Annotated in this window: 52 protein-coding genes (2 of these 52 only partly in view); 22 read left to right on the forward strand and 30 right to left on the reverse strand. The window is 63.6% G+C overall.

Annotation, left to right across the window (positions count from 1 at the left end; genetic code table 11):
- The 6 genes from JNC62_RS12205 to bcoG form a co-directional block, all read right to left on the reverse strand.
- On the reverse strand, positions 1–113 hold the 5' portion of the coding sequence (locus tag JNC62_RS12205) for an ABC transporter substrate-binding protein (RefSeq protein ID WP_374839096.1). It extends 1,477 nt beyond the left edge of the window; only the first 113 of its 1,590 coding nucleotides appear in the window; its start codon is at positions 111–113; its stop codon lies beyond the left edge, outside the window.
- 267 nt (positions 114–380) lie between these two features.
- Positions 381–1,163 (reverse strand): carnitinyl-CoA dehydratase, encoded by a 783-nt coding sequence (locus JNC62_RS12210; protein ID WP_374839098.1) that lies wholly within the window; start codon positions 1,161–1,163, stop codon positions 381–383.
- A 4-nt stretch (positions 1,164–1,167) separates the two neighbouring features.
- A complete protein-coding gene (locus JNC62_RS12215; RefSeq protein WP_374839100.1) occupies positions 1,168–3,222 on the reverse strand; it encodes an acetate--CoA ligase family protein in 2,055 nt (684 codons plus the stop codon).
- An 8-nt stretch (positions 3,223–3,230) separates the two neighbouring features.
- A complete protein-coding gene (locus JNC62_RS12220) occupies positions 3,231–4,391 on the reverse strand; it encodes an acyl-CoA dehydrogenase family protein (RefSeq protein WP_374839102.1) in 1,161 nt (386 codons plus the stop codon).
- A gap of 207 nt (positions 4,392–4,598) precedes the next feature.
- Positions 4,599–6,089, reverse strand: coding sequence for a carnitine 3-dehydrogenase (locus JNC62_RS12225; RefSeq protein WP_374839104.1), 1,491 nt, complete (start codon positions 6,087–6,089; stop codon positions 4,599–4,601).
- Positions 6,090–6,290: 201 nt separating this feature from the next.
- The gene (gene bcoG, locus JNC62_RS12230) at positions 6,291–7,193 is read right to left on the reverse strand and encodes a 3-dehydrocarnitine:acetyl-CoA trimethylamine transferase BcoG (RefSeq protein WP_374839106.1); all 903 of its coding nucleotides are present in this window, start codon (positions 7,191–7,193) and stop codon (positions 6,291–6,293) included.
- Between the two features lie 111 nt (positions 7,194–7,304).
- Here bcoG and JNC62_RS12235 point away from each other — a divergent pair, with 111 nt between their 5' ends.
- The 5 genes from JNC62_RS12235 (at position 7,305) to JNC62_RS12255 (ending at position 10,964) form a co-directional block, all read left to right on the forward strand.
- Entirely contained in the window at positions 7,305–8,279 is a 975-nt protein-coding gene (locus JNC62_RS12235; protein WP_374839107.1) for a GlxA family transcriptional regulator, read from the forward strand.
- A gap of 166 nt (positions 8,280–8,445) precedes the next feature.
- Positions 8,446–8,967: a DUF4142 domain-containing protein gene (locus JNC62_RS12240; RefSeq protein WP_374839109.1), complete on the forward strand. Its 522-nt coding sequence runs from the start codon at positions 8,446–8,448 to the stop codon at positions 8,965–8,967.
- 9 nt (positions 8,968–8,976) lie between these two features.
- Positions 8,977–9,306, forward strand: a complete 330-nt coding sequence (locus tag JNC62_RS12245; protein WP_374839111.1) for a cupredoxin domain-containing protein — start codon at positions 8,977–8,979, stop codon at positions 9,304–9,306.
- Between the two features lie 37 nt (positions 9,307–9,343).
- On the forward strand, positions 9,344–10,072 hold the full coding sequence (locus tag JNC62_RS12250) for an RNA polymerase sigma factor (protein WP_374839113.1): 729 nt from the start codon (positions 9,344–9,346) through the stop codon (positions 10,070–10,072).
- 178 nt (positions 10,073–10,250) lie between these two features.
- The gene (locus JNC62_RS12255; protein ID WP_374839115.1) at positions 10,251–10,964 is read left to right on the forward strand and encodes an LssY C-terminal domain-containing protein; all 714 of its coding nucleotides are present in this window, start codon (positions 10,251–10,253) and stop codon (positions 10,962–10,964) included.
- Here the strand turns inward: JNC62_RS12255 and JNC62_RS12260 are convergent.
- The 6 genes from JNC62_RS12260 to JNC62_RS12285 form a co-directional block, all read right to left on the reverse strand.
- Positions 10,941–11,738: a DUF1194 domain-containing protein gene (locus JNC62_RS12260; protein ID WP_374839117.1), complete on the reverse strand. Its 798-nt coding sequence runs from the start codon at positions 11,736–11,738 to the stop codon at positions 10,941–10,943. The two genes, JNC62_RS12255 and JNC62_RS12260, sit on opposite strands and share 24 nt — an antisense overlap.
- A gap of 171 nt (positions 11,739–11,909) precedes the next feature.
- On the reverse strand, positions 11,910–12,971 hold the full coding sequence (locus JNC62_RS12265) for an ABC transporter ATP-binding protein (protein ID WP_374839119.1): 1,062 nt from the start codon (positions 12,969–12,971) through the stop codon (positions 11,910–11,912).
- 10 nt (positions 12,972–12,981) lie between these two features.
- Positions 12,982–13,773, reverse strand: coding sequence for an ABC transporter permease (locus JNC62_RS12270; protein ID WP_374839121.1), 792 nt, complete (start codon positions 13,771–13,773; stop codon positions 12,982–12,984).
- Positions 13,770–14,645, reverse strand: a complete 876-nt coding sequence (locus JNC62_RS12275; protein WP_374839122.1) for an ABC transporter permease — start codon at positions 14,643–14,645, stop codon at positions 13,770–13,772. Before JNC62_RS12275 ends, JNC62_RS12270 begins: the two co-directional genes overlap by 4 nt.
- Positions 14,646–14,764: 119 nt before the next feature.
- Entirely contained in the window at positions 14,765–15,871 is a 1,107-nt protein-coding gene (locus JNC62_RS12280) for an ABC transporter substrate-binding protein (protein WP_374839124.1), read from the reverse strand.
- A 130-nt stretch (positions 15,872–16,001) separates the two neighbouring features.
- Positions 16,002–16,880, reverse strand: a complete 879-nt coding sequence (locus tag JNC62_RS12285; protein ID WP_374839126.1) for a MurR/RpiR family transcriptional regulator — start codon at positions 16,878–16,880, stop codon at positions 16,002–16,004.
- A gap of 173 nt (positions 16,881–17,053) precedes the next feature.
- Between JNC62_RS12285 and JNC62_RS12290 the strand changes: the two genes are divergently transcribed.
- The 9 genes from JNC62_RS12290 to JNC62_RS12330 all read left to right on the forward strand — a co-directional run bounded on the left by JNC62_RS12290 (position 17,054) and on the right by JNC62_RS12330 (position 27,894).
- On the forward strand, positions 17,054–17,824 hold the full coding sequence (locus tag JNC62_RS12290) for an N-formylglutamate amidohydrolase (protein ID WP_374839129.1): 771 nt from the start codon (positions 17,054–17,056) through the stop codon (positions 17,822–17,824).
- A 114-nt stretch (positions 17,825–17,938) separates the two neighbouring features.
- Positions 17,939–18,451, forward strand: coding sequence for a TRAP transporter small permease subunit (locus tag JNC62_RS12295; protein ID WP_374839130.1), 513 nt, complete (start codon positions 17,939–17,941; stop codon positions 18,449–18,451).
- On the forward strand, positions 18,448–19,776 hold the full coding sequence (locus tag JNC62_RS12300; protein WP_374839132.1) for a TRAP transporter large permease: 1,329 nt from the start codon (positions 18,448–18,450) through the stop codon (positions 19,774–19,776). The genes JNC62_RS12295 and JNC62_RS12300 overlap by 4 nt, the downstream gene beginning before the upstream one ends.
- Positions 19,777–19,903: 127 nt before the next feature.
- Positions 19,904–20,971 (forward strand): TRAP transporter substrate-binding protein, encoded by a 1,068-nt coding sequence (locus JNC62_RS12305; RefSeq protein WP_374839134.1) that lies wholly within the window; start codon positions 19,904–19,906, stop codon positions 20,969–20,971.
- Between the two features lie 97 nt (positions 20,972–21,068).
- Entirely contained in the window at positions 21,069–22,439 is a 1,371-nt protein-coding gene (locus JNC62_RS12310; RefSeq protein WP_374839136.1) for a glutamine synthetase family protein, read from the forward strand.
- 125 nt (positions 22,440–22,564) lie between these two features.
- Positions 22,565–23,950: an aldehyde dehydrogenase family protein gene (locus JNC62_RS12315; protein WP_374839138.1), complete on the forward strand. Its 1,386-nt coding sequence runs from the start codon at positions 22,565–22,567 to the stop codon at positions 23,948–23,950.
- The gene (locus tag JNC62_RS12320; protein WP_374839140.1) at positions 23,947–25,092 is read left to right on the forward strand and encodes an iron-containing alcohol dehydrogenase; all 1,146 of its coding nucleotides are present in this window, start codon (positions 23,947–23,949) and stop codon (positions 25,090–25,092) included. The genes JNC62_RS12315 and JNC62_RS12320 overlap by 4 nt, the downstream gene beginning before the upstream one ends.
- A 219-nt stretch (positions 25,093–25,311) precedes the next feature.
- Positions 25,312–26,022, forward strand: a complete 711-nt coding sequence (locus tag JNC62_RS12325) for an AAA family ATPase (RefSeq protein WP_374839142.1) — start codon at positions 25,312–25,314, stop codon at positions 26,020–26,022.
- Between the two features lie 348 nt (positions 26,023–26,370).
- The gene (locus JNC62_RS12330; RefSeq protein ID WP_374839144.1) at positions 26,371–27,894 is read left to right on the forward strand and encodes a methyl-accepting chemotaxis protein; all 1,524 of its coding nucleotides are present in this window, start codon (positions 26,371–26,373) and stop codon (positions 27,892–27,894) included.
- Between the two features lie 53 nt (positions 27,895–27,947).
- Here the strand turns inward: JNC62_RS12330 and JNC62_RS12335 are convergent, their stop codons facing one another.
- Complete coding sequence (locus JNC62_RS12335) at positions 27,948–29,345, reverse strand: MFS transporter (RefSeq protein WP_374839146.1); 1,398 nt, start codon at positions 29,343–29,345, stop codon at positions 27,948–27,950.
- Between the two features lie 69 nt (positions 29,346–29,414).
- Between JNC62_RS12335 and JNC62_RS12340 the strand changes: the two genes are divergently transcribed.
- Positions 29,415–29,843: a helix-turn-helix domain-containing protein gene (locus JNC62_RS12340; RefSeq protein WP_374839148.1), complete on the forward strand. Its 429-nt coding sequence runs from the start codon at positions 29,415–29,417 to the stop codon at positions 29,841–29,843.
- 127 nt (positions 29,844–29,970) lie between these two features.
- On the opposite strand, the gene JNC62_RS12345 is transcribed toward JNC62_RS12340, so the two are convergent.
- From JNC62_RS12345 to JNC62_RS12375, 7 genes are all read right to left on the reverse strand, one after another.
- Complete coding sequence (locus tag JNC62_RS12345; protein WP_374839309.1) at positions 29,971–31,332, reverse strand: L,D-transpeptidase family protein; 1,362 nt, start codon at positions 31,330–31,332, stop codon at positions 29,971–29,973.
- A gap of 350 nt (positions 31,333–31,682) precedes the next feature.
- Entirely contained in the window at positions 31,683–32,648 is a 966-nt protein-coding gene (locus tag JNC62_RS12350) for an ATP-binding cassette domain-containing protein (protein ID WP_374839150.1), read from the reverse strand.
- The gene (locus tag JNC62_RS12355) at positions 32,641–33,621 is read right to left on the reverse strand and encodes an ABC transporter ATP-binding protein (protein WP_374839152.1); all 981 of its coding nucleotides are present in this window, start codon (positions 33,619–33,621) and stop codon (positions 32,641–32,643) included. Before JNC62_RS12355 ends, JNC62_RS12350 begins: the two co-directional genes overlap by 8 nt.
- On the reverse strand, positions 33,618–34,439 hold the full coding sequence (locus JNC62_RS12360; RefSeq protein WP_374839154.1) for an ABC transporter permease: 822 nt from the start codon (positions 34,437–34,439) through the stop codon (positions 33,618–33,620). Before JNC62_RS12360 ends, JNC62_RS12355 begins: the two co-directional genes overlap by 4 nt.
- A 4-nt stretch (positions 34,440–34,443) precedes the next feature.
- Positions 34,444–35,379 (reverse strand): ABC transporter permease, encoded by a 936-nt coding sequence (locus JNC62_RS12365; RefSeq protein ID WP_374839156.1) that lies wholly within the window; start codon positions 35,377–35,379, stop codon positions 34,444–34,446.
- 184 nt (positions 35,380–35,563) lie between these two features.
- Entirely contained in the window at positions 35,564–37,159 is a 1,596-nt protein-coding gene (locus JNC62_RS12370; protein WP_374839158.1) for an ABC transporter substrate-binding protein, read from the reverse strand.
- A 64-nt stretch (positions 37,160–37,223) separates the two neighbouring features.
- Positions 37,224–38,849, reverse strand: coding sequence for an amidohydrolase (locus tag JNC62_RS12375; RefSeq protein WP_374839160.1), 1,626 nt, complete (start codon positions 38,847–38,849; stop codon positions 37,224–37,226).
- A 207-nt stretch (positions 38,850–39,056) separates the two neighbouring features.
- On the opposite strand from JNC62_RS12375, the gene JNC62_RS12380 reads away from it, so the two are divergent.
- The gene (locus JNC62_RS12380; protein WP_374839162.1) at positions 39,057–39,911 is read left to right on the forward strand and encodes a DUF4432 family protein; all 855 of its coding nucleotides are present in this window, start codon (positions 39,057–39,059) and stop codon (positions 39,909–39,911) included.
- A gap of 87 nt (positions 39,912–39,998) precedes the next feature.
- Entirely contained in the window at positions 39,999–40,337 is a 339-nt protein-coding gene (locus tag JNC62_RS12385) for a protein tyrosine phosphatase family protein (protein WP_374839164.1), read from the forward strand.
- A gap of 228 nt (positions 40,338–40,565) precedes the next feature.
- Here the strand turns inward: JNC62_RS12385 and JNC62_RS12390 are convergent, their stop codons facing one another.
- The 4 genes from JNC62_RS12390 to JNC62_RS12405 form a co-directional block, all read right to left on the reverse strand.
- Positions 40,566–42,215, reverse strand: coding sequence for a thiamine pyrophosphate-binding protein (locus tag JNC62_RS12390; protein WP_374839311.1), 1,650 nt, complete (start codon positions 42,213–42,215; stop codon positions 40,566–40,568).
- Positions 42,216–42,247: 32 nt separating this feature from the next.
- The gene (caiB, locus tag JNC62_RS12395; protein ID WP_374839313.1) at positions 42,248–43,456 is read right to left on the reverse strand and encodes a succinate--glutarate CoA-transferase; all 1,209 of its coding nucleotides are present in this window, start codon (positions 43,454–43,456) and stop codon (positions 42,248–42,250) included.
- Positions 43,457–43,588: 132 nt separating this feature from the next.
- Positions 43,589–44,542, reverse strand: coding sequence for a DMT family transporter (locus JNC62_RS12400; protein WP_374839167.1), 954 nt, complete (start codon positions 44,540–44,542; stop codon positions 43,589–43,591).
- On the reverse strand, positions 44,539–45,498 hold the full coding sequence (locus JNC62_RS12405; RefSeq protein ID WP_374839169.1) for an alpha/beta fold hydrolase: 960 nt from the start codon (positions 45,496–45,498) through the stop codon (positions 44,539–44,541). The genes JNC62_RS12400 and JNC62_RS12405 overlap by 4 nt, the downstream gene beginning before the upstream one ends.
- A 321-nt stretch (positions 45,499–45,819) precedes the next feature.
- On the opposite strand from JNC62_RS12405, the gene JNC62_RS12410 reads away from it, so the two are divergent.
- The 4 genes from JNC62_RS12410 (at position 45,820) to metF (ending at position 50,655) form a co-directional block, all read left to right on the forward strand.
- Positions 45,820–46,446, forward strand: a complete 627-nt coding sequence (locus JNC62_RS12410; RefSeq protein ID WP_374839171.1) for a ribonuclease T2 family protein — start codon at positions 45,820–45,822, stop codon at positions 46,444–46,446.
- Positions 46,447–46,632: 186 nt separating this feature from the next.
- Positions 46,633–48,282, forward strand: a complete 1,650-nt coding sequence (ettA, locus tag JNC62_RS12415; RefSeq protein ID WP_374839173.1) for an energy-dependent translational throttle protein EttA — start codon at positions 46,633–46,635, stop codon at positions 48,280–48,282.
- A gap of 440 nt (positions 48,283–48,722) precedes the next feature.
- Complete coding sequence (locus JNC62_RS12420; RefSeq protein WP_374839175.1) at positions 48,723–49,736, forward strand: ArsR/SmtB family transcription factor; 1,014 nt, start codon at positions 48,723–48,725, stop codon at positions 49,734–49,736.
- A 1-nt stretch (position 49,737) separates the two neighbouring features.
- A complete protein-coding gene (metF, locus tag JNC62_RS12425; protein ID WP_374839177.1) occupies positions 49,738–50,655 on the forward strand; it encodes a methylenetetrahydrofolate reductase [NAD(P)H] in 918 nt (305 codons plus the stop codon).
- A gap of 476 nt (positions 50,656–51,131) precedes the next feature.
- Here the strand turns inward: metF and JNC62_RS12430 are convergent, their stop codons facing one another.
- The 6 genes from JNC62_RS12430 to JNC62_RS12455 form a co-directional block, all read right to left on the reverse strand.
- A complete protein-coding gene (locus JNC62_RS12430; RefSeq protein ID WP_374839179.1) occupies positions 51,132–52,079 on the reverse strand; it encodes a DMT family transporter in 948 nt (315 codons plus the stop codon).
- A gap of 289 nt (positions 52,080–52,368) precedes the next feature.
- Positions 52,369–53,583, reverse strand: coding sequence for a lytic murein transglycosylase (locus JNC62_RS12435; RefSeq protein WP_374839180.1), 1,215 nt, complete (start codon positions 53,581–53,583; stop codon positions 52,369–52,371).
- Positions 53,584–53,718: 135 nt separating this feature from the next.
- Complete coding sequence (locus tag JNC62_RS12440; RefSeq protein WP_374839182.1) at positions 53,719–54,495, reverse strand: glycoside hydrolase family 25 protein; 777 nt, start codon at positions 54,493–54,495, stop codon at positions 53,719–53,721.
- Between the two features lie 166 nt (positions 54,496–54,661).
- The gene (locus tag JNC62_RS12445; protein ID WP_374839184.1) at positions 54,662–55,318 is read right to left on the reverse strand and encodes an outer membrane protein; all 657 of its coding nucleotides are present in this window, start codon (positions 55,316–55,318) and stop codon (positions 54,662–54,664) included.
- Between the two features lie 142 nt (positions 55,319–55,460).
- Positions 55,461–56,138 (reverse strand): class I SAM-dependent methyltransferase, encoded by a 678-nt coding sequence (locus JNC62_RS12450; RefSeq protein ID WP_374839186.1) that lies wholly within the window; start codon positions 56,136–56,138, stop codon positions 55,461–55,463.
- A complete protein-coding gene (locus tag JNC62_RS12455) occupies positions 56,138–57,385 on the reverse strand; it encodes a BtaA family protein (RefSeq protein ID WP_374839187.1) in 1,248 nt (415 codons plus the stop codon). The genes JNC62_RS12450 and JNC62_RS12455 overlap by 1 nt, the downstream gene beginning before the upstream one ends.
- A gap of 156 nt (positions 57,386–57,541) precedes the next feature.
- On the opposite strand from JNC62_RS12455, the gene JNC62_RS12460 reads away from it, so the two are divergent.
- Positions 57,542–57,671 carry the 5' portion of a serine hydrolase domain-containing protein gene (locus JNC62_RS12460; RefSeq protein WP_374839189.1) on the forward strand. It continues 1,262 nt past the right edge of the window, so only the first 130 of its 1,392 coding nucleotides appear in the window; the start codon lies at positions 57,542–57,544; the stop codon falls past the right edge of the window.

Consider the following 57,671-nt stretch of genomic DNA (forward strand, 5'->3'; position numbering starts at 1 on the left):
GTGCCGGCGGCGGCCAGCGTGATGCCGAACGCGGCGGCGCGGCCCATGAACTCGCGGCGGTTCATTTTGCCGAGCATCACCTGCTGTGTGAGATAATCCTTATAGTCCGTCATTTGCCTGTTCCCTCTGGCTTGGCCGACTTTGCGGCCTTATTGTTTTGTTTGGCAGAAAGTCCGGTGTCGGCGAGCGACATCCGATGGCGGTGGCGCCTTCGGCGCCCGATTGATTTGTTGGTCTCCTCTCATCTCCGGCGCCGCAGTGGACGCCACTCTGGTTAACGCAAGATTAATGCATGTGAACGGAATGTAACGCTCAAAATCGTCTCTTCTGGCCCACAGCCATCCCTGGACCTCGCAGCCGGCCTTGCTCCCCCGGCCGACCTAACGGCCCTTCCACACCGGATCACGCTTTTCTGCGAAGGCACGCGCACCCTCCAACTGGTCTTCGCTCGAATAGAGGATATCCACCGTCTTGAACTGCCGGCGGGTGATCTTGTTCATCGTCGTCTGGAATGTCTCGCCCTCCGCGGCGCGGACCACTTCCTTGATCGCGGCATAGACGAGCGGTGGCCCGCTTTCGAGCAGGCGCGCCAGATCCCAGGCCCGGTCGAGCAACTGACCGGCCGGCAGGATCTCGTTGACGAAGCCCCAGCGGTGTGCCTCTTGAACGTCGAGCCAGCGCCCGGTCAGCAGCATGTCCATGGCGATGTGATAGGGGATGCGCTTGGGCAGCTTGATCGAGGCAGCGTCCGCAACGGTGCCCGATCGGATCTCGGGAAGCGCGAAGGTGGCGTGCTCGGCTGCCAGGATCAAATCTGTCGACAGCGCGATTTCCAGACCGCCGCCGCAGCAGATGCCGTTGACGGCGGCGATGATCGGCTTGTTCAGGTCGCGCAGCTCCTGCATCCCGCCGAAACCGCCGACACCATAATCGCCATCGACCGCGTCACCGGCGGCCGCCGCCTTCAGGTCCCATCCGGGGCAGAAGAATTTTTCGCCCGCACCGGTGACGATCGCCACCCGCAGGCTGTCATCGTCGCGGAAGTCGCGGAAGACTTCGCCCATCAGGCGGCTGGTCGCCAGGTCGATGGCGTTCGCCTTCGGTCGGTCGATGGTGACTTCCAGGATGCCGCCTTCGCGGCGCTTGCGTATCGGTCCGGTCATGGGCTCACTTCCTCAGACGGATCAGGGCATCGGCGGCGACGACGCCGTGGCCGCGCGGAAGCACCATGATAGGATTGATATCGAGTTCATCGACGATTGAAGCGTTTGAAACGACATACGATGCCGCCGATGCGACGGCGGCGACCAGCGCATCGACGTCCCCGGCAGGCGTGCCGCGATAGCCCGACAGCAGTTTTGCGATCTTCAGGCCGGAGATGGCTTGGCGGATCGCGGCCTCGTCGGTCGGCAGCGTCAGGATTGCCGAATCCTCCAGGAGTTCCACCAGGATACCACCGGCACCGATGGTCAGGACGGGGCCGGCGACCGGGTCGCGCATGGCGCCGACGATGAGTTCCGCCACTGGCTTGCCGACCATTTTCTCGACGAGATAGCCGGAGGCGACGCCGGCCATGGCCCTGGCCGCTTCCAGCACGGCTTCGCGAGACTGCAGGTTCAGTTTCACCGCCCCGGCTTCCGTCTTGTGGGCGACGCCGAGCCCCTTCAGGACGACCGGGAAGCCGAGCGCTACGGCAACCTCTGCCGCTTGGTCGGCAGTTTCCACGGCGCGGCCTTCGGGAACAGGGAGGCCGTGGGCGGCCAGCGCCTGCTTCGCCTCGTGCTCGGTGAGCGTGACAGGTTCGCCGTCGGCGGCCGTTACCGTGAGCAGCGAAGCGGGCAGGGGCTTTTCCCAGGTCGCGCCGATGGTCGCCGCGGTTTCCGCGGCGGCCAGCGCCTCCTCGATGCCCATGAACGGCACGATGCCGTTCTCCATCAGCATCAGCGCGGTTTCTTCCGGCATGTTCTCGCCCATGCTGGCGACGATGCCGGCGACGGCCCCCGTCGCCTTCGAGGCGTCGATGACGGCGTGGCAGGTCGTCACCCAGTCGGCGGCATCGCAGCGGTCCTGACGCGGAAAGTCGAGCACGATCAGGTTCAGCGCATAGCCGCCCTGCATCATCGCCGTGAAGGCGGTGGTCTGCTTGTCGCGATTGCCCCAGACGAAGGTGTGGTAATCGAGCGGGTTGGCGATCGTCACCATCTGCCCGAGTGCTTCGCGCAGGGGTTGGCGCTGTTCTTCGCGGAGGTCTCGGTAGACGGTCTTCCGCTTGACGCCGGCATCGGCCATCAGCGAGGCCTCGCCGCCGGAACAACTCATCGAGGAGATGTCGAAGCTCGCGAGCGGACCGTGCAGGTGCAGGAGCTTCAGAGTCTCCAGCAGTTCGGGAAGCGTTTGGACACGGCCGATGCCGAGGCGGGCGAGCAGGGCGGAGGAGACGGCGTCATTGCCGGCCAGCGAGGCTGTGTGCGACACCGTCGCCAGTTGCGCCTGCTCGGATTTTCCGACCTTGAGGGTCACCACCGGCTTCTTCAGTTCGCGGGCGCGGCGGCCAAGCCGCTCGAGCGATTCGATGCTGTCGAAGCCCTCGATGTGCAGGCCGACGGCGGTAACGCGCGGATCCTCGAGCACGGCGCAGGCGAGATCGCAAAGCCCGGTCTGGGCCTGGTTGCCGGCCGTCAGGATATAGGCGAGCGGCAGGCCGCGCATCTGCATGGAGACGTTGCAGGCGATATTGGAAGACTGGGTAAGGACTGCCACGCCCTTTTCGACGCGCACCATACCGTGCTGATCGGGCCAGAGCAGGGCGCCGTCCAGCATGTTGATGAAGCCGTAGCAGTTCGGCCCGAGGATCGGCATGTCGCCGGCCGCGGCGACCAGCGCCTTCTGCAGGTCGTCGCCGTCGGCAAGCTCGGTCACGGCTTCGCGAAACCCCGAGGCATAACAGACCGCGCCGCCGGCACCGCGGGCGGCAAGGTCGCGGATGATCTCGATGGTGAGCTGGCGATTGACGCCGACGAAGGAGGCGTCCGGCGCGCCGGGAAGGTCTGCGACGGAACGATAGCACTTGCGGCCGCGGATTTCGTCCTTGCTCGGGTGCACCGGCCAGATGTCGCCGGTAAAGCCCATCTTGTCGCACTGTTCGACGACGCGGCCCGCCTCCTTGCCGCCGAACACGGCGATGGAGCGGGGGCGGATAAGGCGGTCCAGGGAACGGGTCATGTCAGCACTCACGCTCCCAGCGGCCGCAGCAGTTCGCGGCTGATGATGTGTCGCTGGATTTCCGAGGTGCCGTCCCAGATGCGTTCGACGCGGGCGTCGCGCCAGAAGCGGGCAAGCGGCAGGTCGTCCATCAGCCCCATGCCGCCGTAGATCTGGATTGCCTCGTCGGTGACGCGGGCGAGCATTTCGGTGGCATAGACCTTGGCCGAGGCGATCTCGCGGTTCGCCGGCAGGCCCTGGTCGAGGCGCCAGGCGGCCGACAGCGTCAGAAGGTCCGCGGCGTCGATCTCTGTGATCATGTCGGCGAGCTTGAAGGAGACGCCCTGGTTGGCGCCGATCGGCTTGCCGAACTGCTTTCGCTCGGCCGCATAGGAAAGGGCATAGTCGAAGGCGCGGCGTGCCCGGCCGACGGAGGTGGCGGCGACCGTCAGGCGGGTCGCGTACAGCCAGTCGTTTGCGACGTCGAAGCCGCGGTGGACTTCACCGAGGATCTGCGAGGACGGCAGGCGGCAGTCGTCGAAGGTGAGGATGCAGTTCTTGTAGCCGCGGTGGGAGACAGAGTTGTAGCCGTCGCGGATCTCGAAGCCGGGCGTGCCACGGTCGACGAGGAAGCAGGTGATCTTCTTCTTCGGGCCGCGCGGCGTGTCCTCTTCGCCGGTGGCGATGAAAACGATGACGAAATCGGCGATATTGGCATGAGAGATAAAGTGCTTTGTGCCGTTGACGATCCAGTCGTCGCCGTCCTTTCGGGCAAAGCACTTCATGCCGCGCACGTCGGAGCCGGCGTCCGGTTCGGTCATGGCAAGCGCGTCGAACTTGTCGCCGCGCACGGCCGGCAGCAGGTACTTTTCGCGCTGCTCGGCGTTGCAGCCCATCAGGATGCCGGAGGGGCGGCCGAAGAACACCGTCAGCGCCATCGAACCGCGGCCGAGCTCGCGCTCGACCAGGGTGAAGGAGGTGTGGTCGAGCCCGGCGCCGCCGACCTCTTCGGGGAAGTTACAGCCGAAGAAGCCGATTTCCTTGCACTTGCGGGCGATTTCCTGGCCCAGCTCGGGCGGCACGAAGCCGGTGCGCTCGACCTCGTTCTCATGCGGATAGATCTCGGTTTCGACGAACGTGCGGACCGTGTCGACGATCATCTGCTGTTCGTCTGTGAGTGCGAAATTCATGGTGTTCTCCCTCGTGTTCCTTTGCGCGCCGCTTTCCCGTCACCCCAGCCTTTTCCCCGCAAGCGGGGAGAGAACCGGGTCAGCGCTCGTCTGATTCGTCTTCCTCAAAACGAATTTCTGGCGGTTGCGGCTTGTCGCTTCTCCCCGTCCACGGGGAGAAGGTCGCGGCAGCGGGATGAGGGGCAATCGCCCCCGCCATCCCCGTTCCTATCGCTTCTGACCCACATGACGCCCGGCGCCGTCCGGCACCGGCAGCCCTGCATGCGCCCGGGTCAGCACGGCCAGCTTGTCGAGCACCTTGCCGGGCGCGGGCACGGCCTTGCCGGCCTTGGAGTCGACGTGCAGCATCATCTGCTCGGCGGTGGCGACCGGCTCGTTCGTCTCGGCGTTGTAGATCGTCGAGAAGAACTGCAGGCGCTTGTCGTCGGACGACAGGATCTGGCAGGTCGTGTAGAGCGCGTCGCCGAGCTTGGCCTCGCCGAGGTGGCGGATATGGGTCTCGACGGTGTAGTAGCTGTGGCCGTTGCGGACATAGTCCAGATCGACGCCGATGAGGCGCAAGACGCCGTCGGAGGTGTCGCCGAACACCTGCAGGTAGCGGTGCTCGGTCATGTGGCCGTTGTAGTCGACCCAGGCGGGGTTCACTTTGGTGTCGAGGACATGCAGCGGCTCGACCTTGCCTAGATCGACCTCCGGCTTCTTCGCATTGGCCCAGAGATGGTCCTCGAACTCGGCGAGCAGCTTGCCTGCGCCCCAGCCGCGGCCGTCGTCGCCGGCCTTCAGCGCATGCATGATGCCGACGAGGTTCTGGTCGCGAATGCGCTCCAGCTCGCGGATGCCGCGGGCGCCGGACTGGGCGTCGGACTGGTTGGCGATCTTGTCGACCAGTTCGTCGGTGAGGTCGACGACGTCCGTCAGCTTCGTCCAGGGCCAGGAGAGGCAGGGGCCAAACTGAGCGATGAAGTGGCGCATGCCGGCCTCGCCGCCGGCGATGCGGTAGGTCTCGAACATGCCCATCTGGGCCCAGCGCATGCCGAACGAATAGCGGATCACGTCGTCGAGCGTCTCGGTGTCGCAGATGTCATCCTTGATCAGCCACAGACCCTCGCGCCAGACAGCTTCGAGCAGGCGGTCGCCGACGAAGGCCTCGATCTCCTTGTTGATGATCACACCCTTCATGCCGATTGTGGCGAGCTTCGCCTTGGCGGCCTCGAGCACGGCCCGGTCGGTCTTCTGGCCGCCGACCAGCTCGGCGAGCGGCAGCAGGTAGACGGGGTTGTAGGGGTGAGCGACGAACATCCGCTCGGGATGCTTCATGTCGCGCTGCAGGTCGGTCGGCATCAGGCCCGAGGTCGACGAACCGATCAGCGCCTGGGGGTCGGCGGCCGCGTCGATCTGGGTGATGACGCCGCGCTTCAGCTCCAGCCGCTCCGGCACGCTTTCCTGAATCCAGTCAGCGCCTTGCACGGCTTCCTCGATGCTCTTGCAGAAGGTCAGTTTCCCCTTCGGCGGCAGCGGCGCCATGGTCAGCATGCCATAGGCGCGCTCGGCGTTCGCCATCACCTCGCCGATGATGCGCTCCGCTTCGGGGTGCGGGTCGAAGATGTTGACGTCGATGCCGGCGAGCGCGAACCGCGCCGCCCAGGCGCCGCCGATGACGCCGCCGCCGATGCAGGCTGCCTTGTTGATCTTGGTCATGTGGTCGTTCCCATCGTGTCAGTTGTTCTTATTCGAAAAATTGCCCCTCGCCCTAGCCCTCTCCCCGCGGGCGGGGAGAGGGGACGAATCTGCCGCTGCCGCTCGGTCCCCAATTCTGCGGGAAAGGCGCTGCGGGTCCCTTCCCCCCGCTCACGGGGAGAAGGTACCGGCAGGCGGATGAGGGCACTCCTCAAGCGCTTCTCAGCGCTTCGTCAGCTTCAGCTTCTCGCGCACCTCGGCCGGGCCGATGACGCGGGCGCCCATGTTCTCGATGACGCTCACGGCCTTCTCGACGAGCTGGCCGTTGGTCGCGAACTGGCCCTTGCCGATGTAGAGGTTGTCCTCCAGCCCGACGCGGACATTGCCGCCGGCGAGCACGGCGGCGGCGGGGTAGGCCAGCGCGTTGCGGCCGATCGAGAACGCCGAGAATGTCCAGTTCGACGGCACGTTGTTGACCATCGCCATGTAGGTGTTGAGATCGTCCGGCGCCCCCCAGGGGATGCCCATGCAGAGCTGGATGAGCACCGGGTCCTCGATCAGGCCTTCCTCGACGAGCTGCTTGGCGAACCAGAGATGGCCGGTATCGAAGGCCTCGATTTCGGGGCGCACGCCCAGATCGGTCATCTGCTTGGCCATGGCGCGCAGCATCGACGGCGTGTTGGTCATCACGTAGTCGCCGAGCGAGAAGTTCATCGTGCCGCAGTCGAGCGTGCAGATTTCCGGCAGGCATTCGGCGACGTGGGAGACGCGCTCGGTGGCGCCGACCATGTCGGTGCCCTTTTCCTTCAGCGGCAGCGGGCTTTCGACGTCGCCGAAGATCATGTCGCCACCCATGCCGGCGGTCAGGTTCAGCACGATATCGACTTCTGCCTGGCGGATGCGGTCGGTGACTTCCCTGTAGAGGTCGTTGCGACGGCTCGGTGCGCCGGTTTCCGGGTCGCGGACGTGGCAGTGGACGATGGCCGCGCCGGCCTTGGCGGCTTCGACCGCGGCCTCGGCGATCTGTTTCGGCGTGATCGGCACGTGCTTCGATTTTCCGACCGTGTCGCCCGAGCCGGTGACGGCGCAGGTGATGAAGACGTCGCGATTCATGGCGAGGGGCATTTCATTTCTCCCAAATTTCCTCCCGCCCATTACGGGTCAAGGAGACCGGTCATGCTTTCCAATATCGGTGGCATCCTTTACACATTAGGAGATTTGGGGGAGATTGCACAATTGCTTGATCCATCGCATGAGACGCTCGACCTGGACATTCTGGTGCTGCCGGAAACGAACCTGATCCTCGTCGCCTCGCTGATCGAGCCGCTTCGCGCGGCAAACCGCATCTCGGGTCAGGAACTCTATCGCTGGCGGATCTTCTCCCCGGACGGTGCGGCAATCGAGACACGAAGCCGCATTCCGGTTCCCGTCGATGGCCCGTTTCGGCCGAAGGAGGAGACGGCCCCGCTGTTCATCCTGTCGAGTTACCAGTGGCAGATGAGCGCGACACCCGCGTTGCGCATGCAATTGTCGAGAACCGCCCGTTACCGCACGATGATGGCCGGCATCGAGTCCGGCAGTTGGCTGTTGGCGGAGGCGAGCCTGCTCGATGGATATTCGGTGACCATCCACTGGGAGGACATGGAGGACTTCGCCGCCGCCTATCCGCAAATCGCCGTGCTCAGGCAGCGCTATGTCATCGACGGCAAGCGCATCACCACCGGCGGCTCGCTGCCGACGCTGGACCTGATGCTGGAGATCATCCGCCGAAGGCAGGGCTATTCTCTAGCGCTCGAGGTGTCGCGCCTGTTCATCTATGAGCACGAGCGCACCGGCGGGCTCTTGCAGGTGCCGGCGCTCGGCAACATGCGGGTTGCCGACCAGCGGGTCAGCCAGGCGGTGCGGCTGATGGAGGAGACGGTGGCGACGCCGATGCCGCTGACGCGGCTGGCCCGCCGCATCGGGATCAGCGCGCGCCACCTGCAGGATCTCTTTCATGAGACGATGGCGGTCGCGCCCCACCAGCACTATCTCGCCCTGCGGCTCAATGCGGCGCGACGCAAGGTGATCGAGACCAAGCTCGAATTCGCCGACATCGCCGCTGCGACCGGGTTCAATTCCTCCTCCGCTTTCTCGCGCAGCTACCGCGCCCACTACCACGAAAGCCCGACGGAGACGCGCCGCAGGTTGCGGACGGCGGGGAAGGGGTGAAGTTCATTCGCCCTACCGGCTCGGCGTTGTCCGGCACAAAATCCGCTCTGGTCACGCAGAAAAATCTGTCGGGAACCTTTTGCGCCGATCCGCATCCAATGCGTGCCAGCAGCCCGAACGTGAATGCTGCGGCACGACGCGATCACGGCCTCAAAGGAGAAAGATCATGCTGAAACGACTTCTCGCCGCAACCTTCCTGGCAACGGCCCTTGGCGGCGTTGCGTTTGCGGCCGATGCCAAGCCGAGCGATCCCCAGATCGCCCACATTGCCTATACGGCCGGGAGCATCGATGTCGAGGCCGCCCAGCAGGCGCTGAAAAAGAGCAAGAACGCCGACGTGCTGGAGTTCGCAAAGACGATGGAGCGAGATCACAAGGCCGTCAACGACCAGGCGCTGGCGCTCGTCAAGAAGCTCAATGTCACGCCGGAGGACAACGCCATCAGCAAGTCGCTCGCCACCGGTGCCGAGAAGGAACGCGCGACACTCGCATCGTTGGATGGGGCTGCCTTCGACAAGGCCTATATTGCCAATGAGGTGGCCTACCACAAGGCGGTCAACAGCGCCTTGGCCGACACCTTGATCCCTTCTGCCCAGAACGCAGAACTCAAGGCCTTGCTCGAGACTGGGTTGACGCTCTTCCAGCAGCATCAGGCGCATGCCGAGCATCTCGCCGCGACGATCGACTAAGGTGTACCGATGGATACCACCCTCAATAGGGGAGCTATCGCCGGCGCGCTGATGGCTCTGTTCTTCGTTCCGGTGTCGCCTGCGGCAGCCGCAGAACACCAGATCACGATTGCCGGGATGAAGTTCATCCCGGCGTCGGTGGCGTTGAAAGCGGGTGATGTGGTCGTGTGGAAGAATGATGATATGTTTCGACATACGGCCACCGCACGCGGCGGCAGTTTTGACGTCGATCTGCCGCCGAAAGCGGAAAAGCGCGTGAAGATCACCGCGGCCGGCGCAGTCGATTACTACTGCCGCTTCCATCCCGCAATGAAGGGAAAGCTGGAGGTCGAACCGTGACGGTGGATTTTCGCAACAGACGAGCGGAGAGTCACCCATGACCGGGATGCCCATGGGTATCGAACAGCGGCAGGCGGATATCGCTGGTGCTTCCGATGCCGAGCTTGTCGACCTTGCCAGAGCGGACGAGGAGGCGGCCATCCGCGCCCTCGTCCAGCGTCACAATCGCCGCCTGTTCCGCGTGGCGCGCGCGATCGTCCGCAATGATGCGGAGGCGGAGGATGTCGTCCAGGCGGCCTATGTACAGGCGTTCACCCATCTGGACGCCTTTCGCCGGGAGGCGCAGTTTTCGACGTGGCTGACGCGGATCGCAGTCAACGAAGCGCTCGGTCGCGTCCGTCGCCGCAGAACCACCACGGGGCTTGAGGAACTTGAGATGCAACGCAGCGGTTCGGGTGGCGGTGAGATCTTGCGCTTTCCGACCTCTCCCTGGACAAGCGATCCGGAGACCGAGCTTTCGCGCAGCCAGGCCCGGTTTCTGCTGGAGCGTGCGGTCGACAACCTGCCCTCCGAGTTCCGGGCAGTCTTTATCCTGCGGGATGTCGAGGGGATGAGCACGGACGAGACGGCGTCGCACCTCAATCTCCGCAGCGCAACCGTCAAGACTCGCCTGCATCGGGCGCGCAAGCTGATGCGCACATCCATCGAACGGCAGCTTGCGGGATCGCTTTCCGCCCTGTTTCCCTTCGACGGTGCGCGCTGCGCGTCAATGGCGGACCGGGTGGTGCAGGTGCTGAAGGCGGGGAGGGCGACCGCGGACCATTGAGCCGCGAACGTCTCTCCGCCACTGCCCCGGTTTCCCTTGATCATCCGGTCATCCGGTCGTGGCGGCTCTCGACATCGCGCTCCGCCCAAGGCAAACTCGGCGGTACGGTAAGATGAGCGCGCTGATCGCAGCATCGTGCGCGCATCCGCTACGGTGCCGGGCAGCCGAGGAGTGCCGCATGCGCCACCGCGCGACGATCCGCTTCGCCCTTGCCAGCCTCGCGCTCCTGCTGGCGGCCTATCTGCTCGTCAGCTATTTCCTCTTGCCGGAGATCTGGATTTTTCGTGATTCCGGGCGGATCGGCAGCCTGAGCAGCATGGTCACGACGACCGCCGACGACATTCCCGGCGATCCCATCAATGTCGGCCTCGTCGGCTCCAAGGAGGAGGTGATCCGTGCCTTCGCGGCGACCGGCTGGGACCCGGCCGACAAGATCACTCTGCGTTCCTCGGTCGATATCGGGTTGAGTGTGGTGCTCGATCGCCCCGACCTCGACGCGCCGGTCAGCCCGCTCTTCTTCGAGGGGCGACAGCAGGACCTTGCCTTCGAGAAGTCGGTCGGACGCAGTGCCGACGAACGCAACCATGTCCGCTTCTGGCGGACCGAACGCGCCGGCACCGACGGTCGGCCGCTCTGGCTGGGTTCGGCAAGCTTCGATCGCGGGGTGGGCCTCAGCCGCGATACCGGCCAGATCACCCACCACATCGGACCCGACGTCGACGCGGAGCGTAACCTCGTCATCGACGACCTGCGGAAAGCCGGACAACTATCCTCGACATACGAGATTCCCGGCATCGGTGCGACCAGGAATGGCCGCAACGGTGGAGGCGATCCCTACTTTACGGACGGGAAGGCCCTTGTCGGCGTGCTACTGTCCCCGCCCGGCCAATAATGCGCTTTGCTCCGCTTTTGTCGCGGAACGTGCCGGCGATGGCGAAGCGTTGCGGGCGGAACGCCTTGCCCGTTCCGGGGCCGTGGCCGAACTGACCTCGCTGATCAGTTTTCGCCGGAGGGCGGAAACGTAGTCGTTCGCCGTATCCGGCTCGATGACAAATGCACCCTTGCCGCCGATCACATGGTCTTTGAAATAGCCGACCAGAGGGTAGGGTACGCCATACCGGATTTGCGGAACAACGATTGCGTTGATCGTGTAGCCGCGGGCAAGAGCCCGCGCGCGGCTTGCCCACAGCGGCGCGCCGTCATTGTTCGTTCCATTGGACGAGATATCGATAATCCTTGCCAGGGCGGCGCCGCGATACTGGTCCAGAAGGTCGCTCCCGGCGTCGATGGCATCGGATATGGAAGTCGCGCAGTATCCGGAGCAGTCGTCGCCGTCGCTTGCGAGCCGGTGTATTGCCCCTGCGACTGCAAGTGCGTCCGCCATGCCGCAAACCCGCGTCCACGGCAGGACCGATCTCGTCCGGCCGCGGCTCGCCCACTCGATGTAGGTGACGGCTATGCAGCCGTTCAGGCCTTGCGAAATGGCCGCGATGACGGCCGGCTCGGCAATCGCCTTCGCATGACCATCGCGTTGCAGCTTTGCAGTTGTTCTGTCGACGGAGGCCGAAATATCGACGGCAAACACAATGGCGGCGTCGACGTCGGCGGCATGGGCCGGAACCTCGACGATGACCATGAAAAGGAACCACAGGAACAGCGTGGGCACGGCGTCCCCCATCCGCGTTCGCAAGGTCCCAATATACGCGCCTGCAGGAGGAGGGCCAAGCGTTGACGAGGGGCCTCCAACCTTAGGTCTGGCCGGACGTATCTCTCCCGGCCGCCTCGCAGCAAACCGCGGGGTGGAAAGAAGACCGGGAAGAATTGCTGCCCCTGGCGCTCAGTCGTTGATGACCAACAGATCGGTGGCGGTGAACCGCAGGGTGACGGTTTCGCCGACGGCGGGCGGAACGAGGCCGGGGCTGTTGAACATGTCGAAGGAGATGACGCTTTGGCCGACCCGCATGCGGGTGCGCACGACCGAGCCGAGGAAGTTGCTGCTGACGACCTCTCCGGTCAGGGCCGTGTCGCCCTTGGCGCCCTCCGCGATCGAACCGGCTTCGGGGCGGAGTGCCAGCGAGACCGTGTCGCCGGCCTTCACCGCGCCGAGCGGCTCGCGCAGGGTGACACCCTGGTCGCCGATGGAAACGCGATTGGTCGCCGGATCGATCACCTTTGCCTCGATGAGGTTCAACGTGCCGACGAAAGAGGCGACAAAACGGGTGGACGGGCGGTTGTAGATTTCCGCCGGCGTGCCAATCTGGTCGGCGCTGCCGGCATTCATCACGACGATGCGGTCGGAGATCGACAGCGCCTCTTCCTGGTCGTGGGTGACGAAAACCGTGGTGATGCCGAGCTGCTGCTGGATCATGCGGATTTCCTCGCGCAGCGACACGCGGATCTTGGCATCGAGGGCCGATAGCGGCTCATCGAGCAGCAGCACCTGCGGTTTCGGCGCAAGCGCGCGGGCCAGCGCCACGCGCTGCTGCTGGCCGCCGGAGAGCTGGTAGGGGAATCGGTCGGCGAGGTGCTCGAGCTTGATGAGGCCGAGCATCTCCTTGACGCGCGCGCCGATTTCCTCCTTCGGCCGGCCGGCCACCTTCAGGCCGAAGGCCACGTTGTCGAAGACGTTCATGTTCGGGAAGAGCGCATAGGCCTGGAACACCATGCCGATGTTGCGCTGGTTCGGCTTCAGGTTGCCCTGGTCCTTGTTGTCGATGACGATGCTGCCGCCGGTCGGCACCTCGAAGCCGGCGATCATCCGCAGGATCGTGGTCTTGCCGCAGCCGGACGGGCCGAGAAAGGAGACGAACTCGCCCCTGTCGATGGTCATGTTGAAGTCGTGGACCACCTTCACCGGACCGAAGGATTTCTGAATGTTCGTAAGAGTCAGGAATGCCATTTATACGTCCTCAGGCCGGGCGCCGGGTGGATTTCTGGAAGCGGGAGACAAGCTGGATCAGCGCAAGGCAGCCCCAGGTGATGGCGAACGCAATGACCGACAGGGCAAAGGGTTCGTAGGGCTTGTTGGCGCCGATGCGCTGCAGGTAGGGACCGAATGCGGGTCGGTCGAGCAGGGCCGCCAGCGTGAATTCGCCGATGACGATTGCAAAGGTGAGGAAGGCGCCGGACAGCACCGCCGGGATGACGTTCGGCAGGATGATGCGGCTCAGAATGATCGTCCAGCCGGCGCCGAGGCTCTGCGCGGCTTCGGTGAGCGTCGCGACGTCGATGGTGCGCAGTCCCGTATCGACGGCGCGATACATGTAGGGCAGGGCGAGAATGGTGTAGCCGAAGGCAAGCAGCAGGTTGGTGCCGAAAATCGAGCCGGTCAGCGGCAGCCAGCTCGACGTGTTGTAGAGGCGGATATAGCCGAAGACGATGACGATCGCGGGGATCACCAACGGCAGCAGCGTCAGGAATTCGACATAGGGGCGGGCCCAAGGCATCTTGAGCCGGACCCAGAACGCGGTCGGCACGACGATCAGAATGCCGATTGCGATCGTCACCAGTGCCATGACCACGGAAAAGCTGAACGTCGCCTGGAATTCCGGGTCGGCCAGGACGCGGACATAGGCGTCAAGGCTGTAGACGCCGCGTCGGGCCCGCAGCGAGAATTCGAACAAGCCACCGAGCGGTACGAAGAAGTACAGCAGGCCGACAATCAGAGCCGCCCAGCCGGCGATGCGCGCCCAGATATTCATTTCAGCCACCTTTCGGCACGGACGCGCAGCCAGATGTAAAGGACGTTGGCGACCGCCGTGATGACGATCATGCCGAAGGCCATTGCGTAACCGAGATTCGGGTTGCCGAGCACGTCGCCGCGGATCTGTGCGAAAAGCTGGATCGGCACGATGTTGAGGCTGGAGCCCGTCAGCGCGATCGCGGTGGCGACGGCGCCGAACGCATTGGCAAACAACAGCGCGAAGGTGCCGAGCAGCGAGGGAAACAGGATCGGCAGCGCGACCATGCGCCAGTATTGCAGGACGCTTGCACCGAGAACCTGGGCGGCCTCGCGCCACTCACGGCGAAGCCCCTCCAGCGCCGGCGCGATGATCAGGATCATCAGCGGGATCTGGAAGAAGAGGTAGGTGACCGTCAGCCCCCAGAAACTGAGGATGTTAAAGCCAAGATCACGCTGGAGCACGATGCCGAAATTGTTGCGCAGGAACACGGTGACGAGACCGACGGGGCCGAAAGTGGCGAGAAAGGCGAAGGCGAGCGGCACGCCGGCGAAATTCGACGCCACCCCGGAAAAGGTCATAAGCGGGGACTTGATCCAGCGCGGGACGGCCTCGAAGACCACCGCCGCGGCCATCGCAAAGCCGATCAGGCTGCCAAGCGCGGCCGAGGCAACGGAAATCTTGATGGAAATCCAGTAGCTCGACGGAATCGTGCCGGTGTTCAGGTCGATGATGTTCTGCAGCGTGAAACTGCCGTCACGCGTCTGGAACGCGCCGATGACGATGTGCATCGTCGGCAACACCAGGAACATCACAACGAAGATCACGAAGGGCATCAGGCCCAACCATGTAAGCGGCATCTGCGGCCGTCGCGTCTGTGGAGCTCGGTTCATGGGTCCTGGATCGTTGCGGAGGTGCCGGGTTCGACTTTGGCTAAATTAAGGCATCGACAAGATATGGCAAGCCCCGGCGCCGAGTGCGTCGGGCCGGGGCTTGCCGTCATCCATTCGCCTTACTGCACGTTGGCGCCGACGACGCTGTCCCAGCCGCCGGTGACAGCGGCCTTGTTGGCGTTCTGCTCTTCCACGGTCGGGAAGACGGCCGCTTCATAGCTTGCTGCCGGCGGCAGGGCATCGATCAGCTCCTGCGGGATCTTGCCGGCCTTGGCCATGGCGTTGAAGCGAGCCGGGTGGCAATAGCCCTTCAGCCACAGGTTCTGGCCTTCATCCGAATACAGGTGTTCCATCCACAGCTTGGCAGCGTTCGGATGCGGGGCGTAGGCGGAAATGCCCTGGACGTAGACGCCGGCAAGGACGCCGGTCTTCGGAACGACGACTTCGACCGGCGGGTTGTCCTTCAGTTCGTCGCGCCAGGCCAGCGCGTTGTAGTCCCAGGCGATCGCGATCGGGGTTGCGCCCTGGGCGATGGTGCCAGCCTTGGCGATAACCGGAACGAAATTGCCGGCCTTGTTGAGCTCGGCAAAATATTCAAGACCGGCCTTGCCGGATTCCTCGCCCGGCTTGGCGCCCTTTGACAGGCCGGCGGCGAGCACGCCGAGAATGGCCTGGTTCGAGGCGCGGGGGTCGCCGGCGAGGGCGACCTGGCCCGCATATTCCGGCTTGAGCAGGTCTGCCCAGTCGGTCGGCGTGTTCTGCACGAGGTCCTTGTTCACGATGAACGACAGAACGCCGTAGTAGTCGCCGTACCAGTAGCCCTCGGGATCCTTGATGGCATCCGGAATTTCATCCCAGGTGGAGACCTTGTATGGCTGCAGCAGGCCTTCGGCCTTTGTCTGCGGGCCGAAAGCGAGGCCAACGTCGATGACGTCAGGCGCCTGCGGGCCCTTGTTGTCCTTGTTGGCCTTGATGGCCTCGACCTCGTCGGCCGAACCGGCATCCGGGTTCAGTTCGTTGACCTGGATTTCCGGGTACTTGGCCTTGAAGCTGGCGATGACATCGCCATAACCGCACCAGCTGTGCGGCAGGGCGATCGTGGTCAGCATGCCTTCCTTCTTCGCCGCTTCGATCAGTTCGGCGCTCGGTTCAGCGACGGCAACTGCGGTTGAGGCAACCAAGATTGCCGTGGAAAGCGAAAGCAGTCGGCGGGTATATGACATCACGGGTGTTCTCCTTTTGTGTGTCAGTCAACTTCGGCGAAGCTGATACTGGTGCGGCATGAAGCTTATGTGACAATATTTAAACGGCTTTTTCCGACATTTTCGGACATATTGGCTGACTGAATGACGGTTTTTATCTTGGTTTGCGAAAGAGACGGCTGGCCTCAAACAATTCTTCCAGCGACTTCATTCTCTCGCGCGTTTCTCCCCAGTTTGCGCTCTGCACCGCCTCGATCAGCGCTTCGACGACGAACAGCGTGACGACGGAGGAGTCCCACGCCGACGGTGCCTCGATGTGGATCCGGAAGATTCTTGCGGCCAGCTTGGCGATCGGAGACGCCCACTGGTCGGTGAACAGCACGATTTCGACACCGCGTTCGCGGGCGATCCGGGCGAAGGTCTCCATCTCCTGCTCATAGCGGCGGATGTCGAAGATGACGATGACGTCGCCGGCCTTCATGTTGAGCACGTAGTGCGGCCAGGAACTGGGATTGGAGGCGAGTTGAGTGACGTTCGGCCGAATCACCTGGAGGTGGGTGAAAAGATAGTCGGCCAGCGCCTTGGTGATGCGCCCGCCGACGACGTAGACGTTGCGCTTGCGGTCGGCGATCAGCGTCGCCGCGCCGTCGAAGTCCTCGATCTCGACCTGCGACAGCGTCTGGCGCAGGTTGTTCATGATCGCGTCGGCGAAGCGGTTGAGAATGTGCGTTCCCGGCGCGTTGGCCGCCCATCGGTCATGCTTGGCAATGGGGTTCGAGAGCGTCGCCTCGAGTTCGTGATGCAGGTGCGACTGGAAATCAGGAAAGCCGCGATAGCCGAGCTTTTGCACCATGCGCGCAACGGTCGGCGTCGATACGCCGGCATTCTCCGCGACGGTCGTGATGCTGCCGAGGCCGGACACCGGATAGTTTTCCAGAAGCGACGCCGCCAACTGCTTTTCGGCGCGCGTCAGCGCGTCGAAATGGGCGTTGATCACGTCCGACACCGTCATGGATGCCTGATTCAGCGTCATTCATTCCCCTGTCCGCCGCTCTCTGTCGGCTTTGAACAAAATTAAACATCGCTGTCACATTTCGAGTCAAATGAATTTTTGAAGAGGTTTCTTCATCGCCTACTTGACATGTGGAAATCGGTGAAGAATTCTCTTCAAACAATAAATAATGGCCGGTCGAGGGGATCAGGCTAATGGGAATTCTGACTGGAGAGGAGGGCGACCCCGTCGCCCTGGAGAATGCCGATGCGCGTGGGCGAGTGATCCTCGTCTGTGAACACGCATCGCGGCAGCTCCCAAAAGCGCTCGGCACGCTCGGCCTGTCCGAGGAAGCGCTCGCAAGCCACATCGCCTGGGATCCGGGAGCGCTCGCTGTTGCCCGCAGGATCGCCTCGGAGCTCGATGCTACGTTGATTTTTCAACGTTTCTCGCGGCTCGCGTACGATTGCAACCGTCCGCCGGAGTCGCCGGCAGCGATGCCGGAGAAGAGCGAAATCTTTGACATTCCGGGCAATGCCGGCCTGGACCAGGCGGCACGAGGCGCCCGTACGCAAGCGCTTTACCTGCCGTTCCGTGACGCGCTTTCCCGACTGGTGAAGGGCCGGATCGCGGAGGGTCGTGCGCCGGTCATCGTCACGATCCATAGTTTCACGCCGATCTATTTCGGCCAGCCGCGCGCCGTCGAGATCGGTGTCCTGCACGACAGCGACACTCGGCTGGCCGACGCCATGCTGGCTGCGGCGAATCGAGCAGGGGATCGCTACGACGTCCGCCGCAACGAGCCCTACGGGCCTGCGGACGGCGTGACGCATACGCTGAAGGAGCACGGCCTCGCCAACGGCCTCGCCAATGTGATGGTCGAGGTGCGGAACGACCTGATCCAGGACGAGGCCGGCGAACGCGCCGTGGCGGGCTATCTTGCAGGTCTGATTGTCGAGGGACTGTCGTCGCCGGAGTTGCTTTGAGCGGATTTTTCCGCGCTGCGACGCAAGGCAAGGGAAGGGGAGGGATGTCTGTGTTGGGATATGGACCGGTTGGCCTGGCTGTCGGCACCGCCGTCGTGAATGGGGACTTGCGCGATGCCTGAGTTCATCAAGCATTACGTGCGTATCGTGGACGCCATCAATCACAGGGTGGGTATCTTCGCGATGTACCTGATCTTCCCGATGGGTGCGATCCTGCTCTATTCGACCGTGATGCGCGTCGCCTTCGGCTACCCGATCAACTGGGTCATGGAGATGTCGCAGTTCATGCTGTCGGCCTACTATCTGCTCGGCGGCGCCTACTCCATGCAGTTGGACGCGCATGTGCGCATGGACCTCTTCTACGGCATGATGAAGCCGAAAACGCGGGCGATCACCGATTCATTCACCATCCTGTTTGTCATTTTCTATCTGGTCGTGCTGTTCTGGGGCGGCGTTTCATCGACGGAATACTCGATCACCTACAATCAGAAGAACTATACGGCCTGGGCCCCGGTCCTGTGGCCCGTCAAGGTCATCATGACGCTCGGCATCTTCCTGATGCTGCTCCAGACCATTTCCCAGTTCTTCAAAGATGTCGCTGAAGCGCGCGGAAGGCCGATCGCATGAGCTCCGAATTCATTACCATTTTCATGTTCGCCTCGATGCTCGTGCTGATGGGCACGGGCCAGCGCGTCTACGGTGTCATCGGCGCGGTCGGCGCCGCCGCGGCGCTCTGGCTCTGGGGAAACGGGTCGTTCGAGCTTCCCTTCAACGCCGCCTTCCAGGTGCTCAACTGGTATCCGCTCATCACCGTGCCGTTCTTCGTCTTCATGGGCTACATGCTCTCGGAGTCCGGCATCGCCAACAATCTCTACCGGATGTTCCACGTCTGGTTCGGGTCGGTCCGCGGCGGGTTGGCGATCGGCACGATGGGGCTGATGATCGTCATCTCGATGGTGAATGGTCTGTCGGTCGCCGGCATGGCCATCGGCGCGACAGTGGCGTTGCCTGAACTCCTGCGTCGCGGCTATGACAAGGTGATGATCACCGGCGTCATCCAGGGCGGGTCGTCGCTCGGCATCATGGGGCCGCCGAGCGTGGTGCTCATCCTCTACGCGATGATCGCGCGTCAGCCGGTGCTGCAGCTGTGGCTGGCCGGTATCGGTCCGTTCATCCTGATGGCGATCATCTTCACGGCCTATATCTACATCCGCTGCCGCCTGCAGCCGGAACTGGGTCCTGCGCTGCCTGCAGAAGAACGCGCCAATATCACCTTGCGTGAAAAGCTCGTGTTGCTGCGCGAGGGGCTGCTGCCGTTCGGCCTGTTCGCCGCCATCATGGGCCTGTTTCTCACCGGCACCACCAGCCTCGTCGAAACCTCCATGGTCGGCGCCCTCCTGGCGCTGCTGGCTGCGTGGGCAACAGGACGTCTGAGCGCCCACGTACTGGAGAAAACGACGCGCAACACGCTGGCGGTGTCGGCGATGTTTCTCTGGATCATCCTGGGCGCGCTGTGCTTCAGCGCCGTCTATGACGGCCTCGGCGCCATCAAGGCGATCGAGAGCCTGCTCCTGCACACCTGGGATCTCAGCCCGTGGGGCGTTCTGTCCTTGATGCTGTTCTCCTTCATCATCCTGGGGATGTTCCTTGACGACACCGCCATGCTGGTCATCGTCGCGCCGCTCTACATCCCGCTGGTGAAACTGCTCGGATTCGACCTGATCTGGTTCGGCATCCTCTACACGATCACCTGCCAGATCGCCTACATCGTGCCGCCCTTCGGCTACAACCTGTTCCTGATGCGCGCGATGGCTCCACCGGAGATCACTATCGTCGACATATACAAGTCCATCATCCCGTTCTTTCTTCTGATGGTGTTGAGCATGATCATCATCATGGTGTTTCCGGACATCGCGATGTGGTTGCCGGAAGTCTACTCCGGCAAGAGGTAAACGTTCACTGCTTGGGAGGAACCATGGAGCAAGACGTGCAACGCGTACGAAACGGAGACGGCGCTGACCGCACTCGGCCCGCCGCCGCAACGGAGTTGATCCAATCACTTCAAATGGGGGATTTGAAATGACCGATACCAAGACCATGAACAAGCGCGACTTCCTGCGGAAGTCCATCCTGACGGGCGCCGGCGCCGTTGGCGCGACCACGCTTGCCGCGCCTTATGTCAAGGCGCAAAGCCCGATCAAGTGGCGACTGCAGACCTATGCCGGTCCGGCGCTGGCCGACCATGTGGTCAAGCCGGCGATCGAAGCCTTCAACAAGGCTGCAAACGGCGAGATGGTGATCGAACTCTACACAGCCGACCAGCTTGTGCCGCAGGGCGAGTTGTTCCGCGCCGTGCAGGCCGGCACCATCGATGCCGCGCAGAGCGACGACGATTCCATGGCCTCACCGGTCGACGTGTCCGTGTTCGGTGCCTACTTCCCGTTCGCCTCGCGCTACAGCCTCGACGTGCCGGTCCTGTGGAACTGGTACGGCCTGAAGGAAATCTGGGAGGAGGCCTACGGCGAGGTTCCCGGCGTGACCTGGCTTTCGGCCGGCGCATGGGATCCCTGCAACTTCGCCACGACCAAGCCGATCCGCAGCCTTGAGGATCTCAAGGGCCTGCGGGTCTACACCTTCCCGACCGGCGGCCAGTTCATTTCCCGCCTCGGCGTAGTTCCGGTGACCTTGCCGTGGGAAGACATCGAAGTCGCGCTGCAGACGGGCGAGATCGACGGCATCGCCTGGTGCGGCGCCACCGAAATCTACAGCGTCGGCTGGGCGGAGGTCACCAAGTACTACCTCACCAACAACATCTCCGGCGCCTGGTCCGGCTCGTTCTTCGCCAATACCGAAAAGTGGAACGCAGTCCCCGAGCACCTGAAGGAGATCTTCAAGCTGACGATGGATTCCTCGCACTACTATCGCCAGCACTGGTACTGGTGGGGTGAGGCGCACTACCGCACGACCGGCGGCAAGCTGGAGCTCACGACGATCCCCGAAGCCGAGTGGAAGACCGTCGAGGACATGGCGCTTTCCTTCTGGGACGAGATCGCCGCCAAGAGCCCGCGCAACGCCAAGGTGGTGGAGATCCTGAAGAAGTACCAGGACACCATGCGCAACGCCGGCGCTCCGTACCGCTACGGCTGAGCCCGGCGGAAGCGCAAATCGGCCGCTTCGGCGGCCTGAGATCGAACCGGGCGATACTGCCCGGTTCGGCACGACAGGACAACGCCAGGACCGCCCGATGACCGTGACCTATAGTTTTGATGAGTTGAAGAAGGATGTGGCCGAGGGCCGCATTGATACCGTTCTCGTATGTCTCGTCGACATGCAGGGGCGCCTGATGGGCAAGCGCTTCCACGCCCAGTATTTCGTCGACGGCGGCCATGAGGAGACGCACAGCTGCAACTACCTGCTGGCGACCGACATCGAGATGGAAACCGTGCCCGGCTATCGTTCGACGAGCTGGGAGGCGGGCTACGGCGACTACACGATGAAGCCGGACCTTGCGACCTTGTGCAAGCTGCCATGGCTCGACGGCACGGCGCTGGTGCTCTGCGACGTGCTCGACCACCGCACCCACCAAGACGTTCCCCATTCGCCGCGCGCAGTTCTGAAGAAGCAGGTGAAGCGGCTCGAGGCCATGGGTTTCAAGCCCTACATGGCGAGCGAACTCGAATTCTATCTGTTCGACCAGACCTATGACGATGCGCGCGAGAGCGGTTATCGCGATCTCATTCCCGCCGCGGGCTACAACGAGGACTACCACATCTTCCAGACGACCAAGGAAGAGGATGTCATGCGGGCGCTGCGCAACGGCCTGCAGGGCGCCGGCATCCCGGTCGAGAACTCCAAGGGCGAGGCTTCCCCCGGCCAGGAGGAAATCAACGTGCGCTACGCCGAGGCCCTGACGATGGCCGACCGGCACTCGATCATCAAGAACGCCTGCAAGGAAATCGCCTGGCAGCGTGGCAAGTCGGTCACCTTCCTCGCCAAGTGGAACTACAACGCCGCCGGTTCCTCCTCGCATATTCACCAGTCGCTGTGGAGCGCGGACGGCAAGGAGCCGAAATTCTTCGACAGGGATGCCAAGTACGGCATGTCCGATCTGATGCGGATGTATGTGGCGGGCCAGTTAGCCTATGCCAGCGAGATCACCTATTTCCTTGCGCCCTACATCAACTCCTACAAGCGCTTCGTCGCCGGCACATTCGCGCCCACCAAGGCGATCTGGAGCAAGGACAACCGCACGGCCGGCTATCGCCTGTGCGGGGAGGGCACCAAGGGCATCCGCATCGAGTGCCGCGTCGGCGGCTCGGATCTCAACCCCTACCTTGCCATGGCGGCGCTGCTTGCGGCCGGCATCGCCGGCATCGAGCAGAAGCTGGAGCTGGAAGCGCCCTTCGAGGGCGACGCCTATGGCGGCAAGGGCATCCGCGAGATTCCGAAGACGCTGCGCGAGGCAACCGAATTCATGACGACTTCGAAAATGCTGCGCGAGGCCTTCGGCGAGGACGTCATCGATCACTATACCCGCACCGCTCGTTGGGAGCAGGAGGAGTATGACCGGCGCATAACCGACTGGGAGGTGGCGCGCGGCTTCGAGCGGGCCTAAGGTTTACGCAAGGCTGTTTGCCCATGCCCTCTCTCCGAAAACGGCGGGAGGGCATTTGGCTGCTGAAGGTGAATGGGCGCGAAGGCGCCGACTGAATTCTCAATGCAACTGACAGGAAGACGATCATGACCATGATCAAATGCATTTCACCCGTCGACGGTTCGGTTTATGCCGAGCGCGAGGCGATGCCGCTGGAGGCGGCGAAAGAGGTTGTCGCCCGGGCGCGCAAGGCGCAGAAGGCCTGGGCGAGGCGGCCGCTGGAGGACCGTGTCCAACTCGTGCTGAAGGGCGTCGCCCGGCTGAACGAGATGAAGGACGACGTCGTGCCGGAACTGGCCTGGCAGATGGGCCGGCCGGTGCGCTATGGCGGTGAATTCAAGGGCTTCAACGAACGCTCGAACTACGTGGCCGAGATCGCCGGATCGTCGCTCGCGCCGATCGTGATCGAGGAAAGCGACCGCTTCGAGCGTCGGATCGAGCGCGAACCGCATGGCGTCGTCTTCGTCATCGCGCCGTGGAACTACCCCTACATGACCGCGATCAACACGATCGCCCCGGCGCTGATGGCCGGCAATACCGTCATCATCAAGCATGCGGCGCAGACGCTGCTTGTCGGCGAGCGCATGGTGCGCGCCTTCGTCGAGGCCGGGGTGCCGGACGATGTCTTCCAGAACGTCTTCCTCGACCACGACACGACTTCGGCGCTGATCGCGGCCAAGAGCTTCGACTTCGTCAACTTCACCGGCTCGGTCCAGGGCGGGCGGGCGATCGAGCAGGCGGCCGCCGGCACCTTCACCCCGCTTGGCCTCGAGCTTGGCGGCAAGGATCCGGGGTACGTCATGGAAGACGCCGATCTCGACGCCGCGGTCGATACGCTGATGGACGGCGCCACCTACAATTCCGGCCAGTGCTGCTGCGGTATCGAGCGCATCTATGTCCACGAGTCCCTCTACGACGCCTTCGTCGAGAAGTCGGTCGCCTGGGTGTCGAACTACAAGCTCGGCAACCCGCTCGACCCGGAAACCACGCTCGGCCCGATGGCGAACAAGCGTTTCGCGGCGGTGGTGCGCGAGCAGGTGGCCGATGCGGTTGCGCGCGGCGCCAGGGCGCTTGTCGATCCAAAACTGTTCCCGCAGGACGACGGCGGCGCCTATCTTGCCCCGCAGGTTCTCGTCAACGTGGACCACTCGATGCCCTTCATGAAGGAAGAGACCTTCGGCCCGGCCGTCGGCATCATGAAGGTGAGAAACGACGCGGAAGCGCTCGAACTGATGAACGATTGCCAGTACGGCCTGACGGTTTCGCTCTGGACGAAGGATGCCGAGCGCGCCGCCCGGCTTGGCCGCGACCTGGAAACCGGCACCGTCTTCATGAACCGGGCCGACTACCTCGATCCGGCGCTGTGCTGGACCGGCGTCAAGGAGACCGGCCGCGGCGGTTCGCTGTCGGTCATCGGCTTCCACAACCTTACCCGCCCGAAGTCCTATCACCTCAGGAAAGCACTCGCATGAGCATCACCGCCAACTGGAGCTACCCGACCGCCATCAAGTTCGGGGCCGGACGCATCAAGGAACTGGCCGATCACTGCAAGGCCGTCGGCATGAAGAAGCCGTTGCTGGTGACCGACCGCGGCCTTGCGCCGATGGCGATCACCCAGAACGCGCTCGACATTCTGGAGTCCGCCGGTCTCGGGCGGGCGATCTTCGCCGAGGTCGATCCGAACCCGAACGACAAGAACCTCGAAGCCGGCGTCAAGGCCTTCAGGGACGGCGGCCATGACGGCGTCGTCGCCTTTGGCGGTGGCTCCGGCCTCGACCTCGGCAAGGCGGTCGCGTTCATGGCAGGGCAGACCCGCCCGGTCTGGGATTTCGAGGATATCGGCGACTGGTGGACGCGCGCCAATTCCGACGGCATCGCCCCGATCGTCGCCGTGCCGACGACGGCCGGGACCGGCTCGGAGGTCGGCCGCGCCTCGGTCATCACCAATTCCGAGACGCACACCAAGAAGGTGATCTTCCATCCGAAGTTCCTGCCCTCGGTGACGATCTGCGACCCGGAACTGACGGTCGGCATGCCCAAGGTCATCACAGCGGGTACCGGCATGGATGCTTTCGCTCACTGCCTGGAGGCCTACTGCTCGCCATTCTATCACCCGATGAGCCAGGGGATCGCGCTCGAAGGCATGCGGCTGGTCAAGGAATTCCTGCCGCGCGCCTACAGGGACGGCACCGACATCGAAGCGCGCGCCAACATGATGTCGGCCGCCGCCATGGGCGCGGTCGCCTTCCAGAAGGGGCTCGGCGCGATCCACTCGCTCTCCCACCCGGTCGGCGCCATCTACAACACCCACCACGGCATGACCAACGCGGTGGTGATGCCGCCGGTGCTGCGCTTCAACCGCCCGGCCATCGAAGGCAGGATCGCGGCTGCGGCAGCCTACCTCGGCATTCCCGGCGGTTTCGACGGTTTTTACGACTATGTCCTGCAGCTTCGCTCGGAACTTGGCGTGCCGGACAAGCTGTCGGCACTCGGCGTCGGTACGGACCGTATCGACGAGATGAGCGAAATGGCGATCGTCGATCCGACCGCCGGTGGCAACCCGGTCGAACTGACGCTCGATGCCGCCAAGAGGCTCTTTGCCGAGTGCATCTGAGCCAAGCGTCGTGATCACAGAGCCCGGCATCGCGCATGCCGGGCTCTTTCTTTTTCCGGCCGCCAATCCTCCTCGTGCACGGTTCCCGCCAGGCTCCGCCAGGGCATCTTTGCAATTCGTTAACCATCTTCTGAAAGGTTTGGTTAACCGGGCGCCATCCCGCTTCGCGTCCGTGAAAAGAGCGATGGGGGCTCGGGCCGCTGACATAAGGAATTTGAAATGCCGGTCATCACATTTGCCAACGCCAAGGGTGGAGCAGGAAAGACCACCGCAGCGCTCATCCTCGCCACCGAGCTCGCCGCGCAGGGCTACCGCGTCACCATTCTCGACGCCGATCCGCAGCGCTGGATCACCCGCTGGCACGAACTGTCGGGTGCGCAGCGCAACCTTTCTGTGATTTCCGAAGTCTCCATGGGGTCGTTGCAGACGCATATCCGCGAGAACCGCGACTACACGGACTATTTCATCGTGGATCTCGCCGGCGCGCGTGACGCGATGGTCGCGACCGCGATCGGTTTGTCCGACCATGTCATGATTCCCATCCAGGGGTGCGCGATGGACGCCCATGGCGGCGCGCAGATCCTCGAGCTTCTGCAGCAGTTGGATCAGCGGGCCGGGGTGCGCATCGACCATTCCGTCGTCCTGACCCGCATGAGCGCGGTCGTCACCACCCGGGCCATGGTGGCGATCAAGCAGCTTCTCGCCGAGCGTGGCGTCGCCGTTCTCGACACGACGATCGGGGAACGGGCCGCTTTCCGCGATATTTTCGACTGTGGCGGCACGCTGCGGACGATGGATCCGCAGCGCGTCTCCAACCTCGACAAGGCGCGTGAAAATGCCCGCCTCCTGGCCGAGGAAGTGCTCCGTCGCGTTCCCGCACGGCGCACCACGAGTTCCCGGCTCCTGCATCGTCTGGCCCGCGCCGCCTGACCGCTTGACGAAAGTCAACAAGTGTCGCGTTGGCCGCAAAAATTGTAACCTCCGCGCTGGCAAGCCCAGAGCGGAGGCACTCTGCATGATCGCGCTCGGAGATGACGAAGCGCAATTCTGACGCGATTTTGTTGCGTCAATATAAATACAGATTGAATCAATATTCCCTAACCAAGCGTTTACCATCGCCGGTCTACTGGTGGTGACGAAAGCCAATTCTAGGCGGGGGACTGCTTCTCCGTGTTGTGCCATGACCGGCGCGAAGGCCGAACATCGCTCCTGCCGGAGCGGGCGGCGTTCTTGAAAATCGGCTTTGTTCCCGCAACCCGAATGGCATGGAAATACTACATGAGCGCAGTCACCTCCGTTTCCAGCAACAACCACGATCTGGCGCGGCGTCTGGACTATCTCGGCCTCGACGCAAGCGCCCGCAAAGAACTGCGCACCCTCAAGCCCTTCCTGGAAAAGGAGCTGGGCCCAGCGCTCGACCGGTTCTACGATGTCGTGCGCAAGAGTCCCGAAATCAGTCGTTTGTTCTCCAACGATGCCCACATGGCGCATGCCAAGGGAGCCCAACTCGGCCACTGGAGCACCATCGCCACCGGTGATTTCAATTCCGACTACGCCAACAAGGTCCTCACGATCGGCAAGGTCCATGCCCGCATTGGTCTGGAGCCGCGCTGGTATATCGGCGGCTATGCGCTGGTCGTCGAGCATCTTCTGACCGCAGCACTGAAGGAGATGTGGCCGAAATCCGGGTTCTTCTCCCGCTCGGATGCCACTCCCGAGGCGGCAGCGGCGAAGCTGTCCAGCCTGATCAAGGCGATCTTTCTCGACATGGATCTTTCGATCTCCGTCTACATGGATGCGTCGGACCTGACGAAGCAGAAGGAAGTGCAGGCCCAGGTTGTCGCCGAGGAGCGCAAGATCGTCAGCGACAGTTTCGGCGCCGCGTTGAAGCGCATCGCTGCGGGGGATCTCACGGCACGGATCGAGGGGGCGGTGCCGGACGCCTACGCGACGCTTCGTGACGACTTCAATCACGCCGCGGAAGCATTGTCCCACGCGATCGGCAACATCAACGCCGGTGCCGGCTCGATTCACATCAGCGTCCGGGAGATCGCCGCCGCGTCGGACGATCTTGCCAAGCGCACCGAGCGCCAGGCTGCAAACCTCGAGGAGACTGCGGCCGCCGTTGAAGAGGTTACGACCACCGTGCGCCAGACCGCAAAGAGCGCGGACGATGCCAATGCGCTGGTTTCCGCCACCCGCGGCAATGCCGAGCGCAGCGGTGAGGTGGTCGAGCAGGCCATTACCGCCATGCAGGAAATCCAGCAGTCCTCGGCGAGCATCGCCAACATCATCGAGGTCATCGATGAAATCGCCTTCCAGACGAACCTGCTGGCGCTGAATGCAGGCATCGAGGCGGCGCGCGCGGGCGAGGCGGGTCGTGGCTTTGCCGTCGTGGCCTCCGAGGTTCGCGCGCTGGCGCAGCGTTGCGCCGACGCGGCGAAGGATATCCAGAACCTGATCGCAAAGTCGCACGGCCAGGTCGAAGACGGTGTGCGGTCCGTCAACGAAGTCGCCGAGACGCTGCGGCAAATCGTCAGCCAGGTGGTCGAGGTCAGTTCGGTCTTCTCGGCAATCCGGGCAAGCACCGCCGAGCAGGCGACGGGTCTCCAGGCGGTCAACCAGGCGATCAATGCCATGGACCAGATCACCCAGCAGAACGCCTCGATGGTCGAGCAGGCCAACGCCGCAAGCCAGGCGCTGACGCAGGAGGCTGCGTCCATCGCTGCCCAACTCGCCAGCTTCCGCACGAGCGGGCGTGCCGTTGCGGCATCCGCCGAGGGTTATGTCCGGGCTGCGTGAGGGCGAGCGAACCGGACCGCACAGGATGCAGGATGGCTGGCCTCAACGGCCCGCTAATCCTGCGCCGCCCGCGGACCGAACACTGCAACGATCAGCGCGAGCAAGGCCAGGCCGGAGCCAAGCAGGAACGTCGTCGTGAACGCCTCCGCGATGACTTCCGGAGCGGTCGCGACGATGTCCCTTGACCCGACCGCGGCAGCGAACAAGCTGGCCATAACCGAGGCACCCGTCATGAAGCCCAGGTTTCGCGACAGACCAAGCAATCCTGACAGTAGTCCGCGCTGATCGTCCCTTACGGCGACCATCACAGCGGTGTTGTTCGCTGTCAGGAACAACTGAAAGCCGGGCGTCAGGACGATCAGGGCTGCCACATATCCCGCGACACCGATGAATCCGGGCAGGAGCGCCAGGCAGGCAAGGCCGAAAGTCATTTGCACGAGGCCGGCAGCCAGGACGGAACGTGCGCCGAACCGATCCGTGGCACGCCCCGCCAGAACGCCCGACAAGGCTGCTGTCAGCGGCCCGACGGCCATGACGAGGCCAACCAGGGCCTCATTCAAACCGAGGCTGAAGGCGAGAAAGAACGGGCCGACCACCAAAGTCGACATCATCACGGTGGTGACCAGAATGTTCATCGCAAGGGCCGATCCGGTTGCCCGATCAAGCAGGATCGACACGGGCACCAGCGGTGATGCCGACCGGATCTCGACGACGACGAAGAGTGCGAGAGCCAGCCCTGCGGCGGGCAGCAGCAGGGCCGCGCCCGGGATCACGGCTGCAATGCCGCGGGCGGTCGCAAGCGCATAAAGGATCAAGGTTACCGCGAGCAAGAAAGCGCCGGGCCAGTCCATCCGTCCATCCGCCGTGCGCGACGGTACGGGTGTTGGCGGGATGGTCCGCCAAGCAATGCCCAGCACCAGAAAGCCGACGCCAGCCAGTGCGACGAAGGCCGCTCGCCAGCCGAAGCCGGCGATCAAGACGCCTCCGAGGGAGGGGCCGAGGGCGGTTCCGATCGCAGACATCGTGCCGAGCAGTCCCATCGCCGATCCGGTGCGTTCCCTCGGGACCGTTTCGCGAATGAGCGAAACCGGGAGTGCCATCAGGATGGCGCCGCCGATGCCCTGCATTGCGCGGCCGGCGATCAGCATTCCAAGCGTCGGAGCCGCGGCGCACAGCGCGGAGGCGCCTGTAAACAGCGCCAGTCCGGCGATCAGAACTCGGCGTTGCCCGAGCAGATCGCCAAGCCGCCCCGCCAGGACGATGGTGACCGTCACCGAGATGAGATAGGCGAGAACGACCCACTGTACGGCGGCAACCGGCGCGGAGAAATCCCTCGTTAGCGTTGGAAGCGCCACGGTGGCGATACTGACGCCGAGCGAGGCAAGCAGCATCGCCCCTGCAAGTGCTGCGAGCACGGATGGTGTTGTCCTGGTTCGGATCATGGCTTCCATGGTGAGGTCCTCTTGTCGTTTCATCGAATCCGGGCTAAGGTGCCACTTCAAGTCGACTTGAGGTCAAGCGTGAAATTTCTGGATATCGGCGTGCTGTCGGAACGCAGCGGACTACCGCCCTCGACGTTGCGCTACTACGAAGAGGTTGGACTGATCGAATCGCTCGCACGCCACGGGCTGCGGCGCCAATACGGAAGCGAGACACTGACCCAGCTGGCCTTGATATCGCTTGGCAAGACCGCAGGGTTCAGCCTCGGCGAGATGAAGAAAATGTTCGGCAAGGACGGCGTTCTCGATCTGCCGCGCACAGCCCTTCGCGCTCGGGCCGACAAGCTCGATCTCCAGATACGCAAACTGACCACGCTCAGAAACGCACTTCGCCATGCGGCCGAGTGCCCCGCAGAAAACCACATGGAATGCCCGAAGTTCCGCAGGTTGTTGCGCGTCGCGTCGCATTCGCGGCCCGAGCGAGAGCATGTGACCGATCCGAAATTCTGACCGAACAGACGGGGGCGGCAGTCGGGCGTGAGCTCGGTCGAACCATCGCGTCAGCCCCGCTGACCGTGGGACTTGAATAGAGCCAGCGCCAGATCGGGCCGGCACACCTTGAAGCCGCCGCGCGGGATCAGTCGACGAATTCGACCGTGACGCCGGGCGAGGCCATCTTTGCCAGTTCGGTCGCATCCCAGTTCGTCAGGCGCACGCAGCCGTGGCTCTGGGTCTTGCCGATCTTGGAGGGCTCGGGGGTGCCGTGGATGCCGTAGGTCGGCTTCGACAGGGCGATCCAGACCGTGCCGACGGGGCCGTTTGGACCGGGCTGCAACGTCAACACCTTGTCGTTGCCACCCTGCTGGAAGTTGATCTTCGGATTGTAGGTGTAGTTCGGATTGAAGGCGATGCGCTCCACCGTCACTGTGCCTGACGGCGAGGGGGTGTCGGCCGAGCCGATGCTGGCCGGATAGGCGGCGATCAGCGCGCCCATCTCGTCATAGGCGAGCAATTGCTTGCGTGCCTTGTCGGCGAGGATTTTCGCGACCTTGCCCTTCTTCGGCTCGCCGACATTGATCACCTTGATGATCGTTCCGGGAATGGTGAAGTCGACGCCGGGGTTCATTTCCCTCAGATAGGCCTCGTCCATGTGGAAACGCTCTGCGAGCATCTCCACGGTCGAGGTGTAGGACAGCGCCGGCAGCATAGCCTTGTGGGCGTAGTCCTCCGGGATCGACGCGACGTAGGGGCCGGCCGCATCGGCGGCGGTGATCTCGTAGGTCGTGAACGGCATGCCGCCGTTCAGATGCAGTTGCTCCAGGATCCAGTCCGTATCGTTTGGATCCAATGTCTGGCCGGTCGCCAGTTGCCAGGCCTCGATCGCCTTGGTGACGTTTGAGCCCTTCTTGCCGTCGATGACGCCAGGCGAGAACCCCTCGCGGTCGAGGAACACCTGGAGCGCCGTGACTTCTGCGGACGTCTTCTTGCCGATCGGCGTGGCAGTCGGGAAGCGCGGACCCGGCACCGTCTCGAAGACCATCGAGCCGTCCGGGAGTGCCGCCATGTCTTCTCCGCCCCAATCTTCGCGTGGCTGGTCGCTGTAGCCTTCACCCGGCAACGGCTCCGGCAATTCGGATCTCTCGACCGAGCCTGGCTGGCGGTTGCGGAAATCCGGAACCGAGCCGGTCGTCAGGTCGTCGCCGTATTCGGTTGGGGCAGGCGGGAAATAATCTCGTGATGTTTCCGGGTAGCCTTCCACCTGCCGGTAGCGGTCGCGGCGGTAGTCGCGGGCGCCGTAGCGCTCGAAATAGCGTCCGGCCGGCATGGCGGTGGCGATGAGATTGCCCCAGGAATCGATGTAGACCCGCCGACCCTGGCGGTCGCGCGCGGCGCGGACGCTGCCATCGGCAGGGATATAATCCAAAAGGTCACCCTCGGGCGTCACAAGCACTATCCGATCCCGCCGCAAGCCATACACGTCCTGCGCGGTGGCGGGCACCGCGACGAGAAGCGTCGCTAGGGTGATCAGGGAAATGCTTGTTTTGAAAACGGAATTCACGGAATCTACCTATCGTCAAAGCTGTATCCGGGACGTGGCACCGAAATTCGACGGTAATATGGAAAAGGTGAAACGATGGTTAATCGACTGCTAACAATCATGTAACGTTATCGTGCCGACGTTGGCCGAAGAAAGGACGGCGTCGCGCAGAACCCCTCGGGCTGGCAGGATGAGAGTGGCGTCGGCTGAGTGAGCGCTGAACCGGAAAAATAAGCAACGGCAACGTGTTGGCGGAAATTGTGGCGCCTCAGCAGGAGGCGCCACCGGACGCCGTGCGAGCGATCCGAATCTCAGGCCGCCGCCACCCGCACTTTGTGGCGCTCGCCGATCGGGACCAGTTCGGATGGTGCGGGCGCGCTGTAGACATCATGGCCTGTGAACGTCTCCGGATAGAACCGGAAGCCGGCGGGAGGCGAAGGTGCCGCGTCTTCGAGCGGCGCCTCGTCGGCCACTTCCATGAAGGGATCGGGAATGGCGCTGATCAGGCGGCGGGTATAGGGGTGCGTCGGGTTGGCGAAGATCTTGTCCCACGACCCGAGTTCGACGATCTGCCCGAAGAACATCACGCCGACTCGGTCGCTCATGTGTTCCACCACGCTGAGATCATGGCTGATCATGATGTAGGAGAGCGCCAGCTTCTCCTTCAGTTCCAGCAACAGATTGATGATCTGGGCGCGGATGGAAACATCGAGCGCAGAGACGGGTTCGTCGAGCACGATGATCTTCGGATTGAGCACGAGGGCGCGGGCAATACCGATGCGCTGGCGCTGACCGCCGGAGAATTCGTGCGGAAATCGTCTTGCCTGTTCCGGCTTCAGCCCGACATGGCGCAGGATGTCCTCCACGCGCGCCTCAAGCTCGCTCCTGTTTGTCACGCCGTGCAGTTTCAGCGGGGCGGCAAGCGAGGTGTAGATCGTCTGACGCGGATTGAGCGAGGCATACGGGTCCTGGAACACCATCTGCGCCATGCGCGCGCGCTCCAGCCGCGAGGGCGGCGTCTTGCCGGTGATTTCCCTGTCGTCGAAATAGATGGCGCCGGTCGTCGGTTTCTGCAAGCCGACGATGGAAAGGGCGAGCGTCGATTTCCCGCAGCCCGATTCGCCGACGATCGACAGGCACTCGCCCTTGTTCAGCGTCAGGTTGAGGTTGTTCACGGCATGCAGCACCTGCCGCCCGCCGCCGAAGAGACCACCGCTCGTCGGGAAGTGGACGCTGAGGTTTTCGATGCGCAGAAGCGGACGGGCAGGACTATTCATGGTGATGGCACCTGACAAAACCGTGGTGATCCAGGGGCGTCTGGCCGGGCTTCCGCGCGGCGCAGATCTCGCTTGCCCGAACGCAGCGCGGCTCGAAGCGGCAGCCCTCGGGAAAAGCCGTGATCGACGGCACGACGCCTTCGATTTCCTGGAGGCGCTTGCGCTCATGCAATTCGCGCGTGCCGAGCCTGGGGATCGAATCGAGCAGTCCCCTCGTGTAGGGGTGGCGCGGCTGCCGAAAGATGTCCGAGACCGGCCGCTCCTCGACGAGATTGCCGGCATACATGATGCCGACGCGCTGGCACATCTTGGCGATCACGCCGAGATCGTGGCTGATCATCAGAACCGCGGTGCCGCGGGCGGTGCAAAGGTCCTGCACGAGCTTGAGGATTTCCGCCTGCACGGTCACGTCGAGTGCCGTCGTCGGCTCGTCGGCGATCAGGAGGTCCGGATCGCAGGCGAGCGCAATCGCGATCATCACCCGCTGGCGCATGCCGCCGGACAGCTGGTGCGGATAGGCTTTTGCGCGCTTGTCCGGCGCCGGCACGTGCACGCTTGCAAGGGCTTCGACCGCCTTCTTCTCGGCTTCCGCCCAGGTCGCGCCCTGATGCAGCACGAACATCTCGGCGATTTGCCGGCCAACCGGGGACAGCGGGTTCAGCGCTGTCATCGGCTCCTGGAAGATCATGGCGATGCGACTCCCGCGCAGCTTGCGCATGGCGCGTTTCGGCAGGGTGCGCAGGTCCTGGCCGTCGAACCGGATGGCGCCGCGGGAGACAGCCAGCGGCGCCTTCAAAAGTCCGATCATCGAGAGCGCGGTGATGCTCTTGCCGCAGCCGCTTTCGCCGACCAGCCCGAAGGTTTCGCCGCGTCCGATCGCAAAAGAGACGTTTTCGACGACGTTCAGCCGCCGTCTGCCGGACATCATGTCGATGGTGAGGTCGGAGACCTCAAGGAGCGGGGCGCTGGTCATATGCGGCGCGTCCTCATATGGGGATCAAGGATGTCGCGCAGGCCGTCGCCGAGCAGGTTGAGACCGAGCACGGTGACGAAGATCGCGATCCCCGGAAAGATCGCCGCCCATGGCGCCAGAACGATCAGGTTGCGCGCATCGGTCAGCATGCCGCCCCAGCTCGGCAGTGGCGGGCGAATGCCAAGGCCCAGATAGGAGAGGGCTGCTTCCGCCAGGATGGCGTCGCCCATGCCGAGCGTGCCGATGACCAGAATGGGCCCGATCATGTTGGGTACGATCTGCGTTACCATGATGCGCAAGTCGCTGTAGCCGAGCGTCTTGGCCGCCTGAACGTAGCCCTGCTTCTTCAAGGACAGGGCCGAACTGCGGGCGATGCGGCACGTCCACGACCAGTTGGTCAGGCCGAGCGCAATCAGCAGGCTGCCAAGCCCGGGTCCGAGGATGGCCATGATCGCGAGCGCGAAGATCAGCGAGGGGATCGCCAACATCAGGTTGGTCAGGCCGGAGACAAAATCGTCCCACCAGCCGCCGAAATAGCCGGCCGAGACGCCGAGTGCCAAGCCGATCGTGGTGTTGATCAACTGCGACCCGATGCCCACCGTGAGCGAGACACGGGCGCCATAAAGGACGCGGCTAAAAATGTCGCGGCCCTGGGCGTCCGTTCCGAACCAAAAGGTCGCGTCGGGCGGCAATTCCGCGTTCATCAGATCGGCGTCGGCAATCGGATCGAAGTGGGCCAGCCACGGCGCGAAGGTCGCGGCGGCGATGATGATCAGACAGAGCAGCGCCCCTATGGCGAGATTGAATCGCAGTTGCATGTTTCTACTCGTGGCTGATGCGGGGGTCGATGATCGCGTAAAGGATGTCGACCGCCGTGTTGATGAAGAGGAACCACAGGACGATCACCAGGATGCAGCCCTGGACGACCGGGATGTCGCGCAAGGCGACGCTGTCGATCAGAAGCGACCCCATGCCCGGCCAGGAAAACAGCTTCTCGATCACCACCGCCTGTCCCATCATCGAGCCGAACTGCAGGCCGATCGTCGTGATGATCAGCACCAGTGCGTTGCGCATCACATGCCATTTGACGACACGGAAGCTGCTCATGCCCTTGGAGCGGGCGGTGCGCACATAGTCGGCGCTCATCACCTCGAGAACGGCGGCGCGGGTGGTGCGGGCGAGAAGCGCCAGCGGGGCGACGCCCAGCGTCAGCGCCGGCAGGATCAGGTTGCGCAGGCCGCCGTCGCCATAGCCGAAACTCGGCAGCCAGCCAAGGGTGAGCGCGAACAGATACATGAACAGAAGGCCGAGCCAGAACTGCGGCAGCGACAGACCGGAAATCGCGCTGATCATGGTCAGGCTGTCGAATAGGCTGCCGGGCCTCAGCGCGGCGACGAAACCGAGCGGTACGCCGACGACGACCGCCACCAGCATGGCGGCGAAGGCCAGCTTCAGGGTCGCCCACATGCGTTCGTTGATCATCGTAATGACCGGCTGGCGGGTGCGGAAGGAGGTGTCGAGATCGAACTGCGCCAGCTTCCATACATACTTGCCGAACCGGACATGGACCGGTTGGTCGAGGCCGAACTCCTGGTTCATCTTTTCGACCAGCTTCGGGTCGTTGGCGCCGCGGCCGTCGGCGATCATGCTGGAGGCGATGCTGCCGGGCACGACACTGAAGATCACGAATATCAGCAGCGACACCGCGACGACGGTCGGGATCATCTGCAGAAGGCGGCGCAGGGCGAAACGTAGCACCGTGTATTCTCCTACACCTGCGATGGGCCGGACGCGCTGCCCGGCGAACCGGAAGCCCTGTCCCTGCATCGTGGATTTCGTGGACACCGATAACGTGCGGACCGATCGCGCCCGAAAGGAGCGCGACGGCGCGAGGCATCGGATGCCGTGCGTGTTGCGCCGGCATCCGAATTTTCAGCCCTGCTTATCGGGCTGGCGCGGTGTCACCGACCCAGAGTTCCTCATAGGCCTGGATCGCCATTTCCTGGGCGTTGGGCTGCACGCCATGCAGCCACGGCTGATAGGCCATGACCGCCTTGTTGTAATTGAAGAACCAGACCGGTGCTTCTTCCTGCAAGAGGTTGTTGGCCTGGCGCAGCAGGTCGTTCTTTTCGTCTTCGGTCTTGGCGTTCGTCGCCGCTTCGAACAGCTTGTCGTATTCGGCGTTGTTGAACTTCTCGTAGTTGCATGAGGACTGCGGCGTCTTGGAATAGAAGCAGCGCAGCGCCGTCAGCGAGTCCGGCCCGCTTTCCGACGACCACATGAAGGCCTGGAAATCGCCGGCCGGAACCGCTTCGGACAGAACCGAGCTCTCCACCGGCTTGGCCTTCACCTTGATGCCGACCTTTTCCAGCATCGGGATGATCGCTTCAACGATGGTGAGGCCCCAGCTTTCGTTCTGGGTGGCGGTCAGCTCGAACTCGAAGCCATCAGCATAACCGGCTTCCGCCAGCAGCGCCTTGGCCTTTTCCGGATCATAGGGGTAGGGCTTGGCGTCCTTGTCATAGGCCGGCGATGACACCGGCAGCCAGCCGGAGGCGCGATAAGCCTTGTCCTTGGCCAACCGCTTGATGATCAGGTCGGAATCGATCGCATAGTTGATCGCCTGGCGCACGCGCTTGTCCTGGAACGGCTTGAAATCGGCGCTCAAGCCGACATAGCGGGTGTAGACTTCCGCGACTTCCATGATGTTCTTCGACAATTCCGGATCGGCCTTGTAGGCGACATACTGCGCCGGGCCGAGAACCGAGACGTCGATTTCCTTGCTGCGGAACGCCACGTCGCGGGCAGCCGCATCCTCCATGATCATGATGTTGACCTTGTCGGCGTAAGGCTTGCCCTTCTCGTAGTATTTGTCGTTCTTCGCCACAGTCAGGCGAGATCCTGGCACGTACTCGGAAAACTTGTAGGGGCCGAGGCCGACCGGCTGGGTGAAGTAGCCGTCCTTCTCCGCCGCGCCGACGGGGTAGATCGCGGTATAGTTGGGCATGAACTGGAAGCCCGGGTTGATCGGCCCGGTCAGCGTGATTTCCAGGGTGAAATCGTCGATCTTCTTCAGACCGGAAATTTCCTTGGCCTTGCCTTCATTGTATTCGTCCGCGCCCTTGATGACTCTGATGTACTGCGCCGCCGGGAAGGGCTTGGCCGGATCCATGATGCGGGTGTAGCTGTAGATGATGTCGTCGGCAGTCATCTGCTTGCCGTCGTGGAAGAAAGCGTCCTGACGCAGCTTGTAGGTGTAGGTCAGCTTGTCGTCCGATACCGAAACGTCAGTCGCCAGCGACAGCTCAGGTTTGTTCTCGTTGGCGTTCCAATGGTAAAGCGAGCGGTGGATGGCCTTGGCCCAGAACTCGTCCTGCACCTGCGCGGAGGCATGGATGTCCAGTGACGAGAAGCTGGAGCCATAGGGCGCTACGAAATTGACCGTCCCGCCCGCGCGCGGCTCTTCGGCCGAGGCGATCGAAGCGACACCTGAAAGCAAGGCCGTTGCCAGCGCTGCCACCAATGCAATTCTCTTCATGTTTTCGTTCCCTCTCTTTTTGACTTGGATGGTGTCAGTCTTTTATCGTTATCAATATCCGTCGTTACTGCTGCGTATCTCTGACAAACACGACCTCGCCGCCCCGGATGGTGAGGTTGCACTGGGTGTCGTTCAGAATTTCTTCCGGAGTGGCGGTCAGCATGTTGCGGGAGAACACCGCGATGTCGGCGACCTGCCCGGGGACTAGCTTGCCCTTGACATTTTCGAGCTTCTGCGAAAACGCGCCGTGTTCGGTGTAGACCTGCAGCGCCTCTTCGATCGTCACCCGCTCGCGGGCATCCATCACCGTGCCCTTGCCGGTCTTGCGGGTCAGCATGCTGTAGATGTTCGGGAACGGATTGGGATGGCAGACCGGCGAATCGCTGCCCGTCGCCGGCTTGAACCCCAGCTCCTTCCAGGTTTTCAGCGGATAGCTCGAAAGCGCCCGCTCCTCGCCGAGCACCTTGATGTAGGCGTCGCCGAAATCATAGATGAACACCTGCTGCGGGCAGGGATAGATCCCGGCCTTGACCATGCGCCGGTGCTGGGCATCGGTCGAAAAACCGCAATGTTCGATGCGATGGCGCCGATCGGCATCCGGCATCGCCGCCAGCGCCTTCTCGTAAGCGGTGATCAGCTGCTCTATGGCCGCGTCGCCGATCGCATGGCAGGCGAGCTGGTAGCCCTTGCCATGGGCATCGAGCACCAGAGCTTCCAGTTCGGCGTCGGAAAGGATCTGCACGCCGGTGGTGTTGTCGTCGCCGAGGTAGGGCTTTGTCATCCAGGCGGTGCGGCCGCCCGCCGAACCGTCGAGGAAGAGCTTGACCGCCCCGATGGTCAGCATGTCGTCGCCGACGCCGGACACAAGACCTGCCTCATGGCACTGGGGCACGATGGAAACACCGGGATCGCCGAGCAGCACCAGCCAGGCACGCACGGGCAACTTGCCGCGCAGCTTGGCAAGGTTGTAGGCGCGGATCTCGTCGAAGCCCGACAACATCCCGACAGCCGCGTCCATGACGCTGGTGATGCCGTAGGACAGCAGCATGTTGCCGGCGGCGTCGATCGCGTCGATCATCTCTTCGGTCGTCGCCTTAGGAATCGCCGCGCGCACCAACCCTTGCGCGGTCTCCGCCACCATGCCGGTCAGCACGCCGTTCTTCTGCTCGATCAACCCGCCCTCCGGCACCGGCGTTGCCTCGTCGATACCGGCGAGCCTGAATGCAGCCGAGTTGAAGATCGACACATGGCCGCAGGCGCGCGTCACCATTACCGGGTGTTCGGGCGCGACGGCGTCCAGTTCGGATTTGTGCGGATGACGGCCGACATCGAGCTTTGTCTGGTCGTAGCCGCGCGCCCGGATCCAGGTGCCCGGCGGCGTCTTTGCCGCCTGTTCCTTGATCGCCTGTAACAGGCTGTCGAGCGTCGGCGCGGCTTTTGGCGTCGCGTCGATCCAGTTCAGCGTCAGGCCGATGGAGATGAGGTGGAGGTGGGCATCGTTGAGGCCGGGGGTGGCGAACTGGCCCTTCAGGTCGATGAGCTTTGTGTGTTCACCCCTTAGCGACAGCATCTCGTCGTTCGAACCCGCGGCGAGAACCTTGTTCCCCCAGATCGCCAACGCTTCCGCCGTGCCTTCATCGAGGCCACGCCAGATGACGCCGTTATACAGAATCGTGTCTGCCTGAACCACCCGCTAAACCCCCTCCCAAGAGCACATCATTGCAGCGAGCCTTCCATCAAAGGCAGGGGCAATCAAGTGTTTGCCTATGCAATCTTTTCCGCATCCTATGCGATTTTTTCATAACGCTGGCGGCCTGATCGGAGCGCGCCGTCAAATTCGATTCCGCTTCCGCCGGGCGTGCGCTAGCATGCGCGCAAACCGAATCCGGGAGCCGCCATGACCCTCGCCCTGACCGCAGAAAACGGAGTGCACAGCTTCGATATCGCGCTCGATCCCCAATCCGCGCTCGACCTTCGCGAGGCCATCTTTCGCGGCATCAACCTGGCGCCCGGCGCGGCGATTCCTTCGGACGGCGATCCGCGCATCGACCGGGCGGCGCCCGGTTTCATGTTTACCTGCGGTCCCGACCATATCCGTCACCCGGAGCCAGTCGAGGGGGCTACGGACGGCAGGCGCTACCCGCTGCACGGATCGCTGTCCTCCCATCCGGCCAAGGACATCCTGTTTGAGGAAGATGAGAGCGAGGTGGTCTGCTCGGCGCGCGTGCCGGTCACGCTTGCCAACGGCGAGACGGCCGAGTTGCAGCGGCGCTGGCGGGCAGACCGCCAGAGCGGACAGATTACTCTCGAGGATATCGTAACCAACACCGGCGCCCGCCCTTGGCCGCCGGTGGCGATGTACCACGTCAATCTCAATACCCGCCTGTTCGACGAGACCACGCGCCTGACCGGCGCGATGCTGGAAGGCGGAAGCCTGCCGTGGCGGTTCGGCGACGGCGACATGCGGATCTTCTGCGTCTCTGCCGCCGAGACGGCGGAGAATGGCTGGGCCGACATCGCGATCGGCCCGATCGCCTCGCTCGGCGGTCGCAGCCTGCACCTGCGCTTCCGCGTCGACACGCTGCCTTACCTGCAGGTGTGGCGGAACCAGTCTCCGGGGTGTCATGTGATGGGGCTGGAGCCGGTATCGCAGCGGCTGGCGGGGCGGAGCGAACTCATCGCGTCCGGTGAGATGGCGGACTTCAAGCCCGGCGAGACGGTCGACTACGGCCTGTCGTTCGAGTTGCGATAGTGTCGCTCACGATGACACTCGCCCGATTGACGCCCGGTTCGGGCGCGCCTAAATCGAAGGCATCCGTTTTCACGAAGGGCACGCATCATGGATATCCGCGCGATCAACGACGAATACTCGGTTTCCGGCCAGATCACCGTCGAGGATCTGGACGAGATCAAGGCGTTGGGCTTCAAGTCGATCGTCTGCCATCGGCCGGACCATGAGGCGCCCGACCAGCCGGAATTCGCGACCATCGCGGCGCGGGCCAAGGAACTGGGCATCGATATGGCCCATGTGCCGGTGGGACCGATGGGCGTGACGGCCGAAGCCGTGCGCGGCATGGTCGACGCCCTCGACGAATTGCCGCGGCCGATGCTCGGCTACTGCCGCTCCGGCGCCCGTTCGACCAACATCTACGCCCAGACGCAGCACATCCGCGGCTGAGGTCGGCACGACGCGAGCGGATAGCGCCGCCCACGAGACGGTCCGGCGGCGCCAGACTGGCCAATGCCCACTTCACCCTGCTCCGCGAATAGTGATCCGGCCCGTCATGCCGGACTAGATCAGATCAAGTCCGGGGTGACGGCAGCGTGGAGGCTTTACAAGAGGGACAGCAACTGAACGCCGCGCGTCCCGGCAGGGGCCGTGCGGCGTTGTCGTCTGTAGGCAACCTTACCGGCCGTCCCTGATCTGCGAGAGCGTGCGCGCCGGGGTGATTGCTTCCGGATCGAGCTTGACCTCGATGATCGACGGCTTGCCGCTCGCGCGTGCCCGCAGGAAGGCAGCCGCGAACTCTTCTGTCCGGCTGACTGTTTCACCATGGCCGCCAAAGGACTTGGCGTATGCCGCGAAATCCGGATTGGTCAGGTCGGTGGCGCTGACGCGGCCCGGATATTCCCGCTCCTGGTGCATGCGGATCGTGCCGTAGATGCCATTGTTGACGACGACGGTGATGATCGGCAGGTTGTAGCGCACCGCCGTCGCAAACTCCTGCCCGTGCATCAGGAAGCAGCCGTCACCGGCAAAGCAGATCACCTCCCGCTGCGGGAACAGTTGCTTGGCCGCCACCGCCGCCGGCAGGCCGTAGCCCATCGAGCCCGAGGTCGGCGCTGCTTGCGTGGCGAAGCGCCGGAAGCGGTGGAACCGGTGCACCCAGGTCGCATAATTGCCGGCGCCGTTGGTGAAGATCGCATCCTCCGGCACGTTTTCCTCGAGCCAGGTCATGATCGGTCCCATCTGCACGTCGCCAGGCCCGGTCTCAGGCGGCGTCGACCAGGCGAGGTAGGCTGCATGCATGGCCTTGGTTCGCTCCGCCCAGCGCGGCGGGGAGGCAGGCGCGAGATCGGCGAGGCTGGCGACGAAGTCCGATGCACCGGCGCAGATCGCAAGCTCCGGCCGATAGACACGGCCGAGTTCGGAGGCATCGGGATGGACATGCACGAGCGTTTGCTTCGGGTAGGGGCTGTCGAGCAGCGTGTAGCCCGATGACGGCATCTCCGAATAGCGGCCGCCGAGCAGGACGACGAGGTCCGCCTCACGGATCTCCTTGCCGAGCGCCGGGTTGATGCCGATGCCGGAATCGCCGGCATAGTTCGGGTGCAGGTGATCGAACAGCATCTGCCGGCGGAACGAGCAGGAAACCGGCAGCGCCCAGCGTTCGGCAAAGGCCGTAATGCCGGCAACGCTATCCTCGTTCCAGCGTGTGCCGCCGAGGATGACGATCGGCCGCTCGGCCTTTTCCAGCAGCGCCCTCAACTGGGCAATCTGCTTCGGCCCCGGATGGGCCTCGACCGGCGTATAGGGCTGTGCAGCCGGCGCCTCGACCGTCTCCGTCAGAATGTCCTCCGGCAGCGCGAGCACAACAGGTCCCGGCCGTCCCGAGGTCGCGACCGCGAAGGCGCGGGTGACGAACTCGGGAATGCGCTTCGGATCGTCGATCTCGGCCACCCACTTGGCGACTTCGGTAAAGGCGCGGCGGTACTCGATCTCCTGGAAGGCCTCCCGCTCGCGCGCCTCGCGCTGGACCTGGCCGATGAACAGGATCATCGGGATCGAATCCTGCCTGGCGATATGCAGGCCGGCGGACGCGTTGGTGGCACCGGGACCGCGGGTGACCATGCAGATGCCGGGCTCGCCGGTCAGGCGGCCCCAGCAGTCGGCCATCATCGCCGCGCCGCCTTCCTGGCGGCAGACGACCACGTCGATGTCGGTGTCATGCAGGGCATCGAGCACCGCAAGGTAGCTCTCGCCGGGCACGCAGGAGATGCGTCGGACGCCGTTGGCGACGAGGGCATCGACGATCAATTGTCCACCGGTTCTCATGGTGTTTCCCTGTGCATTCTTCTCGGTGTTTGTCATGCGGTCTTCCTCCCGGCTTCCAGCGCCTGGAGTTCGGCCAGGATCTCGTCGGTGTGTTCGCCGAGCCGCGGGCTCGGCCGCTCATAGGCCAGCGGTGTTTCGGAAAAGACGATCGGCGTGCGCACGCTCGGGATGCGGTTGCCGTCGCGATCCGGCAGGTCGAGCCGCATGCCGCGCGCCCTGATCTGCGGGTCGTCGAAGGTCTCCGCGATCGAGTTGATCGGCCCGGCAGGGACGCCGTTTTCTTCGCAGGCGGCCAGAAGATCGGTCTTCCTCCAGTTGCGGCTGCGCTCCAGGATCAGGGGCCGCAGTTCCGCGCGATGCTTCACGCGGGATTTGTTGGTGGCGAAACGCTCGTCGGAGGCGAGATCGGCCATGCCGAGCAAGGCGCAGAAGCGCTGGAACTGGCCGTCGTTGCCGACCGCAAGAATCATGTGGCCGTCGGCGGTTTCGATCACCTCGTATGGGGTGATGTTCGGATGCGCATTGCCAAGGCGGGTGGGGGCGGTGCCGGAAACGAGGTAGTTCATGTTCTGGTTCGCCATGACGGCCGACTGCACGTCGAGCAGCGCCATGTCGATCTGCTGGCCCTTGCCCGTCTTCATCACATGGATGAGGGCCGCCTGGATGGCCGTGACCGCGTAGATGCCGGTGAAGATGTCGGCGATCGCCACGCCCGCCTTCATCGGCTCGCCGTCCGGGGCGCCGGTGACCGACATGAAGCCCGACATGCCCTGGACGATGTAGTCGTAGCCGGCGCGGGCGGCATAGGGCCCGTCCTGGCCGAAGCCGGTGATGGAGCAGTAGACGAGCTTCGGATTTTCTGGCGCGAGGCTGTTGTAATCGAGCCCGTATTTCTCAAGCCCGCCGACCTTGAAGTTCTCGATCACGACATCGGCCGTGCGCACCAGCCGGTGGACGATCTCCTGGCCTTCCTTGGTCCGGAAGTCGACGGTGATCGAGCGCTTGTTGCGGTTGGTGGAGTGGTAGTAGGCGGCAGACAGGTTTTCGCCGTCCTTGCCGGTGACGAAGGGAGGGCCCCAGGCGCGGGTGTCGTCGCCGCCGTCAGGGTTTTCGACCTTGATCACGTCCGCGCCGAGGTCGGCCAGCATCTGTCCGGCCCACGGCCCGGCAAGCACGCGCGCGAGCTCGATGACCCGGATTCCGGCAAGCGGCAGGTTCTTCTTGTCCATCGTGTCCTCCATGCCGACACCGTTCGTCGTCAACGGCAATCAATCCTCGGCAATGTATGCTGGATAACAAAAAGGCGCATCGCGAGATAGCATCAACCGGGCATGGGTTGATGCGCGTCCGGACTTAATCGCGCTGCGTTCGGTTCAAACGAGCGGCGGCATCGCGGGGATGGTCGGACGCTTTCTCAACTGGTGCTCGCGCCAGATCACATAGAGGCCGGAGCTGATGATGATCGAGATCCCGCCCCATTTCAGCGGATCGGGCAGGTCGCCGAACACCCACCAACCGAGAATGGTGGCCGAGACGATCTCCAGATATTGCAGCGGTGCCAGCACCGATGCCGGGGCGCTGCGATAGGCATAGGCGCCGAAAATGCCGGAAATGGTGGCGGCGATGCCGGCGCAGATGATGAACAGCGTGGAAACGCCGTGCGGCATGACCGGGGTGAACGCCGTCCAGCCGAAACGGCTGCCGACCAGAAGCGCGATCGCGGCAAAGGCTGCGCCCCAGAGGCCGGTATGCAGCTGCATCGACCAGGGGTCCTCGCTCTGCGCGGCCAGCCGCGTGATCAGGTAGAACACCGCCAGCCCGAACGCGGAAACGACCGGCAGCAACGCAAACAGTCCGACCTCCTGCATGCTTGGCTGGATCACCAGCAGGGCGCCGAGGAAGCCCACGGCACAGGCGGTATAGCGCCGCCAGCCGATCGTCTCCTTCAGGAAGATCGCCCCCAGGATCGTCAGGATGATCGGTTCGACGAAGAAGATCGCGAGTGCGTCTGCAATCTCCATCACGGAAAGAGCCATGACGAACGTGATCATCACGGTCGCGGCCATCAGGCCGCGAAGCGCATGCAGGGCCGATTTCTTCCAGGTCAGGTCGAGCAGGGTGCCGCGCCAGAGAACGACCGGCAGAAGTGTCAGCGCCTGGAAGATGAAGCGGCAAAGGGTGATCACGGCCGCGGGAACCTCCGCCACCGCAAGCTTGGAGAAGAGGTCGATAACCGGCGCGACAAGCACGGAGATGACCATCAGGACAAGCCCGAGCCCCACCTCCTGACGGAGAGCGGACGAAGATGGCGATGCATGTGCGGTCATTTGGATCTACCGGTTCGGCGTTCAGTCAGCGCAATCCTTTGGCACCAGCTGCAAAAATCCGCAATCGGCATTTCTCGCAGGTCCTGCCGCTCCAGCAGCGTCTCATGGCGCAAGCCTCGGTGAACGAGGCAGGTGACGTCGGCAAGGCCGGCCATTTTCAGCCTGTCACCGAGCCAGGCGACGGCGCGGCCGAAATCGGTCGCCGGGTCCTCGTCGCCACCCACGAGATGGATCGGCAATCCGACCGGCAGGCGCGCGATCGCCTTCCTGCTCGCGGCGGCAAACGTCATGGCAAAGACATCGATCCAGAGCGAGACGCTGGCATCGAAGCCACAGAGCGGGTCGGCGATGTACCGGTCGACTTCCGCCGCATCGTGCGAGAGCCAGTCGAAGTCGGTTCGACGGTGCGGAATTTTCTTCGCCCACGCGGAGAAGGTGAGCTCTGGCAAGATCCCGCTCGGCACATCCGATCCCTTCAACATCCGTTCGGCCAGGAGGATGGCTTGCGCAGCGCGGCCGGCGACGCCCGGGTTCAGGTTGGAATTCCAGACGGCAAGTCCGTCGATCAATTCGGGATGCGTTTCTGCGAACAGAAGCGCGAGAAGTCCCCCCATCGAGTGGCCGAACAGGATGATCGGAGATCCCGGATGGTCTTCAATGGCCAGCGCGCGCATCGCGGCCATGTCGTCCAGCGCAAGATGAAATCCGTCTCGATCGGCGAAGCGTCCGATCGGCGCGTCCTGTGCGGTTGTTTCACCGTGTCCGCGATGATCGTGGGCATAGACGTGGAAGCCCGCCGCTGCCAGGCGCTCTGCGAAGGCCTGGTAGCGGCGCGAATACTCGGCAAGCCCATGGCTGATCAGGACCGCGCCTGTGCCCGGACCGCGCGACGGCTCGTGGCGATAGGCGAGCCTCGCCCCCGTCGGGCTTTGCAGGTGCTGGGTTGTGCTGAACATGGTGCTCCGGGCGACATGGGGAGACTGGCGGTGAAAGCATGAAATTGATTTTCCTCCGAAATGCAAATTGCACTTGGTGCGGGTGCAGGGCGCAATCGCCGCCAGCTCTCGTCATCAAAATTTCAGGTTGCAATTCTCCCGCAAATGTTAATTAATGTTTATGGTTTGTTCTGTTTTGGGGGAGGTGTCATGGCAAGGCCCGGATCCACATGCGCGCGAATCACTGCAACATTGCTCCTTCTTGTGTTGGCGGCACCCGCGGCTGCGGTCACCCTGCCGGGCGAACCCGAGGCCGGCGGTGGAAAGCCCAGGACCGCTCATGTGCTGGCACTGACCTGGCACCCGGGTTTCTGCCTGACGAAGCCGAAGGCTCCAGAATGCGTCCGGCCTCCGGAGGGCGCTGAGGAGGCGACACGTCTGTCGCTGCACGGGCTATGGCGGGTCAAGAAGAGCTACTGCGGCATCGATGCGGAGCTGAAAAAGCGCCACCGCTCCAGCAAATGGACGGATCTGCCCAAGCTGGCACTGTCCGAGACGACGGCAATGCGGCTTGCTACAGCCATGCCCGGCGTCGCCTCCGGGCTCGACCGGCATCAGTGGGTGATGAACGGTACCTGCCATGCGGCGACGGCGGAGGATTACTACGGACGATCGCTGGAGATGCTGGACGCCGTCAACACCTCTGCGGTCGGCGCCTTTTTCGAGGCGAAGGCGGGCAAGGCAGTGACGATCGCCGAACTCGCTGCCGCCTTTGATGCCGCATTCGGCGCGGGGACCGGTGAGCGCGTGCAGTTGCGCTGCCGCACGATCGGCGACGAGAGGATCGTCACCGGGTTGACCATCGGGCTGAAGGCGGACGAGGGGGACCTCGGCGGTCTCATTCGGGGCGCTTCGGCCACCAAATCCAGATGCACCGGCGGCCTGGTGGCTCGGGCGGGTGGTGACTGATCCATCCGTCGGGCGGTGCGTTGCCTGCGCCCGATCGCCTCTGCTTCACTGCCACAGCGGCTGTCAATGTCCGAGCGCTCGGGCTGCTGCGACAATTCCCACTGTCTTGGTGCCGCTGCATTGCCGCTGCGGGGGAATTCGCCTACATAGCGGGCAAATTTTCTTCGAATGCGGAGCAGGCGCGCAATGGCACGACAGTTCATCTATCACATGGCAGGGCTCAACAAGGCTTACGGCAACAAGAAGGTTCTGGAGAACATTCACCTTTCCTTCTACCCGGACGCGAAGATCGGCATTCTCGGCCCCAACGGCGCCGGTAAGTCGACGGTGCTGCGGATCATGGCCGGCCTCGACACGGAGTTTACCGGCGAGGCCTGGGTGGCGGAGGGTGCAACCGTCGGCTACCTGCCGCAGGAGCCGCAGCTCGATCCGGCGAAGAACGTTCTGGAAAACGTGATGGAGGGCGTCGCCGCCAAGAAGGCGATCCTCGACCGCTACAACGAGCTGATGATGAACTATTCGGACGAGACGGCCGAAGAGGGCGCCAAGCTCCAGGACATCATCGACAGCCAGAACCTCTGGGACCTCGAAAGCCAGGTCGAGATGGCCATGGATGCGCTGCGCTGCCCGCCGGGCGATGCGGACGTCGGCAATCTGTCCGGCGGTGAAAAGCGTCGCGTCGCGCTCTGCAAGCTGCTGCTGTCTCAGCCGGACCTGCTGCTGCTCGACGAGCCGACCAACCACCTCGACGCCGAGACGATCGCCTGGCTGGAAAAGCACCTGCGCGAATATCCGGGTGCTGTGCTGATGATCACCCACGACCGCTACTTCCTCGACAACGTCACCGGCTGGATTCTCGAGCTCGACCGCGGCCGCGGCATCCCCTACGAGGGCAACTACTCGGCCTACCTCCAGGCCAAGGCCAAGCGCATGCAGCAGGAGGGCCGCGAGGAAGCCACGCGCCAGAAGGCGCTTGCCCGCGAGCAGGAATGGATCGCCTCCAGCCCGAAAGCCCGGCAGGCGAAGTCGAAGGCCCGTATCCGTGCCTATGACGAACTGGTCAAGGCGGCGGCCGACCGCCGTCCCGGCGACGCGCAGATCGTCATCCCCGTCGGCGAGCGTCTCGGCCAGGTGGTCATCGAAGCCGAGAACCTGACGAAGTCCTACGGCGACCGCGTGCTGATCGAGAACCTCACCTTCAAGCTGCCGCCCGGCGGCATCGTCGGCGTCATCGGGCCGAACGGCGCCGGCAAAACGACGCTGTTCCGCATGATCACCGGCCAGGAAAAGCCGGACAGCGGCGAGATCCGCATCGGCGATACGGTCGATCTCGGCTACGTCGACCAGAGCCGCGACGCGCTCGACGGCAACAAGACCGTCTGGGAGGAAATCTCCGGCGGCAACGACGTCATCAAGCTCGGCAAGCACGAGGTCAACTCGCGCGCCTATTGCGGCGCCTTCAACTTCAAGGGCGGCGACCAGCAGCAGAAGGTCGGCACGCTTTCGGGCGGCCAGCGCAACCGCGTCCACCTCGCCAAGATGCTGAAGGCCGGCGGCAACGTCATTCTGCTCGACGAACCGACCAACGACCTGGATACCGAAACGCTGGCCGCCCTCGAGGACGCGCTCGAAAACTTCGCCGGTTGCGCGGTGATCATCAGCCACGACCGCATGTTCCTCGACCGCCTCGCGACCCACATCCTCGCCTTTGAGGGCGACAGCCACGTGGAATGGTTCGAGGGCAACTTCGAGGACTACGAGCAGGACAAGATTCGCCGGCTCGGCCCGGATTCGGTCAATCCGAAGCGCGTCACCTACAAGCGGCTGACCCGCTGAGGATCAAAGGGCAGGGGATGCGGGTCCGCCCAGCGGCCGCTTGCTCTGCGCTCATCTCCATCAAGCCGCCACGGTGGATACCCCGTGGCGGCTTGTCATTGCGGCCTGTGATTGCGGGCATGGCGCGATCGGGCCGGCTCGATCGTTCATTGCGACAGATGGGGCGCGGATAGTCCGGCGCCGAGGGCCGTGGCGACCCGTTCAGGCCGCCTCCTCCGAAGAATGCGCGGCCGACAGGCGAGCACCTCGTTCTGTCGGCATCTCGTTGATTTTGTTGATGCACAGGGCTGGATGCCCAGTTCGTGTCCGGCCGAACCGCTCTTTTGGCATTGTCCACGGTATTCCCGGCTTCGCCGCCGAGCCGTGGAGATTGCGGCTTGCATTTGCGCAATCCGTGACATAAACATATCTTTATGTCTTGATTGGATTGAGGGGCGCAAATGGCGAAGCTCGGCTTGGACGACACCGTGGAAGTGCTGAAGACGGCGGGCGAATCGACGCGGCTGCGCCTCCTGGCGCTTCTCGCCCGCGGCGATCTGACGGTCACGGATCTGACCGATATCCTGGGCCAGTCGCAGCCGCGGATCTCGCGGCATCTGAAGCTTCTCGCCGAGGCGGCGCTGATCAACCGCTACCAGGAGGGCGCCTGGGCCTATTTCCGGCTGAGGCACGAGGGTGCCGCCGTCTCGCTGGCACGACTGCTGCTCGACCGCATCGACGGCGCCGACCCGATCCTGTCCAGGGACGCGGAACGGCTTGCGGTGCTGAAGAAGGCACGCGCGGAAAAGGCGCAGGCCTATTTCAGCCGGAATGCCGCCGAATGGGACGAACTGCGTCGCCTTCATGTGAGCGATGCGGAGGTCGAGGCGGCGCTCCTGCGGCTGATCGGGGATCAGCCGGTCGATGCGTTCCTAGACCTCGGCACCGGCACAGGCCGCATCCTGCAACTGTTTGAGGGGCTTTATCGGCGCGGTGTCGGCGTCGATGCCAGTCGTGACATGCTCGCTGTTGCCCGCGCCAATCTGGACCGCGCCGGGATCACCAAGGCGTCGATCCGGCACGGCGACATTTTCAACCTGCCGCTGGAGCGCGACGAGTTCGACGTGGTGACCATTCATCAGGTCCTGCATTTTCTCGACGAACCGGACGCCGCCATTGCCGAAGCCGCCCGCATGCTCCGGCCGGGCGGGCGGCTGGTGATCATCGATCTTGCCCCGCACGAAATCGAGCATTTGCGCGACGAGCACGCCCATCTGCGATTGGGGTTTTCCCACCAGATCGTTGCGGACTGGCTGCAGCAGGCGGGCCTGGCGCTCGAAAAGACGATCGATCTCAACCCCGCCGACAGCGGGCCGGAGGCGTTGACGGTGACCATTTGGCTGGCGCGCGATCAGAGACCCGCGGACGGCGCCGATGGCGCCGAACCACTCATCGCCATTGGCGGGAGGAATTGAGATGACGAATGGCCTGACCGCGCGCCAACGCAGCGCCCCCACGCTGTCCTTCGAGTTTTTTCCGCCAAGGACCGAGGAGGCCGAGCGCCAGATCTGGGAGACGATCGACGCGTTGACCGCCTACGCACCGAGTTTCGTCTCGGTCACCTACGGGGCCGGCGGGTCCACGCGCGCGCCGACGCTCGCCACCGTGGCGCGCATCATCAGTGACACGCCGCTGTCAGCGGCGGCACACCTGACCTGCGTCGGCGCTACGAAGGAGGACGTGCACGCCGTCATCGACGAGTTCCGGGCTGTCGGCGTCCGCCATTTCGTCGCGTTGCGGGGCGATCCGGCCAGCGGCATCGGTGCCGCCTACCGGCCGCATCCGGGCGGCTACGCCAATGCCGCCGAACTGGTCGCCGGACTGCGCGCGATCGGCGATTTCGAGGTGTCGGTCTCTGCCTATCCGGAGAAGCACCCGGAAAGCTTCGACGTGGCGGCTGACATCGATATGCTGAAGCGCAAGGTCGATGCGGGCGCAACCCGGGCACTGACGCAGTTCTTCTTCGACAACGTCCACTACGAGCGCTACCTCGAGCGGGTCCGTGCGGCCGGGATCGGCATTCCGGTCGTGCCGGGCATCCTGCCGGTCCATCATCTCGCCCAGGTGCAGAAATTCGCGGGGTTATGCGGCGCGACGGTGCCGCAATGGCTTGCCGATCGCCTCGGGCCGCTGGACGGCCAGCCCGACGAGCGGGCGAGGGTCGCCGCGGAACTGGCGGCCCGTCAGGTCGAAGGGCTGATCGCGCTGGGCGTCGACGAATTCCACTTCTACACGATGAACCGGTCGGCGCTCGTGGCATCGGTGCTTGACCAGGTGGGGTTCGAGCGTCGGGAAAACACGGCGCGAAAGACGGCGGCAGGCGCTGCCGCGTGAGAGCACGTGGCCATCAGCCCGGCAGGCCACGTAAAAAACGCATGACCTGGCGGGGTCATGCGTTTCGTGATGGGTCAAGAATGACTTCTCTGCGTTTTTGTCCTTTGGACGACGCTGCCGCTCAGATGAAAATCATGCCGGCGACGAAGAGGAACGCTGCACTGATCATCAGAACATTCAAGGAATGTGTGAGTCCCATGGCTTACCTCCTTGCGTTGCGTGGCCATAATAAGGCGTAAAAATCGCGCTTGAAAAGTTGTTTGTGTGTTGCGCTGCGGTATCACAGGGCTCGCCACACTTTTTCCACAGGCCTAAACAATTGTTCTTTCATCCGAATTTCCGGTCACGGAAAATTCACAAAAGTTTCGCGAGCGTTAACGTGCGTGAGGTGGTTCCAGGCCGCGCTGGGCGAATCGGGGTCCGCCGCAACGATGCCTTCCCTCACATCCGCGCCACCACAGTCGGGGCTAGATGCGCTAAGCGCCTGAAGGGCGAAACCGCTTCAAGGCCCGGCCGTCGAGGATGACAAGACCCAAGAGCACGAGAACGATGCCGGTAGCGCCCGTCGGCGACAGTTGTTCGCCGAGAAAGAGCATTCCGGCGACGATTGCGCTTGGCGGCACGAGCAGTGTGACGAGCGAGGTGTTGGTGGCGCCGGCGGCCGCCATGATTCTGAAGAAGAGAATGTAGGCATAGGCGGTAGAAATGAGCGCCAGGGCCAGGACTGACAGCACGACATTCATCGGCGGCATCGGCAGGGTCCAGGGGTGATCGACAAGGAGCGCCAGCGGCAGGAGAACGGCGGCGGCAGCGGTCAACTGGCCGGCCGCAGTCACAGGTGGGGCGACGCCGCGAAACCGCTTGCCGTAGGTCCCAGCCAAGCCATAGGACATTGCGGCCGCAAGCGGCAGCAGCAGCGACCAGAGCGGCGGCCCCGCGGTCTCGCCGGTGAAGGGCGCAATGGCGCGCGGACCGACCAAAACGGCCGTCCCCGCAAGCCCGACCAGGCAGCCCATGACCTTGGCCGGCGTCATCTTCTCATCGGCGGTCAACCGATTGGCGATGAGAATGGTGAAAATCGGCGTCGTCGCGTTCAGGATCGCCGCCAGCCCGGCGCCGATCTGGGTCTGGCCGGTGAAAATGAGGATGTGCGGGACGACATTGTTGATCAGCCCCATGACGAGGAACTCGCGCCAGCGTTGCCGCAGCACCGGATACAGGCCGAAGCGCCCGGCAAGATAGAGATGGATCGCAAGCGCTGCGATGCCGATCCGCAAAAGCACGAGCGTGATCGGCGTTATGTGTTGCACGGCGACGCGGGCGAAGAAAAACGAGCCACCCCAGATCAGGCCCAGCAGGAACAGCATGGCCCAGGTTTTGGGCGTCATCGTGTAGCCCGGGTTGAGGCTTGCGTGCTGGTTCATGATGGCGTCACCTTCTGCTGTCGTATTGCGCCTGTGGCACAGGACGCGATGTCGCTTTGCCGCATGGCGGTTTGCCTCTGATGTCCGAGTTAGCCTTCCGGGCGCGCGGCAACCACCCGATTCCAGTGCGGAGCAGCGGTCGGCGTGATCATGTTTGAAGGTGCTGCACAAAGCCAGCCTTGCGCTTCGCTCCGAACGAACACAGCAAAAAAAATGCGCCGCGGGAGTCCGCGGCGCCGTGTTGTGGGGGGCGTGCCGCCGCCGGGCGAGCCGGCCCGGCATGCGCGGTTCAAAGCGCGCCGAGCAGGGCGGGGGTCGCCCAGCCGTCGGCGGGCATGCCGAGGCGCAACTGTTCCTTCTGGATCGCGGTGCGCGTGCCGTAACCGAGAATGCCGTCGATCTTGCCGACGTCGTGGCCGAGTTCGGCAAGGCGCGTCTGCAGCGCCTTCATGCTGCTATCGTCCAGCCCTTGCTCCGGCTGGCCTTTTTCATAGGGGGGAGCGCCGGCGAGGCGGGTGGCGAAGTAGGCCGCCGACGTCGTGTAGATGAACGACTGGTTCCATTCGAGATAGACGTCGAAGTTTGGATAGGTGATGAACGCCGGGCCCTTGCGTCCCTGCGGCAGCACCAGCGACGAGGCGAGGTTTGCAAAGCGGGTGTCGCCGTCGCGTGGCCTTACGCCCAGCGCGAACCAGTCGCCCGCGGTCATGCCGGGCTGCAGGCCGGTCTTTTCCCAGGGGAGGTTTTCCGGCAGTGCGACCTCCTGAATCCAGGGTTGCCCCTTGGTGAAGCCGAGATGCTGAATGAACTTCGCCGCCGTCAGGATGGCATCCGCGGCGCTCTGCTTGACATTGACGTGGCCGTCGCGGTCGCCGTCGATACCAAAGGCGATGATGTCCTTGGGCAGCATTTGCACCTGGCCGATTTCGCCTGCCCATGCGCCGGTCGTCGTCGCTGGATCAAGGTCTCCGTGCTGCACCATCTCGATCGCCGCGATCAACTGTGGGCGAAATAGTTCCGGACGGCGGCAGTCGTGCGCCAGCGTCACAAGCGCGTTGCGGGTGTTGAAGTCGCCCTGAACGGCGCCGAAATCCGTTTCCATGGCCCAGAAGGCGGCGATGACCGGGCCCGGAACGCCGAACTCGTGCTCGGCGCGCTGAAAGACGTCGGACAGTTCCTGCAGCTTCTTACGGCCGATGTCGAGGCGCGACTGGCTCACCGTGCGCTTGGAAAATTCCAGAAACGTCTGCCGGAAGACGCCCTGAGCGCGGTCGCGCGAAAGCACCTTCTGGTCCAGGCTTGCGCCAGCGAGCGCGCGATCGACCACGTCGGCTGACACGCCCTTGCCAACGGCCTCGCTCTTCACGCCCTGCAGGAAGGCGCTGAAATCGCCGCCACAGGCCACGGGGGTAGGCTCGGCCGGAGTGTTGTTCTGTTGCGCAAGAGCAGTGCCGGAAAGAAACAACGCCAAGAGGGCGCCGATCGGCAGAATTCTCGATTGCATCGTGGGGGTCCTTTCATTCGGTTGCCCCGGCTTCTCAGATTAATGTGACGGAAGCAAGAACGAAAACGGCGGCGATTCGTCGCCGTCAGATCAAATCTTTCGTGAAGCCACGCGTGTCGGCGAAGGTCGGCGTTTCTACTTCGCGACCTCGGCCACCCAACTGTCCCAGTGCTTGGCCGAGCCGGCAAAGACATTGATATCGGTATCACCGTTGATACCGGGAACGACGCCGGTGCTGGTGTATTGCCAGAAGGTCCACTTGCGGCCATAGACATTGTCCGGATGGTCCGCAACCGAGCGCAGCCAGAGATGATAGTTGCCGAAATAGCCGACCATGTTCTGGCGATGGAAATCGACGGTCGTGTAGATGATCGGGCGCTTGCCGTAGTGGGATTCGATCCGGTCGAGGAAGCGTTGCAGGTCCGCGCGCACGACTTCGGGCGGGGGGCGCTTGCGGCACGTCGGCGATGCCGGGTTCCATTCGGCATCGAGCACCGGCGGCAGCAGTGCGGCGCTCTTCGGCACGTTGCTGATGAACCAGTCCGCCTGGTCGTCGGGCGTCGAGCAGAAGTAGTAGAAGTGGTATGGCGCGTGAGCAACGCCGGCGGTCTTTGCCCCGCGCCAGTAGTCGTCGAAGCGTTGATCGATCCGGTCCGTGCCTTCGGTGGCCTTGATGAAGGCGAACGAAACACCGGAGTCCTTCACGGTCGGCCAGTCGATGTCGCCGTTCCACTTGGATATGTCGATGCCGTGCACTTCGTGCGCATGCGGGGTGCGCAAGCCGAAATCCTGGGGATCCTTGTCCTTGAAGCGCGGCTGCGTCGATGGGGTGGAGACGAGATCGTAGTCGGTCATCGAGCACGATGCCGTGAGGAGGGCAAGCGGCAGGAGGGCCACAATGAACCGGCGCATGAACGTCCTAGCTAGAGAAGTTCCGGGATACTGCCTGTCACCTGAGATTCGGTAAAGGGCCTCGCGCTTGCTGCGCGAGGCCCCTCTCATTTGATTGTGGCAAATTTTCCAGTGACTGGGCGCAGTGGCCGGCACTGAGGTCCGCCGGCCGGCCACCGCGAGGTCATCAGAACTTCCAGCCGACGCCGAGCATGAGCGAGTTGCTGCTCAGGTCGGTGTTGACGCCCATCAGGTTCTTGTCGCCGTAATCGGTGTAGCGATATTCGGCGCGGCCGATCAGGTTATCGGTAAACGCGTGCTCGAGGCCGGCGCCGATCGTCCAGCCGTTGAAGGTCTTGTCGTCGCTGTCGCCGGTCTGACGATCGGTCAGCTCGGCGTTGGTGAAGGCATAGCCGCCGGTCCCGTACACCAGCGTACGATCAAACGCATAACCGAGACGGGCGCGCAGCGATCCGCTCCAGTTCGTCTCGAGCTCCATCGGCACGCCGCCGAGGTCGAACTTGTCGCTGTTCCAGTCGTACTTCACGTCGCCTTCAAGGCCCATCACCCACGGACCCGTCTGGTAGTTGTAGCCGGTGTAGCCGCCGAGGGCCCAGCCATCCAAACCCGGGCTGACCGAGTCGCCTGAGCCATCCGCTTCGGCATCGGTCCAGCCGTAGCCGGTCATCGCACCGACATAGAAACCGTTCCAGTCATAGATACCCGAGACTTCGGTGATCACTGGCGCCACCGGAGCCTCGACCGGGGCGAGATCGGCCGCCCGGACCGACGTTGCCGCAGTGGCGAACACAAGTGCGGCAGCACCGATGTAGAGTGATTTCATGGTTGTCTTCCTTCTGCTTCGAACCATGCAAACGCAGCCCCAAGCGTCAGCAAACGAGATACACAACCCCTCTCACGCCGAAGGGGTCACACAGAAAGAAGCACAAATTCGGGCAGTCAGGCGGGTTGCGGCAGATCGCCGGTCAGGCTGGCATTTTTGCAACACCGATCCAGGCGTAGCCGCCATAAGGCGTCGCCGTCTGCAGCGTTGCGCCTCTACGCTCCGCTGCGCTGCGCATCACCTCGAACAGGTCGGCGCGTGGATGGACGTGAAACCGCTCAAGCCAACCCCGCAAAAGGCGGCGGAAGAGGCGCGGCAGGCGCTCCTGCTGGCCGAAATCGACGACATGCAGCGATCCGCCGGGCTTCAGCGCGGCGAGAGAGCATTCGATCGCGCGTTCCCACGCGGGGATCATCGAGAGGGCATAGGAAATGACGATGTGATCGAAACCGGTTTCGCCGAACTCGCCGGCAGAAAAACTCGCGGCATCGGCGACACGCAGTTGCGGCGCGGTTGCCGCCTCGCGGGCAAATCGCCTGTGCGCCGTCTCCAGCATCGCTTTCGAGATGTCGAGGCCGAAGAAGCGGGAACGCGGGTACAGGCGCGCCATCTGCTCGATATTGCGCCCGGTACCGCAGCCCACCTCCAGGATCGACTGTCCCGCCTTTGCCGAGATCTGCTGGAGCAGCCGGTCGCGACCGAACAGATAGTATTTGCGCGTCAGGTCGTAGAGGTGGCGCTGATAGCGATACTGCCGGTCCATCCGCTCGGCGTGGCTGGTAGCGGATTGCATCTGGCGAAGATCGGGGTCCGCCGACATCAGGCCCGCTTCCGGTAGATGTGGAAGCCGCCGTAGATGGCGGAGCGGTCCCGCATGCCAAGCGCGACAGAGCGCTCGCGCTCATAGGTCCAGAGATCGAGAAGGGCGGGCGAGAGCTTGCCGTCGAGGATGCTTTTTTCGGCTGCCGTTCGGAAGATGACGATCGCGCCTTGTGAAGCGGTTCGGGAAATCTCGCTCCAGAGCGCATTGATCTGGTTTTCGTTCATCCAGTCCTGGGCATCGAGCAGCACGAAGCGATCGACCGACGCTGCCGGCTTGGCGGCCAGAAGCTCGGTGAAACTTGCGTGATGGACGCGAACCCGGCCGGCATTGGCGCGTATCGCAGCGTAATGGTCGGCCCGCAGATAATCCGGCGGCATGCCTTCCTGCTTCTCCGGATAGCGCCGCGCAAATGCCTGCCAGGCGAAATAGTTGTCCTTCAGCGGGAAATGACAGGTCAGCTTTTCAAGGCGTCGCTTCAGGACCGGCGCAAGCGAGTTGTCCTCGCTGAGGCTCGCGAGTTCGTCGAACTGTTGCGGCGGGATGCCGAGGCCGAACAGGGATGCCTTGCGCGACGTCATCCAGCGAATCAGCGGGCGATCGAAGAGGGGGGCGATGCGGGTCTCGAAGAACTGGCGCTGCTCGCGCAGCGAACGGGCCTCGACAAACTCGCGCGGATCGAGACCGTGGAGCCGCGCGACGATGTGGCCGAGCAGGATGAAGCGACCGAGCAGGCCGGCGCGATAGATGTTGCGAGTGAAGACGTCGACGCGGCGTCGGCCGAAAGCGTCACGACCGTTCCAGTAGTCACGCGTCTGCACATCGAGCATCGGTTCGATGAACATGGAGTAGGCTTCGCGGTTGTTCGTCGCGTGGTTTCCAGCGAGGAAGCGGGTGACGTCGGCATGCGACGGCAGATGCCGGAAGGCTGCCAGCTTCAGCCGGTTCAGAGCAATATGGTGGGGATTGAGGTCGACGACGTCGATCGCTTCCGGTGCGCGGGACAGATAGGCGAGCATGTTGCAGCCACCCGAACCGATGGTCACGATCCGGTGTCCGGCGGACAGTTCCATGGCTTCGATGTCGACGGCCGGATCTTCCCAGATCTGTGGGTAGACGAGCCCGGAGAAGAGCAATCCGAAGAGGCGTTCGGAGAGCCCCTCCAGTGTGCCGGCACGGTGTTGAAGCAGTGCCGCCTTCAGCTTTTTATTGCGCCCGTATCCCGCGTTCCTGGCCAGTTCGCTCATAGCACCATCTCGTTCGGTGGATCTGTCGAAGCGATAGCTGTCGTGCGCTACAGTTTGATGACTGCGGCCCGCGGGATTGCGAGCGCCGCAATGGTATCCTTGGGGCTTTTCTTGGAGGCCAATTTTTGATTGTCTGCGTGCGAACGAGGGCAGGCAATGGCACGATATTGGCGGGCTGCGGCGAGGACACTGTTCGGTGGCTGTGTCTTTCTGGCGATCACAGGCAGTTGGCTGATCGTTCAGCCGCCGGAGCTGCTGCGGGTGGGATCGTCCTATGCGGCCAAGA

Source organism: Mycoplana ramosa (genome assembly GCF_041930185.1).
In the GTDB taxonomy this organism is placed as follows: domain Bacteria; phylum Pseudomonadota; class Alphaproteobacteria; order Rhizobiales; family Rhizobiaceae; genus Mycoplana; species Mycoplana ramosa.

Coding starts and splice junctions, on each gene's coding strand:
- JNC62_RS12210 (WP_374839098.1), bottom strand. CDS start 1,163: ATGACCGGACCGATACGCAAGCGCCGCGAAGGCGGCATCCTGGAAGTC.
- JNC62_RS12215 (WP_374839100.1), bottom strand. CDS start 3,222: ATGACCCGTTCCCTGGACCGCCTTATCCGCCCCCGCTCCATCGCCGTG.
- JNC62_RS12220 (WP_374839102.1), bottom strand. CDS start 4,391: ATGAATTTCGCACTCACAGACGAACAGCAGATGATCGTCGACACGGTC.
- JNC62_RS12225 (WP_374839104.1), bottom strand. CDS start 6,089: ATGACCAAGATCAACAAGGCAGCCTGCATCGGCGGCGGCGTCATCGGC.
- bcoG (WP_374839106.1), bottom strand. CDS start 7,193: ATGCCCCTCGCCATGAATCGCGACGTCTTCATCACCTGCGCCGTCACC.
- JNC62_RS12240 (WP_374839109.1), top strand. CDS start 8,446: ATGCTGAAACGACTTCTCGCCGCAACCTTCCTGGCAACGGCCCTTGGC.
- JNC62_RS12245 (WP_374839111.1), top strand. CDS start 8,977: ATGGATACCACCCTCAATAGGGGAGCTATCGCCGGCGCGCTGATGGCT.
- JNC62_RS12250 (WP_374839113.1), top strand. CDS start 9,344: ATGACCGGGATGCCCATGGGTATCGAACAGCGGCAGGCGGATATCGCT.
- JNC62_RS12255 (WP_374839115.1), top strand. CDS start 10,251: ATGCGCCACCGCGCGACGATCCGCTTCGCCCTTGCCAGCCTCGCGCTC.
- JNC62_RS12265 (WP_374839119.1), bottom strand. CDS start 12,971: ATGGCATTCCTGACTCTTACGAACATTCAGAAATCCTTCGGTCCGGTG.
- JNC62_RS12270 (WP_374839121.1), bottom strand. CDS start 13,773: ATGAATATCTGGGCGCGCATCGCCGGCTGGGCGGCTCTGATTGTCGGC.
- JNC62_RS12275 (WP_374839122.1), bottom strand. CDS start 14,645: ATGAACCGAGCTCCACAGACGCGACGGCCGCAGATGCCGCTTACATGG.
- JNC62_RS12285 (WP_374839126.1), bottom strand. CDS start 16,880: ATGACGCTGAATCAGGCATCCATGACGGTGTCGGACGTGATCAACGCC.
- JNC62_RS12290 (WP_374839129.1), top strand. CDS start 17,054: ATGGGAATTCTGACTGGAGAGGAGGGCGACCCCGTCGCCCTGGAGAAT.
- JNC62_RS12295 (WP_374839130.1), top strand. CDS start 17,939: ATGCCTGAGTTCATCAAGCATTACGTGCGTATCGTGGACGCCATCAAT.
- JNC62_RS12300 (WP_374839132.1), top strand. CDS start 18,448: ATGAGCTCCGAATTCATTACCATTTTCATGTTCGCCTCGATGCTCGTG.
- JNC62_RS12305 (WP_374839134.1), top strand. CDS start 19,904: ATGACCGATACCAAGACCATGAACAAGCGCGACTTCCTGCGGAAGTCC.
- JNC62_RS12310 (WP_374839136.1), top strand. CDS start 21,069: ATGACCGTGACCTATAGTTTTGATGAGTTGAAGAAGGATGTGGCCGAG.
- JNC62_RS12315 (WP_374839138.1), top strand. CDS start 22,565: ATGACCATGATCAAATGCATTTCACCCGTCGACGGTTCGGTTTATGCC.
- JNC62_RS12320 (WP_374839140.1), top strand. CDS start 23,947: ATGAGCATCACCGCCAACTGGAGCTACCCGACCGCCATCAAGTTCGGG.
- JNC62_RS12325 (WP_374839142.1), top strand. CDS start 25,312: ATGCCGGTCATCACATTTGCCAACGCCAAGGGTGGAGCAGGAAAGACC.
- JNC62_RS12330 (WP_374839144.1), top strand. CDS start 26,371: ATGAGCGCAGTCACCTCCGTTTCCAGCAACAACCACGATCTGGCGCGG.
- JNC62_RS12335 (WP_374839146.1), bottom strand. CDS start 29,345: ATGGAAGCCATGATCCGAACCAGGACAACACCATCCGTGCTCGCAGCA.
- JNC62_RS12350 (WP_374839150.1), bottom strand. CDS start 32,648: ATGAATAGTCCTGCCCGTCCGCTTCTGCGCATCGAAAACCTCAGCGTC.
- JNC62_RS12355 (WP_374839152.1), bottom strand. CDS start 33,621: ATGACCAGCGCCCCGCTCCTTGAGGTCTCCGACCTCACCATCGACATG.
- JNC62_RS12360 (WP_374839154.1), bottom strand. CDS start 34,439: ATGCAACTGCGATTCAATCTCGCCATAGGGGCGCTGCTCTGTCTGATC.
- JNC62_RS12370 (WP_374839158.1), bottom strand. CDS start 37,159: ATGAAGAGAATTGCATTGGTGGCAGCGCTGGCAACGGCCTTGCTTTCA.
- JNC62_RS12380 (WP_374839162.1), top strand. CDS start 39,057: ATGACCCTCGCCCTGACCGCAGAAAACGGAGTGCACAGCTTCGATATC.
- JNC62_RS12385 (WP_374839164.1), top strand. CDS start 39,999: ATGGATATCCGCGCGATCAACGACGAATACTCGGTTTCCGGCCAGATC.
- JNC62_RS12390 (WP_374839311.1), bottom strand. CDS start 42,215: ATGAGAACCGGTGGACAATTGATCGTCGATGCCCTCGTCGCCAACGGC.
- caiB (WP_374839313.1), bottom strand. CDS start 43,456: ATGGAGGACACGATGGACAAGAAGAACCTGCCGCTTGCCGGAATCCGG.
- JNC62_RS12400 (WP_374839167.1), bottom strand. CDS start 44,542: ATGACCGCACATGCATCGCCATCTTCGTCCGCTCTCCGTCAGGAGGTG.
- JNC62_RS12405 (WP_374839169.1), bottom strand. CDS start 45,498: ATGTTCAGCACAACCCAGCACCTGCAAAGCCCGACGGGGGCGAGGCTC.
- ettA (WP_374839173.1), top strand. CDS start 46,633: ATGGCACGACAGTTCATCTATCACATGGCAGGGCTCAACAAGGCTTAC.
- JNC62_RS12420 (WP_374839175.1), top strand. CDS start 48,723: ATGGCGAAGCTCGGCTTGGACGACACCGTGGAAGTGCTGAAGACGGCG.
- metF (WP_374839177.1), top strand. CDS start 49,738: ATGACGAATGGCCTGACCGCGCGCCAACGCAGCGCCCCCACGCTGTCC.
- JNC62_RS12430 (WP_374839179.1), bottom strand. CDS start 52,079: ATGAACCAGCACGCAAGCCTCAACCCGGGCTACACGATGACGCCCAAA.
- JNC62_RS12435 (WP_374839180.1), bottom strand. CDS start 53,583: ATGCAATCGAGAATTCTGCCGATCGGCGCCCTCTTGGCGTTGTTTCTT.
- JNC62_RS12440 (WP_374839182.1), bottom strand. CDS start 54,495: ATGCGCCGGTTCATTGTGGCCCTCCTGCCGCTTGCCCTCCTCACGGCA.
- JNC62_RS12445 (WP_374839184.1), bottom strand. CDS start 55,318: ATGAAATCACTCTACATCGGTGCTGCCGCACTTGTGTTCGCCACTGCG.
- JNC62_RS12450 (WP_374839186.1), bottom strand. CDS start 56,138: ATGTCGGCGGACCCCGATCTTCGCCAGATGCAATCCGCTACCAGCCAC.
- JNC62_RS12455 (WP_374839187.1), bottom strand. CDS start 57,385: ATGAGCGAACTGGCCAGGAACGCGGGATACGGGCGCAATAAAAAGCTG.